The 44,152-nt window shown below is 32.8% G+C and carries 44 protein-coding genes; 34 read left to right on the top strand and 10 right to left on the bottom strand.

Going from position 1 to position 44,152, the window contains the following annotated elements:
- Positions 1-489 precede the first annotated feature (489 nt).
- The 16 genes from EG242_RS10155 (at position 490) to tsaB (ending at position 19,391) form a co-directional block, all read left to right on the top strand.
- Positions 490-1,191 carry a DUF6261 family protein gene (locus EG242_RS10155; RefSeq protein WP_124899770.1) on the top strand — a complete coding sequence of 234 codons (702 nt, stop codon included), beginning with the start codon at positions 490-492 and terminating at the stop codon, positions 1,189-1,191.
- Positions 1,192-1,563: 372 nt separating this feature from the next.
- Positions 1,564-3,849: an NADP-dependent malic enzyme gene (locus EG242_RS10150; RefSeq protein ID WP_124899769.1), complete on the top strand. Its 2,286-nt coding sequence runs from the start codon at positions 1,564-1,566 to the stop codon at positions 3,847-3,849.
- Positions 3,850-3,929: 80 nt separating this feature from the next.
- Positions 3,930-4,511, top strand: a complete 582-nt coding sequence (ruvA, locus tag EG242_RS10145) for a Holliday junction branch migration protein RuvA (protein WP_124899768.1) — start codon at positions 3,930-3,932, stop codon at positions 4,509-4,511.
- Positions 4,512-4,515: 4 nt separating this feature from the next.
- Positions 4,516-11,826 (top strand): T9SS outer membrane translocon Sov/SprA, encoded by a 7,311-nt coding sequence (sov, locus tag EG242_RS10140; protein WP_124899767.1) that lies wholly within the window; start codon positions 4,516-4,518, stop codon positions 11,824-11,826.
- A gap of 60 nt (positions 11,827-11,886) precedes the next feature.
- A complete protein-coding gene (gcvH, locus tag EG242_RS10135; RefSeq protein WP_124899766.1) occupies positions 11,887-12,267 on the top strand; it encodes a glycine cleavage system protein GcvH in 381 nt (126 codons plus the stop codon).
- 58 nt (positions 12,268-12,325) lie between these two features.
- Positions 12,326-12,640, top strand: a complete 315-nt coding sequence (locus EG242_RS10130; protein WP_158608863.1) for a VanZ family protein — start codon at positions 12,326-12,328, stop codon at positions 12,638-12,640.
- Positions 12,641-12,660: 20 nt separating this feature from the next.
- Complete coding sequence (gene deoC / locus EG242_RS10125) at positions 12,661-13,395, top strand: deoxyribose-phosphate aldolase (RefSeq protein WP_124899764.1); 735 nt, start codon at positions 12,661-12,663, stop codon at positions 13,393-13,395.
- Between the two features lie 240 nt (positions 13,396-13,635).
- The gene (cyoE, locus tag EG242_RS10120) at positions 13,636-14,535 is read left to right on the top strand and encodes a heme o synthase (protein WP_397258694.1); all 900 of its coding nucleotides are present in this window, start codon (positions 13,636-13,638) and stop codon (positions 14,533-14,535) included.
- A complete protein-coding gene (locus EG242_RS10115) occupies positions 14,535-15,119 on the top strand; it encodes a cytochrome c oxidase subunit 3 (RefSeq protein WP_124899763.1) in 585 nt (194 codons plus the stop codon). Before cyoE ends, EG242_RS10115 begins: the two co-directional genes overlap by 1 nt.
- A 66-nt stretch (positions 15,120-15,185) precedes the next feature.
- Positions 15,186-16,178: a cytochrome c oxidase subunit 3 gene (locus tag EG242_RS10110; RefSeq protein WP_124899762.1), complete on the top strand. Its 993-nt coding sequence runs from the start codon at positions 15,186-15,188 to the stop codon at positions 16,176-16,178.
- Positions 16,179-16,197: 19 nt separating this feature from the next.
- Positions 16,198-16,545 (top strand): cytochrome C oxidase subunit IV family protein, encoded by a 348-nt coding sequence (locus tag EG242_RS10105; RefSeq protein ID WP_124899761.1) that lies wholly within the window; start codon positions 16,198-16,200, stop codon positions 16,543-16,545.
- A gap of 68 nt (positions 16,546-16,613) precedes the next feature.
- Positions 16,614-17,276 (top strand): hypothetical protein, encoded by a 663-nt coding sequence (locus tag EG242_RS10100; RefSeq protein ID WP_124899760.1) that lies wholly within the window; start codon positions 16,614-16,616, stop codon positions 17,274-17,276.
- A 2-nt stretch (positions 17,277-17,278) separates the two neighbouring features.
- Positions 17,279-17,950: an SCO family protein gene (locus EG242_RS10095; RefSeq protein WP_124899759.1), complete on the top strand. Its 672-nt coding sequence runs from the start codon at positions 17,279-17,281 to the stop codon at positions 17,948-17,950.
- Positions 17,950-18,492, top strand: coding sequence for a DUF420 domain-containing protein (locus EG242_RS10090; protein WP_124899758.1), 543 nt, complete (start codon positions 17,950-17,952; stop codon positions 18,490-18,492). Before EG242_RS10095 ends, EG242_RS10090 begins: the two co-directional genes overlap by 1 nt.
- Positions 18,482-18,718, top strand: coding sequence for a hypothetical protein (locus EG242_RS10085; protein ID WP_203227704.1), 237 nt, complete (start codon positions 18,482-18,484; stop codon positions 18,716-18,718). Before EG242_RS10090 ends, EG242_RS10085 begins: the two co-directional genes overlap by 11 nt.
- Before the next feature lie 7 nt (positions 18,719-18,725).
- Complete coding sequence (gene tsaB, locus EG242_RS10080; protein ID WP_124899757.1) at positions 18,726-19,391, top strand: tRNA (adenosine(37)-N6)-threonylcarbamoyltransferase complex dimerization subunit type 1 TsaB; 666 nt, start codon at positions 18,726-18,728, stop codon at positions 19,389-19,391.
- A gap of 33 nt (positions 19,392-19,424) precedes the next feature.
- Here the strand turns inward: tsaB and EG242_RS10075 are convergent, their stop codons facing one another.
- Genes EG242_RS10075 through EG242_RS10065 form a run of 3 tightly spaced genes read right to left on the bottom strand, consistent with a single transcriptional unit; the run spans position 19,425 to position 23,044 of the window.
- Positions 19,425-20,081: a hypothetical protein gene (locus EG242_RS10075; protein ID WP_124899756.1), complete on the bottom strand. Its 657-nt coding sequence runs from the start codon at positions 20,079-20,081 to the stop codon at positions 19,425-19,427.
- Between the two features lie 29 nt (positions 20,082-20,110).
- Positions 20,111-22,093: a thioredoxin domain-containing protein gene (locus EG242_RS10070; protein WP_124899755.1), complete on the bottom strand. Its 1,983-nt coding sequence runs from the start codon at positions 22,091-22,093 to the stop codon at positions 20,111-20,113.
- Between the two features lie 48 nt (positions 22,094-22,141).
- Positions 22,142-23,044: a NifU family protein gene (locus tag EG242_RS10065; protein ID WP_124899754.1), complete on the bottom strand. Its 903-nt coding sequence runs from the start codon at positions 23,042-23,044 to the stop codon at positions 22,142-22,144.
- Positions 23,045-23,226: 182 nt separating this feature from the next.
- On the opposite strand from EG242_RS10065, the gene EG242_RS10060 reads away from it, so the two are divergent.
- Positions 23,227-24,252, top strand: coding sequence for a PorP/SprF family type IX secretion system membrane protein (locus tag EG242_RS10060; RefSeq protein ID WP_124899753.1), 1,026 nt, complete (start codon positions 23,227-23,229; stop codon positions 24,250-24,252).
- A gap of 48 nt (positions 24,253-24,300) precedes the next feature.
- On the top strand, positions 24,301-24,810 hold the full coding sequence (locus EG242_RS10055; protein ID WP_124899752.1) for a gamma carbonic anhydrase family protein: 510 nt from the start codon (positions 24,301-24,303) through the stop codon (positions 24,808-24,810).
- A gap of 39 nt (positions 24,811-24,849) precedes the next feature.
- On the opposite strand, the gene EG242_RS10050 is transcribed toward EG242_RS10055, so the two are convergent.
- The 3 genes from EG242_RS10050 to EG242_RS10040 all read right to left on the bottom strand — a co-directional run bounded on the left by EG242_RS10050 (position 24,850) and on the right by EG242_RS10040 (position 27,722).
- Positions 24,850-25,491, bottom strand: coding sequence for a hypothetical protein (locus EG242_RS10050; protein ID WP_124899751.1), 642 nt, complete (start codon positions 25,489-25,491; stop codon positions 24,850-24,852).
- Between the two features lie 54 nt (positions 25,492-25,545).
- Positions 25,546-25,896, bottom strand: a complete 351-nt coding sequence (locus tag EG242_RS10045) for a PUR family DNA/RNA-binding protein (RefSeq protein ID WP_124899750.1) — start codon at positions 25,894-25,896, stop codon at positions 25,546-25,548.
- Between the two features lie 68 nt (positions 25,897-25,964).
- Positions 25,965-27,722, bottom strand: coding sequence for an ABC transporter ATP-binding protein (locus EG242_RS10040; RefSeq protein WP_124899749.1), 1,758 nt, complete (start codon positions 27,720-27,722; stop codon positions 25,965-25,967).
- 162 nt (positions 27,723-27,884) lie between these two features.
- Here EG242_RS10040 and EG242_RS10035 point away from each other — a divergent pair, with 162 nt between their 5' ends.
- The 6 genes from EG242_RS10035 (at position 27,885) to EG242_RS10015 (ending at position 32,027) form a co-directional block, all read left to right on the top strand.
- On the top strand, positions 27,885-28,985 hold the full coding sequence (locus tag EG242_RS10035) for a Glu/Leu/Phe/Val dehydrogenase dimerization domain-containing protein (protein ID WP_124899748.1): 1,101 nt from the start codon (positions 27,885-27,887) through the stop codon (positions 28,983-28,985).
- A gap of 83 nt (positions 28,986-29,068) precedes the next feature.
- Entirely contained in the window at positions 29,069-30,013 is a 945-nt protein-coding gene (nusB, locus tag EG242_RS10030; RefSeq protein WP_124899747.1) for a transcription antitermination factor NusB, read from the top strand.
- A 2-nt stretch (positions 30,014-30,015) separates the two neighbouring features.
- Positions 30,016-30,489, top strand: coding sequence for a DUF1573 domain-containing protein (locus EG242_RS10025; RefSeq protein WP_124899746.1), 474 nt, complete (start codon positions 30,016-30,018; stop codon positions 30,487-30,489).
- A gap of 6 nt (positions 30,490-30,495) precedes the next feature.
- Positions 30,496-30,786, top strand: coding sequence for a preprotein translocase subunit YajC (gene yajC / locus EG242_RS10020; protein WP_124899745.1), 291 nt, complete (start codon positions 30,496-30,498; stop codon positions 30,784-30,786).
- 59 nt (positions 30,787-30,845) lie between these two features.
- The gene (locus tag EG242_RS14850; RefSeq protein WP_158608862.1) at positions 30,846-30,992 is read left to right on the top strand and encodes a hypothetical protein; all 147 of its coding nucleotides are present in this window, start codon (positions 30,846-30,848) and stop codon (positions 30,990-30,992) included.
- 366 nt (positions 30,993-31,358) lie between these two features.
- A complete protein-coding gene (locus EG242_RS10015) occupies positions 31,359-32,027 on the top strand; it encodes a hypothetical protein (protein WP_124899744.1) in 669 nt (222 codons plus the stop codon).
- Positions 32,028-32,061: 34 nt separating this feature from the next.
- Here EG242_RS10015 and EG242_RS10010 read toward each other — a convergent pair whose 3' ends face one another.
- Positions 32,062-32,220 carry a lmo0937 family membrane protein gene (locus EG242_RS10010; protein ID WP_124899743.1) on the bottom strand — a complete coding sequence of 53 codons (159 nt, stop codon included), beginning with the start codon at positions 32,218-32,220 and terminating at the stop codon, positions 32,062-32,064.
- Positions 32,221-32,373: 153 nt separating this feature from the next.
- On the opposite strand from EG242_RS10010, the gene EG242_RS10005 reads away from it, so the two are divergent.
- Positions 32,374-33,735, top strand: coding sequence for an FAD-dependent oxidoreductase (locus tag EG242_RS10005; RefSeq protein ID WP_124899742.1), 1,362 nt, complete (start codon positions 32,374-32,376; stop codon positions 33,733-33,735).
- A 19-nt stretch (positions 33,736-33,754) separates the two neighbouring features.
- On the opposite strand, the gene EG242_RS10000 is transcribed toward EG242_RS10005, so the two are convergent.
- Positions 33,755-35,263: a helicase HerA-like domain-containing protein gene (locus EG242_RS10000; protein ID WP_124899741.1), complete on the bottom strand. Its 1,509-nt coding sequence runs from the start codon at positions 35,261-35,263 to the stop codon at positions 33,755-33,757.
- Between the two features lie 324 nt (positions 35,264-35,587).
- Between EG242_RS10000 and EG242_RS09995 the strand changes: the two genes are divergently transcribed.
- From EG242_RS09995 to EG242_RS09960, 7 genes are all read left to right on the top strand, one after another.
- Positions 35,588-36,403: a MotA/TolQ/ExbB proton channel family protein gene (locus EG242_RS09995; RefSeq protein ID WP_124899740.1), complete on the top strand. Its 816-nt coding sequence runs from the start codon at positions 35,588-35,590 to the stop codon at positions 36,401-36,403.
- 70 nt (positions 36,404-36,473) lie between these two features.
- Positions 36,474-37,085 carry an ExbD/TolR family protein gene (locus tag EG242_RS09990; protein WP_124899739.1) on the top strand — a complete coding sequence of 204 codons (612 nt, stop codon included), beginning with the start codon at positions 36,474-36,476 and terminating at the stop codon, positions 37,083-37,085.
- Positions 37,086-37,106: 21 nt separating this feature from the next.
- The gene (locus EG242_RS09985; protein ID WP_124899738.1) at positions 37,107-37,655 is read left to right on the top strand and encodes an ExbD/TolR family protein; all 549 of its coding nucleotides are present in this window, start codon (positions 37,107-37,109) and stop codon (positions 37,653-37,655) included.
- Positions 37,656-37,678: 23 nt separating this feature from the next.
- Complete coding sequence (locus EG242_RS09980) at positions 37,679-38,554, top strand: energy transducer TonB (protein WP_124899737.1); 876 nt, start codon at positions 37,679-37,681, stop codon at positions 38,552-38,554.
- A 374-nt stretch (positions 38,555-38,928) separates the two neighbouring features.
- Positions 38,929-39,807, top strand: coding sequence for an energy transducer TonB (locus EG242_RS09970; RefSeq protein ID WP_124899735.1), 879 nt, complete (start codon positions 38,929-38,931; stop codon positions 39,805-39,807).
- Between the two features lie 175 nt (positions 39,808-39,982).
- Positions 39,983-40,873, top strand: coding sequence for a PstS family phosphate ABC transporter substrate-binding protein (locus EG242_RS09965; protein ID WP_124899734.1), 891 nt, complete (start codon positions 39,983-39,985; stop codon positions 40,871-40,873).
- Between the two features lie 30 nt (positions 40,874-40,903).
- Entirely contained in the window at positions 40,904-42,565 is a 1,662-nt protein-coding gene (locus tag EG242_RS09960; RefSeq protein WP_124899733.1) for a tetratricopeptide repeat protein, read from the top strand.
- A gap of 57 nt (positions 42,566-42,622) precedes the next feature.
- Here EG242_RS09960 and EG242_RS14945 read toward each other — a convergent pair whose 3' ends face one another.
- Positions 42,623-42,766, bottom strand: a complete 144-nt coding sequence (locus EG242_RS14945) for a hypothetical protein (protein WP_203227703.1) — start codon at positions 42,764-42,766, stop codon at positions 42,623-42,625.
- A gap of 170 nt (positions 42,767-42,936) precedes the next feature.
- Between EG242_RS14945 and EG242_RS09955 the strand changes: the two genes are divergently transcribed.
- Both EG242_RS09955 and EG242_RS09950 read left to right on the top strand, forming a co-directional pair.
- On the top strand, positions 42,937-43,554 hold the full coding sequence (locus EG242_RS09955; protein WP_124899732.1) for a 7-carboxy-7-deazaguanine synthase QueE: 618 nt from the start codon (positions 42,937-42,939) through the stop codon (positions 43,552-43,554).
- 28 nt (positions 43,555-43,582) lie between these two features.
- Positions 43,583-43,978 carry a DUF2059 domain-containing protein gene (locus EG242_RS09950; RefSeq protein ID WP_124899731.1) on the top strand — a complete coding sequence of 132 codons (396 nt, stop codon included), beginning with the start codon at positions 43,583-43,585 and terminating at the stop codon, positions 43,976-43,978.
- On the opposite strand, the gene EG242_RS14940 is transcribed toward EG242_RS09950, so the two are convergent.
- A partial coding sequence (locus tag EG242_RS14940; RefSeq protein ID WP_203227701.1) for a hypothetical protein occupies positions 43,956-44,152 on the bottom strand: 197 nt, incomplete at its 5' end. The genes EG242_RS09950 and EG242_RS14940 overlap by 23 nt on opposite strands.

The following is a 44,152-nucleotide window of genomic DNA, read 5'->3' as shown; positions in this document are numbered from 1 at the left end:
GTATTCGACAGAAATATTAACAACCTAAAAATTAATCTCGTTTAATAATGCACTATGGGTTACACATAGATATTTTTACCCCCGCAATATACTATTTAAATTTAAATGTTAAAAAAAGATGATTTCATTTGTTGTGTAAATTATGGAGTTGGAGTGTATACCACGCTAGCGCAAGCGTCACGCTTGTGTTTACTATATTTATATGCTCGCGCCAGCGACGTGCCGTTGTAATGTTTGTAAAAAGTATTTTATTTAAACGCAGTACCGTTGTAATGTTTGCACGCTGTATTTAATCTAAAACAAGGTTGTTTGTAATGTTTGCTCGCTGTAATTTATTTAAAACAGAGTTGTTTGTAATGTTTGCACGTTGTATTTTATTTAAAATAAGGTTGTTTTTACATTCTTTCGCATTTTTATTTGTAATAATCAATACTTTATTTATATTTATAAATAGTTAACGTCTAATTATTTAGAAAAAATTTAAAGGGCATGAAAATTAATTTAGCAAGATTATCAACCAAAAATTTGGCAACCTTAGTACAACGTATTATTAGTTCGTCGCAAAATGGTATGTATACCATTATAGAAAACCATCCGTTACTTTTGGCATTAAACACTAGTTATGAAAAGTACGATGCAGTTTACACTAAACTTACCTACAGCGGTAAAGGTCAAGATGTAGCTACCGCCGATAGAGAACGTGATGCTGCCTTTAGTAGCCTTAAAGCTTTTTTAAATGGCTACCGTAAATTGCCATCGGCAGCAAACCAACAAGATGCCGAAACTTTGTACAGTGTTATTAAAACATTTGGTTTAAACATTAACAGTATGAGCTATTCTGCTGAAACGGCACAGTTAAAAAAACTAATTGAAGCTTTAGAAAAACCAGAAAATGCACAGCATATTGCAAATTTAGCACTTACTACAGCTTTAGAAGAATTAAAAAACAAGCACAACGCTTTTGAGATTATTTTCGCAGAACAAGCCGAAGCTAATGCCGAGTTACGTGAAATGAGTAGTGCATCGACTACTAGAAAAGAACTAGAAAAAGTGTTACGATCGTATCTAAATCTTATTACAGCAATGAAAGACGTACCCGATTGGACAAAACTTTACCTAGATTTAAACGAAATTGTAAAAGCGGCAAAGAACAGTAGTTTAAAAACCAATAGTACCAATACAGATATGTAAATTGATAAAAAACATCTTAGAAATAAGATGTTTTTTTATGCTTTAAAACACTTAAAAAACTATTTACTAACATTTACAACAAGCAACAAAATCTTGTACGCCAGCGAGGGTAATGTGTACTTATAACCTTGTCGTTCCGGACTTGATCCGGAATCGCATCAGTTCATAAAAAGTATGAATGAATTTATATATATGATGAGAAGCTGAAACAAGTTCAGCTTGACGGTTCTTTGTAATGTTTGACTGTTACCACAAGCAGTAAAATCTTGTGTAATGCTATTATTTATTCCATTTCTTCAAAAAAAGTAATCAAAACTTTTTCGTTCTTAATTTTAAGCTTGTTATATTTGTTACTTATCAAAAAACGAAATCATGCACAAAGATTCAAAAAGAAGAGAAGCTTTATTATATCACGCAAAACCAAAACCTGGTAAAATAGCTGTAGTACCTACAAAACCTTATAGCACCCAACGTGATTTGGCATTGGCTTATTCACCCGGAGTTGCAGAACCTTGTTTAGAAATAGAAAAAAATCCTGAAAATGCTTACAAATACACCGCTAAAGGAAACTTGGTAGCTGTTATTAGTAACGGAACTGCCGTTTTAGGTTTGGGCGATATTGGTGCACTGGCATCAAAACCGGTAATGGAAGGTAAAGGTTTGTTGTTTAAGATTTTTGCTGATATCGATGTTTTTGATATTGAATTAGATACTAAAAATGTAGACGATTTTATTAAAATCGTAAAAGCATTAGAACCAACTTTTGGTGGAATTAATCTAGAAGATATCAAAGCACCTGAATGTTTTGAAATTGAACGTCGTTTAAAGGAAGAAATGAATATTCCGGTAATGCACGACGACCAGCACGGTACAGCAATTATTTCTGGTGCCGCATTAATCAATGCGTGCGAATTACAGAAAAAAGATATTAAAAACGTAAAAATTGTAGTGAATGGTGCAGGTGCCGCAGCAATTTCATGTACGCAAATGTATATTTCGGTTGGTGCAACTAAAGAAAACATTGTAATGCTAGATAGTAAAGGTGTTATTCGTGCCGATCGGGAAAATTTAGATCCGTCTAAAGCTCTTTGGGCAACTAATCGCGACATTCATACGTTGGAAGACGCCATGAAAGATGCCGATGTTTTTATTGGATTATCTGCAGCAAACGTTCTCTCTGCCGATGCGTTAAAAACAATGGCACCAGATCCTATTGTTTTGGCAATGGCGAATCCAAATCCTGAAATTGCATACGATTTAGCAATGGAAACTCGTTCTGATATCATTATGGGAACAGGTCGTTCAGATTTTCCAAATCAGGTTAATAACGTATTAGGTTTTCCGTTCATTTTCCGTGGTGCGTTAGATGTTCGTGCAACCAAAATTAACGAAGAAATGAAATTGGCTGCCGTTTATGCGTTGGCTAATTTGGCAAAAGAAACAGTGCCAGAACAAGTAAATATTGCTTACGGAGCAAAGAAATTAAGTTTTGGTAAAGATTATATCATTCCTAAACCGTTTGATCCACGCTTAATGACCGAAATTCCACCAGCAGTTGCAAAAGCGGCAATGGAATCGGGTGTGGCAACAGAACCTATCACTAATTGGAATGCGTACCGCGACGAATTGTCAGACCGTATGGGATCAGACAATAAATTGGTTCGTATGCTAATGAATCGCGCGAAATTAGATCCTAAAAAAGTAGTTTATACCGAAGCAGATCAGTTAAATGTATTAAAAGCAGCTCAAATTGCTTATGAAGAAGGTATTGCAATTCCAATTTTATTAGGAAATAAAGAGATTATTGTAGAATTAAAAAAAGAAATTGGTTTTGATGCCGATGTAATGATCATTGACCCAAAAACCAACGAAGAAGCAGATCGTAGAAACCGTTATGCAGAATTCTTTTGGAAATCTAGAGAACGTCGTGGAGTAACTCTTATCGATGCTCAAAAATTAATGCGTGACCGTAGTTATTTTGCTTCCATGATGGTTTTACAAGGCGAAGCCGATGCTATGCTTTCAGGGTATTCACGCAGTTATCCAACATCATTAAAACCGGTGTTAGATTTAATTCCGCGTGCGCATGGAGTGTCAAAAGTAGCATCAACCAATTTAATGCTTACAACCCACGGCCCAATGTTTTTGGCTGATACTGCGGTGAATCCAAACCCAAATTCAGAAGAAATTGCTAAAATTGCATTAATGACAAGCCATGTGGTAAAAATGTTTGGTTTTGATCCGGCTGTTGCAATGGTATCTTTTAGTAATTTTGGATCTTCTAAAGACGAATCACCAAAGAAAATGCGTAAAGCGGTGGAGTTTTTACACCAGCAATATCCTGATATGATTGTTGATGGGGAAATTCAAATGGATTTTGCTTTAAACAAACAAATGTTAAAAGAAAAGTTTCCGTTTTCAAAGTTAGTAGACAAAAAAGTAAATACATTGGTTTTTGCTAATTTAGATGCTGCTAATACAACATATAAAATGTTGAAAGAATTAAACGAAGCTACATCAATAGGACCAATCCTTTTAGGGTTAGAAGCACCTGTGCATGTTTTTCAATTAGGCGCAAGCGTAGATGAAATGGTAAATATGACGGCAGTTGCTGTGATAGATGCACAAGAAAAAATAGCACGTAAAAAGAATAAGTAACAGATAAAATTATACCATTGGCAATAAACGTTCATTTATAAATTAAATTTTCTATTTTTGAAGAAAATTAAAGTAAAAGAATGATTGCGTTTTTAAAAGGTCGACTGGTAGAAAAAACTCCTACAGATATTATAATAGATTGCAACGGAATTGGTTACCAAGTACATATTTCGTTGCATTCTTATTCTTTGATTAAAGATGCGGAAGCGATTCAGATCCATACTTACCTTCAAATTAAAGAAGACGCACATATTTTATACGGATTTATAGAAAAAACAGAACGCGAGCTTTTTAAGCTGTTAATTTCTGTTTCGGGAATTGGTGGAAACACTGCGCGCAATATGCTTTCGTACGTTTCCCCACAAGATTTAATTCAAGCAATTGGATCAAACGATGTAAAAACAATACAGTCCATCAAAGGTATCGGACTAAAAACGGCACAACGGGTTATACTAGATTTACAAGAAAAAGTACTGAAATTGTATGGTTTAGAAGATTTATCTGCACATGTAAACAATACAAATGCAGATGAAGCGTTATCTGCTTTAGAAGTTCTTGGTTTTGTACGAAAAGCTACCGAAAAAATAGTTAAAAAAATCGTTGAACAAAACCCGGAAGTTACTGTAGAGCAAATTATTAAGTTGGCATTAAAAGGATTGTAAGATTTTGAGAGCATCTTCACGCATAAACATTTATTTAAAATATTTTATCTTAGTTATCTTCTTTGGTAATGTTGATCCGTTATGGGCTCAGATTACCGAAACCGAAGAAGAAAACGTTATTATTCGCGGCGCTATTTCATTGAAAGATGTAGATAGTATCATGAAAATGTACACCTATGATCCAGTTTCAGACAGGTATTTGTACACCGTAACTACTAATGATTATAATATAGAATATCCTATGGTTTTAACTCGTAAAGAGTACGAGGATATTTTATTAAAAGCTGCTATGCGTGAATATTATGCAAAAAGACTTGCAGCAGCTTCAGATCGTTTAACCGAAGAAGAAAAGAAAGATTTACTGCCGGGTTACTATGTGAATTCTAAACTTTTTGAAACCATTTTTGGTGGCAATACGATTGATGTAAAACCAAGCGGAATGGTGGAGTTAGACTTAGGTATTCGCTACTCTAAACAAGATAACCCCATTATATCGCCCAGAAATCGCCGAACCTTTGCATTAGATTTTAACCAACGTATTAATTTAAGTTTACAAGGTAAAGTTGGTACGCGTTTAAATACCGATATTAACTTTAACAACCAATCTACCTTAGATTTTCAAAAACAAATGCTTAAGTTAACCTACGAACCCGATGAGGATGCTATTCTTCAGGGTATCGAAGTGGGTAACGTAAGCATGCCCGTAAATAACTCGTTAGTTCGTGGTGCACAAAATTTATTTGGTGTTAAAACTAAATTGCAGTTTGGTAGAACAACAATTACCGGAGTTGTTTCTAAACAAACATCAGAACGCAGAACAATTGTTGCAGAAGGTGGCGGAACAATAGAAAATTTTGAAATGTTTGCGTTAGATTACGAACAAAATCGTAACTTTTTCTTATCGCAATTTTTTAGATACCAATACGATAATGCCTTAAGAAATTATCCTTACATAGACAGTCGTGTGCGTATTACCCGTGTAGAAGTTTGGGTAACCAACCGCCAAAACCGCATAGGGCAGGTTAACAACAACATGCGTAACATTATTGCCCTTCAAGATTTGGGAGAAGCACGTTTAAGTAACGCAAGTACCGATCGTATCATTGGGTTAGATGTAAATGCAAACCCAACCTTTTTTGGCACTTCGCAAGTTAACGCACCTGTTGATAACGCAAATAACCAATTTAACCCAGAAGCAATTGGGACAAACTTCTTAAACCAAGGTATTAGACAAATAAATACAGCACAAGCTGGTTTTAATATTTCTGTTACCGAAGGTAGAGATTATGTGAAATTAGAAAACGCCCGTAAGTTGGTTGGCAACGAATTTAAGTTTCATCCACAATTGGGGTATATTACCTTACAACAACCTTTGAATAATGATGAGGTTTTAGCTGTAGCGTTTGAATATACTATTGGCGGAAAAGTGTATAAAGTTGGTGAATTTGGTACTGATGGCGTAGATGCTACCGTTATTGGTCAAGATGGAAACAATCAAGACATTCCAACAACACAAAGTTTGGTATTAAAAATGCTGAAAAGTACCTTAGCATCTGTTGATGAACCTGTGTGGGATTTAATGATGAAGAATATGTATTCGATACCAAACGGACGAAATCTAGAGAAAGAAGGTTTCCGTTTTAATATTTTGTATACCGATCCTTCGCCACTTAATTACATTTCTCCTGTTGCAGGAACAGCTTTACCAGAAGATGTTGCAAATACACCCCTTTTAAATGTTTTTAATTTAGATAGATTAAATTCTACAGACGATCCCCAAAATGGTGGCGATGGTTGGTTCGATTATATTGCCAACAATCCAACAAGTAATCCGTTTAACAACAACAATCAAGGTGGTGGTTACGGAAACAATAATAATCAAGGCATACAAAATAACAATAAGTTCGAAGGTATAACGGTAGATCAAGAACAAGGACGAATTATTTTTACAACCGTTGAACCTTTCGGGGAACATTTATTTAAGAAACTGTCAAATGGTGCAGCCGAAAATTATGATGTAGATGCCAGTTATAATCCAAATCAAAAGAAATACGTTTACAAAAGTCTGTATCGTAATACTTACACCAAAGCGTTGCAAGACAGTGAAAAGAATAAGTTTCAATTAAAAGGAAAAGCTTCTAGTGCCGGTGGCGACGGTATTCCTATTGGCGGATTTAACATTGCACAAGGATCTGTTGTGGTAACCGCAGGTGGTAGAACCTTGATGGAAGGTGCAGATTATACTGTAGATTACCAACGCGGAATGGTTCAAATCTTAGACCCAGGATTAAGAGAAAGCAACACACCTATAGAAATTTCTGTAGAAGAAAACTCTATGTTCTCACAAAACCGAAGAAACTTTTTTGGGGTGCATGTAGATCATCAGGTAAACGATAAATTAATTTTAGGAGCTACTTATTTACGTTTAACCGAACAACCTTTAACTGTAAAATCAAACTACGGCGAAGAATCAGTAAACAATACCATTTATGGTTTTAATGTTAACTACGCAACCGATGTTCCATTTTTAACACGTTGGGTAAATAAATTGCCAAATATTGATACAGATGTAATGTCTACCTTTGCTTTTAAAGGAGAATTTGCATACTTAAAACCAGGTGCATCTAAATTAGATCAACTTAACGGCGAAGCAACCTCTTTTATTGAAAATTTTGAAGGAACACAAAGTAATATTGATGTTTTGAACCCAACAATGTGGTTTCTGTCATCGGTGCCTGTTGGTTTTGGTGAAAACTTTACCGATTTACAGTCGGGTTATCGTCGTGCTAAAATGTCGTGGTATAATATCGATCAAATTTTTTACAGTCCATACCGTCGACCTGATAGCGTAACAGATGCAATGATTTCATCAAACAAAACCCGTCGAATTAATAAAGAAGAGCTTTTCCCCTCAATGGATATTGCTCAAGGCGAGTTGTTAACCATAAACCCTTTAAACTTAACGTATTATCCTAAAGAGCGTGGGCCGTATAACTTTAATCCGCAGTTTTTAGCAAATAACGAATTGCCAAATCCGCAACAAAACTGGGGAGGTATTATGCGTTCTATAGCATCTACCAACTTTGAGCAGGCAAATGTAGAGTATATTGAATTTTGGATGATGGATCCGTATACAGGAAATGCTGGCGATGTTTCAAATCCTATAAATACAGGAAAAGTATATTTTAATCTTGGGTATATATCAGAAGATATTTTGCAAGATGGAATGAAACAATACGAAAACGGATTGCCTACACCCGGAACAAATACACCAACAATTAGTTCGGTTTGGGGTAAAGTTCCAGCATCAACCGCTTTAATTTATGCTTTTGATACCGATGCTAATAACAGAGTGTATCAAGATGTAGGTTTAGATGGTTTGAATGATGAAGAAGAAAAAGTGAAATTTAGTCAGTTTTCTGGTTTTGCCGATCCTGCAGCTGATAATTATGAATTTTTCTTAACAGCACAAGGTGATATTGTTTCACGCTATAAAAATTACAACGGCTTACAAGGAAACACACCAATACAATTTAGCGATACCAACAGAGGTAATACCAATTTGCCCGATGTAGAAGATATTGATAATGATAATACCATGAACACCATTAATGCGTATTATCAGTATGAAATAAATGTAAACCCAAACCCTATTATTGGGGAGAATTATGTGGTAGATGTTCGTACAACTACAGAAAAATTTTTAAACGGAAACACAACACCTGTAAAATGGGTACAGTATAAAGTGCCTATTGTTGCAAGTCAGGAATACGCTGTAGGTGCCATTTCAGATTTACAGTCGGTACGTTTTATGCGTATGTTTTTAACAGGTTTCTCTGAAGAAGTAACGTTGCGTTTTGCAACTTTAAACTTGGTTCGAAGCGATTGGAGAAGATATACCGAGAATCTAGTAGAAGATCCTAATATTGTAGTTCAAGGAACAAACACTGGATTTGATGTTACTACATTAAACATTTTAAACAATTACGCACGTACGCCAATTCCGTATGTATTGCCACCAGGTATCAGCCGTGAACGTGTAAATCAAAACAATACCATCATTAATCAAAACGAACAAGCATTGTCATTACGTGTGTACAAAGCTAATACAACGGTTTCGCCAGATGGTTTAGAACCTGATGATTCTAGAGCGGTATTTAAAAATGTAGGAAATATTGATATGCGCCAGTACAAAAAACTGCGTATGTTTTTACACGCCGAAGCTTTAGAAAGTGCTACAGATGCAACCAGATTGAAAGATGACGAAATGGTTGCTTTCATTCGTTTTGGAAACGATTTTACCAATAACTTTTATCAGGTTGAAATTCCATTAAAAGTAACAGAATGGGGAACAACTATTTCTGAAGAAGTTTGGCCGTTAGCTAACGAAATTGAATTGCAGTTAGAATTACTTACCAAGTTAAAGTTAATGCGTAATCGGGACAATACCCAAAATCCTAATTTTATTTATTTTAAAGACGAAGATGAACTGGCGCCAGAATTATCAGGTAAAATAAATAAACTGCGCATTGGTGTAAAAGGAAATCCAAATTTTGGAATGTTACGCACCATTATGATAGGGGTTAGAAACAATACAAGAATTTTATATCAAGATTCGCCCGAATCGCCAAGAGATTTACGTGGAGAAGTTTGGTTTAACGAACTTCGTATGTCCGATATGACCAATAAAGGTGGTTGGGCTGCATTAGGTACGGTAGATGCTAAAATTGCCGACTTTGCCGCTGTAACCGCATCTGTAAACAAACAAACAATGGGCTTTGGTTCTTTAGAACAAGGTCCGCAAGAACGCAGTCGCGAAGATATTTTTCAGTACAATGTTACAACGGCAGTTAATGCACATCAGGTATTACCTAAAAAATGGAATTTAAACATACCGTTTAGTTATTCTATTTCCGAAGAAAAAATTACACCAGAATACGATCCTAATGATCCTGATATACGCTTGCAGGCAAAAATGGACGAAGCTCAATCGGCAGAAGAACGCAAACAAATTAAAGATCGCGCTATAGAATATACCAAACGTACAAGCATCAATTTTATCGGGGTAAATAAGCAGCGCAGTCCAAACCAAAAACAGCGTTTTTATGATGTAGAAAATATAACGCTTTCGCATTCGTTCAATCAGGTAGAGCAACATAATTTTGAGGTAGAACAAATGTTAAATCAACAAGCAAGTTCTTCGTTAGATTATTCGTATTCATTTAAGCCATGGAATATAGAGCCGTTTAAAAAAGCCGAAAATTTTAAGAAAAATAAATACTTAAAATTGGTTAGTGATTTTAATTTAAACTTATTGCCATCAAGTGTTGATTTCCGTTCAAATGTATTAAGGCAATACAATCAGCAAAAATACCGAATGATCGATGTGGAAGGAATTGAAATTCAACCATTATACCGCAGAAATTATTTCTTTAATTACAACTACGGGGTTAATTTTAATTTAACCAAAAGTTTAAGCCTTAATTACACAGCTACAAACAACAACGTGGTTCGTAATTTTATGGACGAAAACCGTTTTGTAGATAATTCTTTAGGGATATGGGATGGTTATTTTGATCCGGGTACACCAAACTTGCGCATGCAAACATTGCAGTTAAACTATAAGTTACCGTTAGATAAAGTTCCGTTTTTAGCATTTATGAATGCCGATTATTCTTATAAAGGTGATTATAGTTGGCAACGTGCTACCGATGCCTTTTCTAATGTAGATTATAACGGTGTAAATTATCAGTTGGGTAATACCATACAAAATGCCAATTCGCATAATATAACTACAAATATTACAATGGACGTTTTGTACAAATACTTAGGATTGGTTTCAAGTAAACAAAAACCTAAAAAACCAACTGGCTTGTCACAACAACCTAAACCAGGCGAAAGAATAGAGCGTAATAAAGAACTTACAGAGAAAGAGAAAAAAGATCAAGAAGAGGGTTCGCCGGCATTAGATGCGTTAATAAATTTGGTTACCATGGTTAAAACTGCAAGCGTAACCTATCAAGAAACAAACGGTACAGTGTTGCCAGGTTATTTAGGTGGTTTAGGATTCTTTGGAACTTCGCGTCCTACGTTGGGTTATGTGTTTGGTTCGCAGCAAGATGTACGTTACGAAGCCGCAAGTAAAGGCTGGTTAACATATTATCCGGAATTCAATCAGGAGTTTAGCCGTATGCATACGCAAAATTTAAACTTTAGAGCCGAAGCACGTCCTATAGCCGATTTAACACTTACAATTAATGCTTCTAAAGATTATAGCTTTAATATGTCTGAACAATACGATGTAATCGATGGTATGTACAATTCTCGTTCGCCTTACGAGTACGGAATGTTTAGAACATCAAACATTATGATTGGAACAGCATTCGGTAGAAGTGATGTAAACGGATCGGCTGCTTTTGAACAGTTCAAGGCAAACCGTATAATAGTTGCAAACCGCTTGGCGCAAGAAAGAGGGATCGATTTATCTAACCCAGCAAATATAGATGAGTATGGTTATCCGGTAGGGTATAGCCGTACCAATCAAGAAGTGTTAATGCCATCGTTTTTGGCAGCGTATTCAGGTAAAGATATTTCAAAACAAGACAATGGCTTTTTAAAAAGTATTCCATTGCCAAACTGGGAATTAAGATATACTGGTTTAGCCAAGTTAGGTTGGTTTAAAAATAGTTTCACGCGTGTTACATTATCGCATAGATATACATCAGATTATACCATTAATAATTTTCAAACAAATTATGAGTTTCTTGAAAATCCCAATGCCTTAAATGCTGGGGGGAATTATCCAACTAAAAACGTGGTGAGCAATGTTACTATGACTGAAGCTTTTAATCCCTTAGTTAGATTAGATTTCTTAACGAAATCGGGAATTGATTTTGGTTTTGGGATAAATAAAGACCGTTTGCTGTCTATGAGTTTTGATAATAACCTATTAACCGAAGTTCAAGGTAATGAATACAACATTAAATTAGGTTTTATTATAAAAGATGTAGGTTTCACTACCAATTTTGAAGGTGTTGCAAATGGTGGTAGAATTATAAGTGATATCCGTTTTTCAACCGAATTTTCATGGCGCCGTAATCAAACATTAATACGTTATTTAGATTATAACAACAACCAAATAGGTGCCGGGCAAGACATAACAAATATTAAATTAAATGCAGAATACGATTTAAGTAAAAATTTCTTGGTGCGTTTTTATTATGAACACATGTTCTCCAAAGCAGTAATTTCAACCATGTATCCAATTACAAACATTCGTTCTGGAATAACTTTACAATATAAATTTGGAAATTAGAAGGTAAAAATTTTTCAATTCTTAATAAAGTTATACATTTGCTTTTAAAATAATTACACAATGAATATACCAGCTAATTTAAAGTACACAAAAGACCACGAGTGGGTTAGTTTAGAAGGCGACGTTGCAACTGTTGGAATTACCGATTTTGCACAAAAAGAATTAGGAGATATTGTTTATGTTGAAGTGGAAGCGCTTGACCAAACTTTAGATCAAGATGAGGTTTTTGGAACAGTTGAAGCTGTAAAAACAGTATCTGATTTATTTTTACCTGTTTCTGGGGAAGTGATAGAATTTAACGAAAACTTAGAAACAGAACCAGAATTGGTAAACAGCGATCCTTATGCTGCAGGTTGGATGATTAAAATTAAAGTTGCAGATACAGCACAAGTTGATGCTTTATTAACAGCAGATCAATATAAAGAATTAATAGGTGCATAATAAAAAGCTTATAGCCATAAGTTGGAATGTTTTAATATTGGTTTTCTGCCTGATAAATTTGTCTAACATTAACCAAGTACAAAAAATAAGCATTCCTCATTTAGATAAGGTTGTTCATTTTATATTTTATACAACTTCTTCTTTTTTATGGTCATGGGCATTGCTTAATAAAAAAGCATCTTCCTACAAATTAAATCTTGCCTTAATGGTTTTTGGTTTGATTTTATTTGGATTGATGGTAGAGTTTTTACAAGATATATTACCAACAAAACGTTCGTTTGAATGGTTAGATGTACTTTGTAATACATTAGGCGTTTTATTCGGTACCACCGTTTATTTAATATATACAAAATTTAAACCTCACAATTCGTGAGGTTTTTTTATTTTAGTAAAATGAAAAACGTTAGTGATTTCTTAGACGCCACTTATCTTAAAACACCACAGCAAGCAGGTATTTCCAAATTGGAAAATGATGCTGTTGTAGAAGCATTGTTGCAAAATGCGGTACAATACAAATACAAATGCGTGATGATCCGCCCCGATTATGTGTTGTTTGCAAAACAATTTCTAGCAAAAAACAAAAGTAAAGTTTTGGTAGGAACGGTAATTGATTTTCCTGAAGGAACCGCAAGCTTAGATGAAAAATTGTCTCAGGCACAATTGGCTATTGATGACAGTGCAGATGATCTTGATTTTGTAATAGATTATCAAGCTTTTAAAAACGGAGATTTTACTTTGGTTCAACATCAGGTAAAAGAATGTACCATGTTGTGTTTGCAATATCACAAAACTGTGAAATGGATTATTGAAACAGCCGCATTATCAAACAAAGAAATCATTCAAATTACAGCTTTAATTAAAAATGTAGTAATTAAAAACTTTAAAGAAACCGATTACGCAAATGTGTTTGTAAAATCATCTACAGGTTTTTATAAAACAACCAACAACCAACCAAACGGAGCAACACCAAACGCAATTACGTTGATGTTAGAAAATGCTACTCCTTTATCTGTAAAAGCATCGGGCGGAATAAAAACGTTGAAAGAAGTTATGTTTTATCTGCAGATGGGAGTAAAGCGTATTGGTACTTCGGCACAAAATGAAATAATTCATCAAAGTAAGTTATAAAAGTGACTGGTAAAGGTTAATAAAAATTCTATAGAAACAAACTTCAGTCAGTTTTAACCAGAGTAATGAATAATTGGTTTTAGCCAAAATCTTGTCTTAATGTATTATTTAAGATTAAATAGTTGTTGCTAGTAAAGGTTTTTTCAATTTTGTTTAACACTTTAAAAGCGTAAATAGTTAGTTTTAAGATTTTTTTTAAAGTATATTTGCAAACCAAATTTCATTAGCAAACAAGTTATTTTGGAGACACCTTCATCAACAATAAAAGTTACTGCACTATCAGAGTTTAAAAGCATGACCAAAGCTGGTTTAGCATTTAGCGTGGTGTTTTCTACTTTAGCAGGATATTTGCTAGCTGTAGAAGATTTTCAACAAATAGACTATCTTAAATTGCTAATGTTAGCTGTGGGTGGATACTGTATGGTTGGTGCATCAAACGCATACAATCAAATCATAGAAAAAGATTTAGATGCAAAAATGGATCGTACCAGTAAACGTCCAATTGCATCGGGTAGGGTTTCAAAAAACAATGCTTTTATTCTTGCTACCGCTTTAACCATTGTGGGGCTAGTAATTCTTTACATTGTTAGTCCAAAAACAGCAATGTTTGGCGCAATTTCCATCTTTTTATATACAAGCGTTTACACACCTTTAAAACCCTTAACGCCGTTAGCGGTTTTTGTAGGTGCTTTTCCAGGTGCCATTCCTTTTATGTTAGGCTGGGTAGCTCATACCGATCAGTTTGGTATTGAAGCCGGAACACTTTTTTTAATCCAGTTTTTCTGGCAATTCCCACACTTTTGGGCTTTGGGATGGTTTTTATTCAATGACTACGAAAAAGGTGGATTTTACTTACTGCCAACACGTAAAAAAGATAAAAAAACAGCCTTACAGGTTATTTTATACTGTGTTTGGTTAATAATAGCATCATTGTTGCCAGCAACAGGTTTTACAGGCAGATTGTATTTGTCGCCAATTGCTGCAGTACTGGTATTGCTAGCAGGTTTATGGATGTTATACGGCGGTATACAGTTGTATCGTAAACAAACAGATAAATCGGCAAAAACATTAATGCTAATAAGCGTAACCTATATTACGTTAATACAAATAATTTTTATTTTAGATAAATTCTTGCGATAATGAATATTGAAGAAGCGAACAGAGAACAAATACAAAAAGCTAAGGCTTATAAAACCATGCTTATTTTTGCAATGGGAAGTATTGTAATGATATTTGCGGGCTTAACAAGTGCTTATGTAATTAGTAAAAGCAGACCTGATTGGTTAAAAGATTTTGTATTACCACAAGCTTTTTTATGGAGTACCTTGGTTATTGTTTTAAGCAGTGTAACTTTTCATTTTGCTAAAAAAGCAATTCAAAAAAATAATAGATCTACTACAACTTTAATGTTGGTTGCTACCTTGTTGTTAGGTTTGTTGTTTGTTGCAATGCAGTTTCAAGGATTTAATCAAGTAATTGCAGCAGGATATTATTTTACTGGAAGTTATAGTACCATTACAACCTCATTTTTGTATATTGTGGTTTTGGTTCATATAGCCCATTTAATTGGTGGGTTGATTTCATTATTAATCGTAATTTATAATCATTATAAACAAAAGTACAATGCAACTCAAACCCTTGGAATTGAGTTAAGTGTGATGTTTTGGCACTTTCTAGGATTCTTGTGGTTGTATTTGTTTTTATTTTTTACTTTTTACAAATAGTCTTTTAACTTTTCTTTAAAAGAAAAAAGATGTAAATTTGGGAACTTTTTAACACTTAAACTTTTTATGGGAGCGACAGTTACTACAGCAGCGACTAAAGAAAAAATCTGGGAAGGTGGCGAAGATGTCCAACCTCTAGGAGCAAGCTATGGGAAAATGATGATGTGGTTTTTTATCTTATCAGATTCATTGACTTTTGCAGGATTTCTTGCAGCTTATGGTTTTACAAGATTTAAATTTATGGACTCTTGGCCTATTGCCGATGAAGTTTTTAATCACTTTCCGTTTATGCATGGTGTAGATGCACCTATGTATTACGTAGCATTAATGACATTTATCCTGATCTTTTCATCGGTAACGATGGTATTAGCAGTAGATGCAGGTCATCAAATGAAGAAAAAGAAAGTGGCTACTTACATGTTACTTACAATTGTTGGTGGTCTTATTTTCGTTGGATCTCAGGCTTGGGAGTGGAAAAACTTTATTACAGGTACTTACGGTGCCGTTGAAACAAGAGGCGGAGAAATATTGCAGTTTGTTGATAAAGACGGAAAACGCCTTGCGTTAGCAGATTTTGCCGATACTACTTTAGCAAGAGAAGACGCGAATTTATCACGCAGTAAAGGTGCTTGGTATATGAGTGGTGGTACTGAAACATCGGTTTCATTATCTCAAGTTAAAGCTGGTTTAGAGAAAAATCCAGATGTGTTTATTAGAACACAATATACCGTAGAAGGTAACAAACACCAAAAAGTAACGTTAAACCGCGAAGAAACTTTAAACCGTGCAAACGATTTTACATATGTTGTAGAAGGTGCAAACTTGGTTCGTAACGAATACGGTCATAAAACCTTTGCAGATTTATTCTTCTTTATTACTGGTTTCCACGGGTTCCACGTATCGGTTGGTATCCTTTTAAACATCATTATTTTCTTTAATGTGTTGTTAGGTACTTACGAAAGAAGAGGAAGTTACGAAATGGTTGAAAAAGTTGGATTATACTGGCACTTTGTTGATTTAGTTTGGGTGTTTGTATTTACATTCTTCTATTTAGTATAATCTATTAAAAAAAATTAAAATGGGAGCACACGTATCAAATACTAAAAGAATTTGGCAGGTATTCATCTACTTATCTGTCCTTACAATTGTAGAGGTAGTTTTAGGTATCTTTAAACCAGATGCTTTATTTCACCACGATTTATTCAGCTTAAGCTACTTAAATTGGATTTTTATTATATTAACAATCGTAAAAGCTTACTATATTATGTGGGCGTTTATGCACTTAGAAGGTGAAAAAGCATCTTTCCGCTGGTCAATTGTTGCACCAATGGTTTTCTTAATTGCATACCTTGCGTGTTTAATATTAATCGAAGGTGATTATATTCACGATGTTTTTAAAACATCATCAATGAAATGGATGTTTTAATCTATAAATAAGAGTTAAAAAGGCGGTTATTACACCGCCTTTTTTTATTTTTGTAAAAACTTTTTATAATGAAAAAAGTATTACTATTAGTGGCGCTTTTTATTGTGCCCGTTGTTGCTTACCTATTTTTTGCCTCAGGCGTAAACTCTTTTATTAAACTGCCTGTTGTAACCGAAAAAATCCCAGAACTTCCATTAAATTGGAAACCACTTTCGGGTAACGAAATTCAATTAAAAAATAAAATTACCATTCTTGGTTTTACCGGAAACGACATTGCGTATGTAGAAGGAAATATCACCAATTTGGCACACAAGATTTACGATAAAAACAAAGATTTTGTAGATTTTCAGGTGGTTATGGTAGCCCCGTATGGAACCGAAGAAGCTATTGATAAAATACGAAAACAATTAAGTGTAAATATCGATTTAAAAAATTGGCATTATGTAATGGCTAACGGCAATGAAATTCAAGAGTATTATAAACAGCTTAAATTAATAGGCGGTTTAAACGCTAATCATGGAACTTCAACGGTTTACATAATCGATAAAGAATTAAATCTTCGTGGTAGAAAGGGTAAAAATAAAAAAGGAGATGATGAATATCGTGAAGGATATAATACTATTTCTGCAGCCGATTTACACAATGAAATGGCAGACGATGTAAAGGTGATTTTAGCGGAATATCGTTTGGCACTTAAAAAAAATAATAATAAAGACAACATAACAAATTAGTAATGAAAAAAAATTATTCCTATATCTGGATTTCATTAATCGTTTTGGTTTTTGGGATCTATTTTGTTCCAAAAATTGCAGATCGTTTTAAAAATGCTTCGGTAGTAGAAAGTGATCGCTTAAATGTTGCAAATCGTAGAGAGCTTATAGAAATAGGTAAGGCACCTGCTTTTTCGTTTACCAATCAAGAGAATGAAACTATTACAAATGCAAATTATGATGGCAAGGTTTATTTGGTAGAGTTTTTCTTTAGTACATGCCCAACCATTTGTCCTATTATGAACGAAAACATGGTGAAACTTCAAAATGAATTCCATAAAGACGATCGTTTTGCAATTGCATCAATCACCATCGATCCAGAAACCGATACTCCAGAACATTTAAAAGAACATGCTAAATTTTTGGGTGCAACCATGAAAAACTGGCACTTTTTAACAGGAACTGAAGATGCCATTTTTGCTTTAGCAAAGAAATATAATATGTATGTTGGCAAAAATAACGATGCGCCGGGTGGTTTTGAACATTCTGGTTTATTTGCTTTAATAGATAAAAAAGGCATGATTCGTTCTCGCAATATGGAGAATATGGAGTACCCAATTATTTATTATGATGGAACAACAGATGAAGGAATAAAAATGCTTCGTGAAGATATACAACAATTAATTAAAGAATAATGGAACATTTAAACACAGAAAAAAAATACAATATTTGGATCTGGATTTTATCAATAGCCATACCACTTGTGGTTGCTGTTTTATTTAGTGTAAACTTACACGATTTAGGTTATGATGTTAAACCATTATCTTTTTTACCACCAATTTACGCTACAATTAATGGGTTAACAGCTATATTGTTGTTCGCTGCTGTAATGGCTATAAAAAAAGGCAATCAAGCGTTACACGGACGTTTAATTAAAATTTGCATTGGTTGTTCGATAGCTTTTCTGGCTATGTATGTAGCGTATCACATGACATCAATCGAAACAAAATTTGGAGGTGAAGGCGCAATTCGTTACATATATTTCTTTATACTAATTACGCATATTTTATTATCAATCATTATTATTCCGTTTGTATTAATAACATTTGTTCGTGGAATATCAGGTTCATACCAGCGTCATAAAAAAATTGCCCGCATAACGTACCCAATGTGGTTGTACGTTGCCGTAACGGGTGTAATTGTTTATTTAATGATCTCGCCGTATTATGTTCACTAAAAACACAAAATCAATTTTTCTTTCTTCTTTTTTCTTTCTTCTTTTTTCTGTAGAAGGATTTGCGCAATGTGCCATGTGTCGTGCCGCTTTAGAAACTGAAGAAACAGGTGTAAAAGCAGAAGCGGTTAATGACGGCATCGTTTATTTAATGGCTTTTCCGTATATACTGTTATTAGTTTGTGGTTTTATAATATTCCGAATAATGAAATCTAAAAAGAAAGCCTAATTTACTTATGGTTTATATTTTAAACATTGAAACGGCAACCAAAAACTGTTCTGTTAGTTTAAGCAAAAACGGACAAACAATTGTAATTAATGAACTTGCAGAAGAGAATTTTAGCCATGCAGAGAAGTTACATTTGTTTATAAAAGATGTTCTTGCTAAAGCCAAAATTAGCTTAAGTGATTTGAATGCAATTGCAGTAAGTAAAGGTCCTGGATCATACACAGGGTTAAGAATTGGAGTTTCGGCGGCTAAAGGGCTGTGTTATGCTTTAAGCGTACCTTTAATTGCTGTGGATACCTTGGCAATTTTAGCTAAACAGATATCTGTAGATTCTGGAATTATCATTCCAATGATTGATGCCAGAAGAATGGAAGTTTTTACACAAACTTTTAATGCTAAACATGAAATAATTTCATTGCCGCAAAATTTAATTGTAACAGAAACGTCGTTTAATGATATTACAGATGATATCCATTTAATTGGAGACGGAGCTTTAAAATGTAAAGAAGTGCTTACAAAGACCAATTTTTTCTATTATAACACGGCTTTGTATCCTTCTGCAAATGAAATGAGTTCTTTGTCTTATAAACAATTCTGTGAAAATAGGTTTGAAGATGTAGCGTATTTTGAACCCTATTATTTAAAAGATTTTATGTTTACCACAAAAAAATAAGACTCTTGAATAATCAAGAGTCTTATTTTTTTACTAGATAGTAGCTAAGAAGTTCCCTAACTTAATCATATCTGTATCGTTTTCTTTAATTTTATTTTGTTTGTAAAAAGTTTTAATAGCATCCGTTTTACCTGGAATTATTTTCTCTAAGTTTTTTTGTTTTCCATCAAATTCAAACGTTTGGTTGTTGTAAGTTAAAAAATAAACTCCACTATTTAATTTATAAGATGCTTGTGTGTCGCTCTCGTAACTATTAGAAGCTTGTTTGCCAGGGAGTAGTTTTACACTTTCAAATTTCAATATTTTTGCATTTTTATTTTCAACCAAAACTTTGTGATATCTGTCTACTGTTGAGTTATTTAAATTATACGAAAATAATTCGTAAACAGTACCATCTTGAAATTCAAAATGAGTGTTTTTTTCTTTAATAAGTTCTAAAACATCGGCTCCGTTTTTATATTCCATCATATCTCTGTAAGCATTGTAACGTATTAAGAAGTTTTGATCTCCTTTGTTAACTTTTGCATTTTGATAAGCTTCAGATATATATTTAGATCCTGCGGTGTTTGCATCATTGAATTCAGGACTTTTTCTAAAAGATAACATTCCAGCGCCCTCGCTTATATTAACTTGTGCATCTGCTGTTATTGATAAAATTCCTATTGAAAGAATAAAAATTGCTTTTTTCATTTTTTGTGATTTTATGATTTGTTGTTAAATTATAATAAATGTTCTATTTGATCTGTTTGCAGCCTACAACTATTTCTGTTGCAAACTTGAAATTTTTTATTTTGATTTTTATAATCGGCTAAAATAGGAATGTTTAGTGAACTACTCAAAACTATTTTAAACGTATTTTGTTGATTAATTATTGCTAATTCATCTTTTGATACATCTTTTACAACAATGTATTCAAAATCATCTTTCAAGATTAAATTGTTTGTTAACCATTCTGAATACGCACTTGCATAATTTATCTGTCCTAGCACGCGCTGCGTCATTTGTTGCGCAGTTTCTAAAAAATGGTTGTTATTATATAGAAATCCTATATAAAATAAATTACGAGCCATTACAGCGTTTGCAGATGGAATTACATTATCTTCTATTTCAAAAACTGTACCAATTGTTTCTTTTTCAGAAGATTTGAAAAAACCTTGTGAATTATCAAAAAATAAATCGACCGCTTGATATGTTAATTCTTGTGCAAATTTTAAATGCTCTATTTTTTGCGTGGTATTAAACAGTTCTAAAAAAGCTTTAATAGTAAACGCATAATCTTCTAAATTTCCGTCAATATAAATAGCATCATTCTTGAAGACGTGTCCTAAATTATCATTTTTTAAAGCTTTATACTGTAAAAATGAAGTTAAATTTTCAATTGCCTGATTTAATTCTTTTGTAGGAATTATTTTATATGCACTTAAAAAGCCACTAAGAAGTTGGGCATTCCATGAAATAATGATCTTATCATCAAGCAATGGTTTTTTTCGCTGTGCACGGTTTTTTAACAAGGTGTTTTCCCATTTTTTTTTTAGTTTATGAAGATTTTCTACCTCTAAATCGTACTTTTTAGCTATTGCTTTTAAATCATCTTTCTGAAATAAAACATACGAATTCGATTCTTCCCAAAATCCATCGGAATTGATCGAGAATAAATCTGCAAACACCTGCCATTCATCTTTGCTGATTAATTGTTCAAGTTCGGCTTTCGTCCAAAAATAATACGCCCCTTCTTCTAATTTATTATTACTGTTTAAACTGTCTGCATCGTAAGCTGTATAAAATCCTCCCGAAGTATCTTGCCAATTGTTCAATATAAAACGCACGGTTTTTTGAACAACTTCTTTAAAAAGTTCGTTTTTAGTGGCGATATAAGCATTCGTGTAAGTAACTAAAAGTTGCGCATTGTCATATAACATCTTCTCGAAATGTGGAATATGCCATTTGTGATCTACGCTGTAACGAGAAAATCCACCTTCAACAGCATCGAACAAACCGCCATAAGCCATTTTTGTAAGCGTTAGTTGTACATAGTTGGTTAAAAAAGTATCCTTATTAATCAAACCATATTGGTAAAGGAAATTTAAATTAGTAGGCATCATAAATTTTGGAGCACGTTGGTAACCGCCTAATTCTAAATCAAAACTTTTTTTCCAATTATCAAGTAAAGGCTCTAGATTTAAATCTATTATTTCTTTAGGATAGATCTGTAAGGTATCATTCGCTAACGCAATTCCGTTTTGGAGCTTGTCTGCATAATCGTACATCTTATCAGGATCTTCTTCAAATAATTTATTCAATTGCTGTAAAATATCGATCCATTGGTTTTTTGAAACATACGTTGCGCCCCAAACTGGTAATCCGTTAGGTAATGCAACAATATTCAACGGCCAACCGCCTTGTTTGGTCATTATTTGTAATGCCTGCATATAATACGCATCAACAGCTGGTAATTCTTCCCGATCGATCTTAAAACTGCTAAAATACGCATTCATGACAGTTGCAACTTCTTCATCTTCAAAACATTCTTTTTCCATAACGTGACACCAATGACAGGCTGCGTAACCAATACTTATGATTAGTAATTTGTTTTTGCTTTTTGCTTCTTGAATGTTTTCAGTGCTCCAAGGTTGCCAATGCACGGGATTTTCTGCGTGCTGCAATAAATAAGGAGAGTACGAATTGATTAATTGATTGCGCATAGAACTATTTTATAAATGATAAGGTTGAGAAAAACTCAACCTTATTTTTTAACCGTTTAAAGCCTCTACTACAATATCGTTGTTATGCAGCATTTGGCGTAACATGTTTTCGATACCGTTTTTTAGCGTAAATGTTGATGACGGACAGCCGCTACATGCACCTTTTAAGGTTACGGTAACGCGTTTGGTGTCGTCGTCATAATTTTCAAACGTGATGTTTCCACCGTCTGATTGTACTGCCGGTTTTACATATTCTTCTAAAATATTGATAATTTGTTGCGATGTAACATCTAAATTATCAAAATATTGTTCCTGTTGCTGCTCGTGAGCTTTTGTTTCAACAATTAGCGATTCATCTATAACTGTTCCGCCGTTTTCAATAAATTGTTTAATAAAAGTACGTGCTTCAATAGTGATTTCATCCCAAGAATAAGAATCGAATTTGGTAATTGAAACATAATTCTCATCAATAAAAATTTCCTTTACATAAGGAAGCTTGAACAGCTCTACAGCTAATGGCGATGGTTTGGCTTCATCGATGTTTTTAAACTCAACCGCCGTTTTAGTAAGTGATTTATTTGCTACGAATTTTAAAACACTTGGGTTAGGAGTGGTTTCGCCATAAACCGTTACCGGAATTTTTTTGGTAGATTCTGTTTCGGTTTCAATCAATACTTTGCCACCATTGGTAACAAAATCTTCGATTTGCTTTTTTACGTCGTCTTGTACATCTGTCCATTCAACAATAGAAAAACGTTCTATAGCTACAAAATTTCCTGAAATGTAGACCGATTTTACAAAAGGTAAGTAAAATAATTGTCGTGCTAAAGGTGAATTTGCCGTTTCATCGATGTTTTTGAACTCAAAATTAGAACCATAGCTAATAAAATCAGGGAATTCAAACTTGATTATAGCAGGGTTTTGGGTTTCTTTTATATTTATTTTAAACATTTTTTAAGATTTTTTTCAAAATTAACAAAGAAATATCAATTGAATATTTATATTTGGAAATTAAACGTAAAATTAACATATTTGAATTCGTGATTTTTATTTATATTTTTTAAAACATGATATTGAATATTATACTTTTTATATATATTTGTTAACCATTTCTAAAGAGAAAAAAAGAATTTATGAATATATTTACTAAATCTTTATTAGTTGTTATATCTTCATTATTTGTGTCGCAAATAAGTAACGCACAAGAAGGAGTTGCAGTGTATCAAGATTATTTAACAGATAATTACTATCTGATACACCCCTCAATGGCAGGTATAGCAAATTGTGCAAAAGTTCGATTAACAGCACGCCAACAATGGTTTGGTGAAAAAGACGCACCGGCACTACAAACAGCCAGTTTTAATACTTCGATTTCTGAAAGATCAGGTGTAGGTTTTGTTGCTTTTAACGATAGAAATGGATACCATAAGCAAGCAGGGGCAAAGGTGACATACGCGCACCACATTACTTTTTCAAGAAGTGATTATGATTTAAATAAACTATCGTTCGGTATTAGCGGAGGAATGGTTAATTCACAATTAGACCAATCTGAATGGGGCAATGAGTTTGATCCATCGGTTAACGGTAACGAATTAAAATACAATTATTTTAATGTTGATATTGGTGCATCTTACCATTACTTGGATTTTTATGCACACGCAACAGCAAAAAATGTAATAACTTCAGACCGTGAAATATATTCTGATATTGAAAGCGATAACTTACGAAAGTATATTGTTTCTGCAGGATATGTTTTTGCTAAAAACAGAGGTTATAGATCATACAGAGATCAAGGTTTCTCTTGGGAACCATCTGTGTTGTTTCAATATACCGAAGAAACACAAGAGAAAATGTTAGATGTGAATTTAAAGATGTATAAAGAATTTGCAAACGGACAATTTTTCGCTGGAATATCTTACAGAACCATGTTTGAAGGAGCAGAGTATATGAAAGATAACGAAGTAAAAAAACAAAACTACAATTCTGTATCACCACTTTTAGGTGTTAAGTTTAAACAAATTATGGTTGGGTATACGTATTCACACCAATTTGGAGAGATTGGTTTTGCTAAAGGAGGCTTTCATCAGTTAACACTTGGTTTTAACTTCTTATGTAAAGAAAGTAATTATAAATGTAACTGTCCGTCAGTTAACTTTTAATAATAACAAAAAAATCCCGATATTTATCGGGATTTTTTATTTTACAATATGGCGCTAATTAAATCTATAAACGGAAAACATCCTAAGTATCCACAAAATTGTTTTATTGCAGAAAACGCAACAATAATAGGCGATGTGGATATGGGCGAACAATGCAGTGTTTGGTATAATGCGGTTGTACGTGGTGATGTGCATTTTATTAAAATGGGCAACAAAGTAAATGTGCAAGATGGTGCGGTTATACATTGTACCTATCAAAAACACCCAACAATTATTGGCAATAATGTATCAATAGGTCATAATGCCATTGTGCACGGTTGTACTATTCACGATAATGTTTTGGTGGGTATGGGTGCAATTATTATGGATAACTGTGTTGTGCATAATAACGTAATAGTTGCGGCAGGTGCTGTTGTTACACAGAATATGGAGCTGTTACCCAACGGCATTTATGCTGGTGTGCCTGCAAAAAGAGTGAAGGAATTAAATGCATCTGATTTTGCTGGAGAAATTGATCGTATAAGCAATAACTACGTATTGTACAGCAGTTGGCAATAAAACTTAAAACTAAAGAGCGCATTAATTAAAATGCGTTCTTTAGTTCTTCTTTAAAAAATTAGATTTACTGTAAAACAAAATAAATTGATACACGTGTAAGGCGGCTTCACCTTCAGTCATGCCATTATATATTAGTCTTCGGGTTAATTTTTTATATTCCTCGCTTTCTTTAAAACGTTTGTATTGATAGTCTTTAAAAAGCTTTAATTGGTTATAAGTGAATTGTTCTGTTCTACCAATGATTCCTTTTTTTACTTCAAAAACAATATAGTCGTCGTAAATTGGAGCTAACGAATCTACTTTTATAAATTTTTCTGTACCTAAACCAATATCAAATAAACCGTTAACCCAGCTTAAAAATAAAGGTTCGTTTTTATCATTTAATTCTGCGAATACCGATAAATCTTTAACTTTCGGGTTTCTTCCGGTGATGTGAATGTTGTTCAGAAAGAATTTGTTATCCTTTACTTCAAACGATGCAATATAGTTTCTGTTAACAATAGTGGTGTCAATATTAGGAACAGGGCGTTTCTCTGGATAATACCTAAAATATTGTTCCATGTGATGGTAACGGTACGGATATGTTGTTCCGTTCCAAGTAATATTTTCTGGTTCGTAGTTCTTTTGAGCAAAAATATAAACTGTGCTAAAAAGTAAAATAATAGTGTAAAAGTGTTTCATACGCTTAAAAAAAAATACCGACAAACGCCGGTATTTATTATATAGATAATGATTTTAGAAATCGTCGAACTCTACATTTGTAAAGCTTTTAGCCTCAGCTAATTCTCTTTTGAAATCTTTTTGATGTCTTTCAGAAATCACTTCTTCACCTTTTTGATCTAAAACAAAATCGGTCATTTCATTTAAGATTTCTTTAAAAGAAACAAAATCTTCTTTATACAAGTAAATTTTGTGTTTTTTGAAGTGGAAAGATCCGTCTTCTTCTGTAAACTTTTTACTTTCTGTAATTGTTACATAATAATCATCTGCTTTTGTAGATCTTACATCAAAAAAGTAAGTTCTTCTGCCGGCTCTTAATACTTTTGAGAAGATTTCTTCCTTTTCTAGCATTTCATGGTCTCTCATAGTCCTTTCGTTCTGTTAAATTTTTTACATCTCTTCAAAAGTCTAAAAAAAAACTAATAAAACAAAATTTATAGAACATCTTTTTCAGCTAATTGTTTTTTATATAAATTGTTATAGTAGCCGTTTTGGTTTAATAGTTGATTATGAGTACCTTGCTCTATAATTTCGCCGTCGTTTAAAATGATTATTTTATCGGCATTTTTAGCAGACGATACTCGGTGTGTTACAATAATGGTGGTTTTTTTAGCCGAAATATCTTTTAAATTATTCAAAATGCGTTCTTCGGTTTCTGTATCAACGGCAGATAAACAATCGTCTAATAACAAAACGGGAGCATCTTTGATTAATGCTCTGGCAATAGAAACACGTTGTTTTTGTCCGCCCGATAAAGTAATTCCGCGCTCACCTAAAATAGTTTCATATCCGTTTTCAAAGCGCATAATGTTTTTATGAACATCGGCAATTTTAGCAAAATGTTCAATTTCTTCTTGAGTTGCATCTTCTTTGCCAAACTGAATGTTGTTTTTAATGGTATCAGAAAAAAGGAAGGCATCTTGAGGAACAACTGCAATTTGATCGCGTAAATTTTCAACATTCCAGTTTTTAATATCAATGCTATCAATTAAAATCGTTCCAGAAGAAACATCGTACAATCTGGAAATAAGCTGTAATATGGTTGATTTTCCTGAACCTGTTTTTCCTAAAAAGGCAACAGTTTCGCCTTTTTCAATAGTAAACGACACATTGTTTAGTGCGTGAATTTTGGTGTCTTCATAAATAAAATGAACATTTTTAAACTCTATTTTTCCTTCTAAAGCTCTTGTTTCTGCTGTAGATGATTGTATGGAAGGAACTTCGTTTAAAAATTCATTAATTCTTTTTTGAGATGAATCTGCTTCTTGAACCATTGACGATACCCAACCTAACGACGCAATTGGCCACGTTAACATATTAATGTAAAGTATAAATTGTGCAATAATTCCAATTTCGGTTATTACACCATTTATGTACATTCTTGCGCCAATATAAATTACTAATATGTTACTTATCCCAATTAGCAAGATCATCAACGGACCAATTAATGCGTTGGTGTATGTTAAGCGCATAAATTTGGTTTTACTTTCGGTTGTAGCTTCGTTGTATGCCTTATTCTGCTTGCCTTCTAAAGTGTATGCTTTGATAACGCGTATTCCTGAAAAAATCTCTTGTGAAAAAGAAGATAATTTCGATAAATTCTGCTGATAAGCAAAGCTACGCTTGTTAATTTCGGTACTTAATTTATACATTAAAATTGCCAGAAATGGTACAGGAATTAATGAATACCATGTTAACGTTGGCGATATAATATACATTTGTACAATTACCACAGCCATTCTAAAAATAGTATTTATGGAATACATTACCGCCGGACCAACATATTGGCGCACTTTGGCAACATCTTCTGAAATGCGACTCATTAAATCACCAGTACGCTGACGTTTGTAAAAATCTAAACTTAATTTCTGGTAATGATCATAAATTTCATTTTTAAGATCAAATTCAATATGGCGCGACATTACAATAATGGTTTGGCGCATTAAAAAAGTTAAAAAACCAGCTAAAAGTGTTGTGCCTACAATTAAAAGCATATTATGCCATAATGCTTGTTTGGTAGCTTCGGCAGAAAGTTGGTTTTGTAAAAATTTTTGTAAAATAGTAATTGCATCGCCAATATATTGAGGTGTAAATACTGTAAATATTTGTGATGCTATAGTAATTACAATCCCCAGTAAGAATCGGTATTTATATTTTATGAAATATTTATTAAGTTTTTGAAGTTCTTTCATTAGTTATTTTATATTTCTTTTAAATATTATAAAACTCAATGTTTATACGATGTGTTTTAACAGTTTTTTATGATATAATTTTTTGATTCAATAATTATTAGTTCAAAAAATGATAATAAAATAAATTGTTTTATATTTGAGTTTATCCAAATTATTAAAATTATGACAACAAACGTATATACTCCAGACGAGTTAAAAAAAGTGGATCCGGTTTTCGGTCAAATTTCCTTTGATCATCACGAGCAAGTTGTTTTTTGCCACGACAAAGATACTGGTTTAAAAGCAATTATTGGTATACATAATACAGTATTAGGTCCAGCTTTAGGAGGCACTCGTATGTGGAATTATACTTCTGAATGGGAAGCGTTAAACGATGTTTTGCGTTTATCTCGTGGTATGACTTATAAATCAGCTATTTCTGGATTAGATTTAGGTGGTGGTAAAGCAGTTATTATTGGCGATTCTAAAAAAGATAAAAATCCGGAATTAATTAAAGCTTTTGCTAAATACGTAGATTCATTAAGCGGACGTTATATTACAGCAGAAGATGTTGGTACTACAACACCTGATATGGATTTAATTCATACAATTACGCCTCATGTAACAGGTATTTCTGAAAGTTTAGGCGGATCTGGAAATCCTTCGCCAGTTACAGCTTATGGTGTTTACATGGGGTTAAAGGCAGCAACAAAATTCAAATATGGATCAGACGATTTAAACGGAAAAAGAGTTTTAGTTCAAGGAATTGGAAACGTTGGTGAAACTTTGGTGAAACACTTGGTTAACGCAGGTGCTTTAGTAACAATTACAGATATCAGCAAAGACAGAGTAGAAGAGGTGTCTAAAAAGTACAACACAGCCATTTATATGGGTGAAGATTTGTATTCTTTAGATGTTGATATTTATGCGCCATGTGCTTTAGGTGCTACGGTGAATAACGATTCTATTGGTAAATTAAAAGCACAGGTAATTGCAGGTGCTGCAAATAATCAGTTGGCAGAAGAAGCTGTTCATGGTAAAATGTTACAAGAAAAAGGAATTGTTTATGCTCCTGATTTCTTAATTAACGCTGGTGGAATTATTAATGTTTTTGGCGAAATTGCTAAATATGGTTCAGACGAGGCTATTCGTAGAACAGAAAATATCTACAATACAACTTTAGATATTTTAAACTTAGCAAAAGAACAAAATATTACACCAAACCAAGCTGCAATGAAAATGGCAGAACAACGCATTGAAAAGAAAAAGCAAGAAAATAAATAAATATTAAAATATTGTATTAATTTTGCAAAGCGAAAATCAATCTGATTTTCGCTTTTTCTTTATAAAAATAAGTTCTTAGTAGCATGGTAAACAGGCGTCATATCCGTTCAAAAGTATTGCAAGCAATTTATGCAATGACTCAAAACCAATCCGATCAATTAGATGTTTATGAAAAATATCTTTTTAACAGTTTAGAAAACATTCGCGAGCTGTATCTTTTAATGTTGTCATCATTAATTGAATTGCAGAAAGTAGAGAATGATTTTTTAGAAGTATCGGCACAAAAACATTTAGCTACACCACAAGAAAAAAATCCCAATAAAAAGTTTGTCAATAATTTAGCGCTACAAATTTTAAGTAATTCCGAAACATTAAATAATTGGTTAGATGAGTTACATATTAATCAATTTCATGTTAATGATCAGTATATTAAAACCTTGTTACAAGAAATAAAAGCAAGCGAATTATACAAACACTATATGCGAAACGGTGTAAATGATTTTAAAGAAGATAAAGAATTCTTAATTAAATTGTTTACCGATTTTATTGCTCCGAACGAAAAAATTTATGAGTTTTTAGAAGATTACAGAATTTCTTGGATAGATGATATTCCAGTTGTAAACACCGCTATACTAAAGCAATTAGAAGGATTAAAAGATGAAAATACTTATTTTAAATTAAATAAGGTTTTTAAAGACGATGAAGATAAGGAATTTGCAAAGCAGTTATTTAGAAAAACGGCTTTAAATGCAGATGTTTTTGTTAAGGAATATGAAGATAAAACCCGTAATTGGGAATTAGATCGTATCGCAGAAATCGATTCGATAATTTTAAATTTAGGTGTGTGTGAACTACAAAAGTTTCCATCAATTCCTGTTAAAGTAACAATTAACGAATATTTAGAACTTGCAAAAGAATATTCAACACCAAAAAGCAGTATATTTATCAACGGAATTTTAGACGCTTTAGTTAAAGAATACCGTGAAGACAATAAATTAAACAAAATAGGAAGAGGATTAATCGAATAATTATGAAAAAATTAATGTTTGCAGCCGGATTTGCTGCGTTAAGCTTAATGGCTTGTAATAAAAAAGAAAATGCTTCGGCGCTTATCCAAGATGGTACTTCAGCACCAACCGAAACAACTACAGCCGATGCTGCAACTACAACAGATACAGCAAATGCACAAACAGGTTTTCCTAAAATTGCATTCAATGAAACTGTACACGATTTTGGTGAGTTGAAAAAAGGAGATAAAGCAGAAGTTGAATTTGAAATAAGAAACGAAGGTAACGTAGATTTAGTAATTATTGATGCTAAAGCATCATGTGGATGTACTGTTCCAGAAAAACCATCTGAACCAATTAAACCAGGTGCATCTGCAAAAATGAAAGTAGTATTTTCTGCAACTAGTGCAGGTTTACAAAGTAAAAATGTAACCTTAACAACCAACACCGAAGCTGGTAGCGAAATACTAACAGTAAAAGCAAACGTAACAGAATAATTTATAATGGAAAACATACAACAATTTTTACCTTTTGTTTTAATTATGGCGGCAATGTATTTTTTAATGATACGCCCACAACAACAAAGAGTTAAAAAAGAAAAAGAATTTGAAAGCAGCCTTAAAGTTGGCGATAAAATTGTAACTAAAGCCGGTATTCACGGAAGAATTTCTGAACTTGCAGAAACAACAATGGTTGTAGAAACAATGGCAGGGAAAATTAAAATGGAAAAAGCAGCAATCTCTTTAGATTTAAGCAAAAAAGTAAATGCTTCTCCGGTTGTAGAGAAATCATAAATAACAGAACTCCTAAAGAAATTTAGGAGTTTTTTGTTACTTTTGCTTAAAATGTACTTATGAAAAAAATACTAGCTTTTATAAGCTTCTTAACTATTATCACTTCGTGCTCTTCTGATGACGAACTAAAACAATTACCGCTAACAATGAGCGGCAGTAATTCTGTTGAATACACATTCAACGGAAAAAAGAATGTCTTCTTTTGATTCTGACGAAACTAAGGAAATTCAATGTAGCTTCAATATTAATACTACGTGGATTCACATTAAGTTAGGTAAGAACGATATTTATTCTACATTAACAATTTCTGCAAATACTTTGCTAGAAGAAGGTAAAACGTATCAAATTAAAGGAATGCTCAATTCAAATGTGCAAGCTTATAATGAGATTACGGACCAAATATACCATACGTAAATTGTGGTACTAATAATGAAATAGGGGGGGTACCATTACTATTGCAAAGCTAGATTATACAAACAAAATTATAACTGGTACGTTTAGTTACGACTGTGTAGGTGATAAAGGTGTTATCTATACTGTTCGTGACGGTTGGTTCGATTTAAAATTTTAACATGAAAAAAATACTATCACTTTTTACAATTTTCTTTGTGCTTTCATGTTCTTCAGACGATAATGTTGTGAATTTGTGTAATGAACAAATAGTTTCTCATTATCAAAAAGATCTACAATTAGTAAAAAATGTAAAAAACAACGTAATAGCAATAGCGTTTGATTTAGGAATTTCTGATGGGGTTATTAGTGAACGTTTAAAAGCGCTTTCGCTGTTTGATTTACCACTTAATTCAGATGGAAAAATCACAACTATTTATGTTGATCCATTATCAACTTATTCTACTAAAGTTGTATTTGGGTATTTTAAAGAAGGTAATTTATCGTGTGAGAAAATAAATGGTTACATAAATCAAATTAAAAATATAACTGAAGTATATAATGTTCAAAAACTTATAGAAGGGTCAACTAAATATGCAATTCTAAAAGAAACAAACATTATAGAAATTAAACTTGAAGATAATTTAGATTTATCAAATTTACAGAGTTTGGCAAATACGCAGGGATATGTTGTAACTGAAAACGATCCTATGAAGGTTAATGATAGCCAAGAACTTGTGTATTACTTAATTGATGAATCTGCCAAAAAATCAACAATAGAAATGGCTAAAATACTATCTCAAAATATTAAGTACCAACATATATCACCTAAGTATATCAGTATAAGATAAAAAAAAACTCCTATTTTTAGGAGTTTTTAATTTTTTAAGGTCTGTTTCCAGTAATTAATCGGTACAAAATAGCAATAACTGCTAACACCAATAAAACGTGTATAAAACTTCCTACGGCGTCTGCGAAACCAAAATATCCCACAGCCCATAAAATAATTAGTACTACGGCAATAAGCCAAATTAAATCTCTCATAGCATACTATTTTTAAAAATTAGTGTACTAAAGTTAATAAAAAAATATTTTAATACCACTTTAACTTTTATATTTTTTTGCAAACTTTGGTGGCAACGGCACAATTTTGTACTTTTATCAACATACAATATTAAGTAAACAAAAAGCTATAACATGCTTACAAAAAATAAAGATATTGCAGTTGCAGGTGCCGGACTTGTTGGTACCTTATTGGGTATCTATCTTAAGAAAAAAAATTACAACGTAACTATTTTTGATCGTAGTGAAGATATTCGTAAAGTGAAATTTTCTGGCAGATCTATAAATTTAGCAATGTCTACTCGTGGATGGCACACTTTAGATGAAGTTGGAATTGGTGATCAAATTAGAGAAATTGCTATTCCAATGGATAAAAGAGCTATACACATGAAAGACGGTTCTTTGTCTTTTCAACCTTACGGCATCAACGGCGAAGCTATTTATTCTATATCGCGCGGTGGTTTAAACAGAATGATGATTGATTTAGCCGAAGAAGCAGGCGTGAAGTTTGAATTTAACCAGAAAATTTGGGATATAAACTTAGAAACCGCTACCTTATATATAGGTGAAAACGAACACGGACCATTTACTACCAAACAATTTAATCAGGTTTATGCGGCCGATGGTGCTTTTTCTCGTATTCGTCACCGCATGCAGCGTCAAAATAGGTTTAATTATTCGCAGATATTTTTAAATATTGGCTATAAAGAATTAACCATTCCTGCAAATGAAGATGGTTCGCACAAAATTGATCCTAACTCGTTTCATATTTGGCCACGTGGTGAATTCATGCTTATTGCACTGTCTAACGACGATGGATCATTTACATGTACGTTGTTTATGCCCTTTGAAGGCAAAAATTCTTTCGAAGAAATTAATACAGAAGAAAAACTACTTCAATTTTTCAACGAATATTTTTCTGATACCAAAGATTTAATTATAAATCTAAATCAAGAATACTTTACAAACCCAACATCTTCATTGGTAACAATGCAATGTTATCCGTGGACTTATAAAGATAAAGTGGCTTTAATTGGCGATTCTGCTCATGCAATTGTTCCTTTTTATGGGCAGGGAATGAATGCTGGTTTTGAAGATATTACAGCGATAAGTGATTTGCTAGATGAATTTCCAGATGATATAGAAAAGGTTTTTGAAAAATATCAAGAGATACGTAAGCCAAATGCCGATGCAATTGCCGAATTATCCTACAGAAATTTTATTGAAATGAGTACCAAAACGGCTGATGTTGATTTCTTATTACAGAAAAAAATAGAAGCTTGGTTTACTAAACAACATCCCGATAAATGGCTACCGCTGTACGATCGCGTTACTTTTAGCTTAAACCCTTACGAAGACGCTTTGGCAATTGGCGATTTGCAGAAAAAAGTAATGGAAGATGTAATGCAACTTCCCGGTATTCATGAAAATTGGCAAACAACCGAAATAGAAAAATATATTTTAGATTTGTTAGATAAAAACAAAGCAGACAATTAGTCTGCTTTGTTTTTTTTGTTTACTTTTTAAACATTTTGGTAAGTACTCCAAAAGCCCCACGTATAAACGTTGCGCTGGTTAAAACTTTAATAACCTGTTTGGTAAAATAACTTTCTTCGGTTTTTTTAGGTGTTGAAGTTTTTGTTGATTTTGAAATTACAACTTCTGCAGGTTTTTCTTCAGATATTTTTTTATTCAATAGTTCATAAGCGCTTTCTCTGTCAACCACATTATTGTACTTGTTTTTTAAGGTCGATTTTTCAATTAACACATCAATTTCATTGGGCGACAAAACATCCATTCTGCTCATTGGTGCTTGTATCATACAAACTGCTAAAGGTGTAGGTATTCCTTTTTCGTTTAAAACCGTAACCAATGCTTCGCCTGTACCAAGCTGTGTAATAATTTCGTTGGTTTTATAAAATTCGGTTGATGGAAAGTTTTCCGATGCTAATTTAATGGCTTTTCGATCCTTATCGGTAAAAGCACGTAACGCATGCTGAATTTTTAAACCTAACTGCGCCAAAACACCGTCGGGCACATCGGTTGGGTTTTGTGTGATAAAATACAAACCAATTCCTTTAGATCGTATCAGTTTTACAATGGTTTCAATTTGATCTAAAAGAGTTTTGGTGGCTTCTTTAAAGATTAAATGCGCTTCATCAATAAAAATAACCAATTCTGGTTGTCCGCTGTCGCCTTGTTCCGGCATGGTATTGTAAACTTCGGCTAAAAGACACAGCATAAAAGTTGAAAACAATTTAGGTTTATCCTGTATATCGTTTAAACGTAAAATATTTACAAAAGCTTTACCATTTTCATCAATTCGCATTAAATCTTTAATATCAAACGATGTTTCTCCGAAAAATAAATCGGCATCTTGTTGTTCCAATTCTATCAGTTTACGAAGAATTGCTCCTGTAGATGCTGTAGAAACGCGTCCATATTCTTTTTCAATAGCCTCTTTACCTTCATTTGTTATAAACTGAATTACTTTTTTTAGATCCTTTAAGTCTAATAGTGGAAGTTGATGATCATCGCAATATTTAAAGATCAACGACATTACACCGCTTTGTGTATCGTTCAAATCTAAAATACGTGAAAGTAAAACAGGTCCAAATTCTGATATTGTTGCCCGTAATCTAATACCATTTTGTTTTGATATGGTTAGTAATTCTACAGGAAATGCGTTTGGTTCAAAAGGTAAATTCATTTTAGCATGTCGCTCTTCTATAAAAGCAGTTTTTACGCCTTGCTGTGCAATTCCGCTGAAATCACCTTTAATATCCATCATTAAAACCGGAATGCCTTTGTTTGATAATTGTTCAGACAGTACTTGAATGGTTTTGGTTTTACCCGTTCCGGTAGCACCAGCAATTAATCCGTGGCGGTTTAGTGTTTTTAAAGGTATGTTTATAAATAAATCAGCAACCGGTGCGTTGTTAATCATTGCACCGCCAATTGTAATAAAGTCGGTCTTAAAATTGTAACCTTCTTTAATTTTTAGTTTGAAATTTTCGATATCCATTAAACAATTGTTCTTTTTTTGATAAAGATATAAACTTCTTTCAACTAAAAAAATGCAATAAAACGGTAGGTTATGTAATTGTTAAGAAATATTTGCGGACAAAAAACAATAATAGTGAACGTGAAACGTTTAATGTTTAAGGATTTGGTAAAAAAATATTAAAAAGTAAATTAATTGTTTCTTTTTAGTTAATTTTAAATTCTTAAATAATAACAGGCTAAATTTTATTTTTTTATTTCAACTAAAAAAGTAAATTTGCCTTGCTTCAATGAAAGCAAACTAATTTTAAAAATTGAGTAAACATTAAATTTAAATTTTATTAAGATGACACAAACAGTTGAGAAAAATCCAAGTAGTTCAGGATTATCTAACATTGCTGCGGCACTAACAATTCTAATATGTCTTGTAGTTGGTTACGTAATTTGGGATTTCGTATTAGGGGCTTCAAGTAACTTTATGAATGGAGATCCTAATGGCGATCCACTTCCAGGTAACTTAATGGGGATGATGTATAAGGGAGGTTTTGTAATAGCCATATTAATTGGATTATTAACTACTACAGTTGTTTTTGCAATTGAAAGATTTTTCGTTATTAGTAAGGCGTCTGGTACAGGTGATGCTAAGGCTTATGTTGCTAAAGTACAATCATTAGTTAATGCAAACCAAATCGATGAAGCTATTGAGCTTTCAGATACCCAAAAAGGTTCGGTTGCAAACGTTGTTAAAGCAGCTTTAATTAAGTTAAAAGAAGTTAAACGCGAAGGTTTTGATGCTGATAAAGCAACAGAAACTATTCAAAAAGAAATTGAAGAAGCTACTGTGTTAGAAATGCCAATGTTAGAGAAAAACATGATCATTTTAGCAACATTAGTATCTATTGGTACATTAGTAGGTTTATTAGGTACGGTAACAGGTATGATTAAAGCATTCTCTGCTTTATCTACAGCTGGTTCACCTGATTCATCTGCATTGGCAACAGGTATTTCTGAAGCATTAATGTGTACTGCAACAGGTATTGGTACTTCTACATTAGCTATTGTTTTCTATAACGTATTTACAACTAAAATCGATAAATTAACACATTTTATCGACGAGGCTGGATTCGCAATTACACAATCTTACAGAAGACACAATAAATAGTCCTTATTTATTGTAGTTCGTAAATATTGTATAATTCCAGATTAAATCTGGTTAAAAAAGAAGAAAGAATATGGCAAAAATGAAAAAATCAAGTACAAGAATAGATATGACCGCAATGTGTGACGTATCATTCTTATTGCTAACATTCTTCGTTTTAACCTCTACAGCAAAAACACCAGAAGTTCACCCTGTTGATTTGCCTGCATCTACAAAGGAAACTAAAATTCCTACAGATGATATTTTATCAATTACCGTTGGTCAAGAAAACGTGTATATTGGTATTGCCGGCAAAGAAGATCGTAAAGATATCTTAACAAGAATGGGGCAAGAGTATAAAATTGAATTCACTGAAGCAGAAAAAAATGCTTTTGCAGGATTAGAAAATTTTGGTGCTGATATTCGTGAAATGAAGACCTTGTTGGCTAAATCACCAAGTGATCGTATGCAAGAAGAATTTCATAAGGGTGTTCCTTATAAGGATTCTTTAAATAATCAATTAGCCTCTTGGGTACGTAATGCACGTGAATCATCTTGGCAGCGTAAAGAATCATTCTTAAAGGTTGCTATTAAAGGAGATGCAAACGAGCAGTTTGGTACTATTAAAGAGATAATGAATATTTTACAAGAACAACGTCAAAACCGCTTTTACCTAGTTACAGGTTTAAGATCAGACGACTTTTAATCTACTAAAATTTAAAAAGAAATGGCAGAATTAAATACTGGTGGTAGCGAAGGCAAAAAAGGCGGTAAAAAAGTAAGAAGTAAAAAACAAAATGCTGGTGTTGATTTAACGGCAATGGTAGATTTGGCATTCTTATTGATTACGTTCTTTATGTTAACCACCTCTTTATCTCAACCGCAGTCTATGGACTTAAATATGCCGGATAAGTTAAAGAAAGAAGATAACACACCGAAGCAAGAGGCTAAAGAATCAAAAACCATGACTATTTTAATTGGGAAAGACCGTAAATTAAAGTATTATATGGGTATGATTAATGATCCATATCAAGGAATTGGTCCAACAGATACTACTTATGGGAAGAATGGTGTGCGTCAGGTTATTTTACAAAAAATGGCTAATTTGAAAGCAGCGGGGCAAATAGGTAGAGAAGGAATTGTTGTGTTAATTAAAGCTACGGAAGAAGCTACTTATACCGATATGATTGATATTTTAGATGAAATGGCGATCACAGGAGTTGAAGTGTATGCTTTGCAAGACATGACAGAAGACGAAAAAGCAGTTATGCAGTAAGCATAAATAAAAAATAAACTACTATGGCTAATATTAATTTATTTGGAAAGGATTGGACAAACATTGTGTTTGAAGGTCGTAACAAAGCGTACGGTGCCTACAAACTACGTCAAGAAAATCCTAAAACAACATTACTAGCATTATTGTTAGGTGTTGTATGTATTGGTTTGGCTTTTGGTGGATCGGTTGCATATAAATCAATGTTTGGTGATACTTTTACATCTAAAAAAGATGTAGAAGAAGTATCTGTTACAGAGATTGAATTACCTGAATTACCAGAACCGGAACCTCCGGTTGAGGAAATTAAGGAAGAGCCAATCCCGGAACCAGAACCAGAAGCAGCAGATGCCTCAAAATCGGTACAAGAAGAAGTGAAATTCCTGGAAACTGAAGTTAAAAAGGATAACGAGGTTAAAAATGAGCAGAAGACTACTCAAAAAGACATCGATGATACAAAAACTTCAGGGCGTGAAGATCGTGAAGCAGATAAATCAGGAGATTTTAAATCAAAAGGTGAACAAACCGGTGGTGCTGATAAAGGATCAAAAGGAGAAGGAACTGGAAAGAAATTTTCTGAAGATGAAAATAAAGTGCACAGTTTTGTACAACAGAAAGCTGCACCAAACGAAGGTTTGCCTAAATTTATGCAAAATTTTTCGCGTAAGTTTAATGCGCCTGATGTTGGTGGTAACGTAAAACAAATTAAAGTTACTTTGAAATTTACTGTTGAGAAAGATGGATCGTTTACCGATTTACAAGTTCTAGATGATAAACAAGGAGTAGGTAATGAAGCAAAACGTGTGTTAAAATCTATGCCAGGTTGGAAACCAGCGCAGCATAATGGTAAAACGGTACGTTCTACTTTTAGATTACCAATTACAATTAATGTGAATAACTAATATGTTAGAAAACTTTATAAGTAATTATAAACAAAAATCGCTATTACAGCGATTTTTGTTCTTTATTGGCTTGCTTTTCCTAATACTGTATTTTGTATTGGGCTGTATGTTCATTTTTTGGAAATCCGTTCCCTTAGATTTATCTTATAACCGCAGGCTATTATTCGGAATACTGCTTATAGTGTACAGTATTTTCAGGTTTTACAGAATTATAAACATAAGGCAAGATTAATTTCTTGCCTTTTTTTGTTTTAACAAATACTAAATAAAATATATTTACGTTATTCTGTAAATGAGTATTTATATTTTGTATATTTAGTTAAAACATTTTAATATGGTCTGATTTTTACGCTTAACTTAAAACATTTTTAATTATGAGCAGTTTAAATTTATTCGGAAAAGAGTGGGGAAATATCGTATTTGAAAACCGCAACAAGCTTTACGGAGCTTACAAACTACGTCAAGAAAGTGCTAAAACAACTTTTATGGCATTGGCAATAGGTGTAGGTATGATAAGTTTAATTTTAGGAAGTTCTTATTTGTATGCTTCAAAAAGTGATCCTACAGTTATAATTGTTACTATTCCAGATGATCCTATGGTTCCAAATAGGATAGATCCCATTGAAAAAATCGAGCCAAAAATTGAAAAACCAATTGGCACTAGTGATGATACTAAAGCTGTAGCTACTAAAACAGATGTAATTAAGAATATCAAGTTGGTTGAAATGCAAGTAACCGCTGATGACATATCAAAGAATGAAGTGCTAACAGCGCAAAATCAGTTTAACGACAATACTAATTCTGGACAAGATAATCTTGAAGCTAATATAAATGGATCTTTAAATACAGATGGAAGCAAATCGGGAACTGAAAATATCGATAAAGGTATAGATGAAACAGGTGCTGGTTCAACAAGCGGAACTAAAGAATATAAACCAAATGATATCGTAAAGCTGGTTCAGCATAAAGCAATGCCAAACGAAGGATATGATAAATTTTTTGATTCTTTCGTTAAAAAGTTTTCTCATCAAAATATTAATGCTTCTTCTAGTGAAATTTCTGTAAAGTTGCGATTTGTTGTAGAAAAAGACGGGTCATTCACCGATATACAAATATTAGACGATAAATACGGCTTGGGGAATGAAGCTATACGTGTGTTAAAATCAATGCCAAAATGGAAAGCGGCACAACATAATGGTAGAACAGTACGATCTATGTTTACCTTGCCAATAAAAGTAAAAATAAACAATTAATTTAAACCCGCTAGTATTAGCGGGTTTGCTTTTCAATAGCTATAATGTTGTATTTTAACGTATGGTAAAATCATATTTACTACCACAATAATTTTTGTTTGTTAAAAATGCAAAATTTGTAAAGTTTATTAAAAAAAAAATTAGTAGATTTAGCAATCAATTAATATTTAAAATTATGAAGCAGATATTTTGGTCTGTGTTAGTGTTAGGCTTGTTGGTTTCTTGTAAAAAAGACAATACAGAAACATCAAGTGAATTAAAAGAAGCGTACGATAGAGGGAATGCTCAAATGTATGTTGAAACATCTGTTTATCCAATAATTGAAGATATTAATCAGGTTTTTAAAACGTATTACAACGATGCCAATATAAAGCTTGTAATGCTACCACAAAACCAACTATTAAATGCTGTTTATAAAGACTCTAACCGTTTGGCGGTGGTTCCAAAAACATTCACTGCTAAAGAATTAGAACAATTTAAAGGTCGTGTTGTACCCAAAATTACGCCTATAGCTAAAGATGCTGTTTTGTTTATAACGCAAAAGAACGCAACCGATACGTTGATTAACTATAAAGATGTAATTGAAGTTTTTAAAGGATCTAAAAAGTCCGATAAAATATTTGTTTTTCATGAGGCTAATTCAAGTATTGTTACAAAACTAATGGAAGATGCTGGTGTAAAAACTATAAGCAAAAATGTATATTATGCACCAACGGTTGAAGAAATTGTGGCATATATCAATAAAAATAAAAATGCAATAGGTGTTGTAGGAATAAATTGGTTGGTACAACCTGATGATAATATAAAAGAAGGTATTAAACAATTACGCTCTATGCTTGTTTATAATGATTCGTTAAAACAATACTTTGCGCCATCACAAAGTACCATTGCAGATAATACGTATCCACTTGTACGTACAATAAATATTGTAGATGTTCAAGGTAAAACAGGTTTAGGAACCGGATTTGCAAGTTTTGCAGCATCAGACAAAGGACAGCGAATTGTTTTAAAATCAGGATTAATGCCTATAAAAGTTCCTAAAAGAGAAATTAACATAATAAAATAATCAAGTTTTTTTTCAATATAATCGTAAATTATGAATAAAAAAATTACCCTAAGTTTAGCTTTATTATCATTCATTTTTAGCGCTAACGCACAAGATAGCGTAAATGATGAAATTGATAATGCAATTAAGTACGGACGTTACGATGTTGCAAAAAAAGAACTATACAAGCTTGTTAGATCACAACCAACCCAAGGAAAGCATTTTTATCGCCTAGGGTTGATTCATTTAAACGAAAATAATCAAGATTCTGCCAGTTATTACTTTAAACAAGGTTTAAGAGGTGTTAAAAATGTTGATATAAATAACTTAGGATTAGGTAAAATTGGTTTGCTTACACAAAAAGATAAAGAAGCAAAATCTAAATTTAATGCAGCAACGTTAAATATTGGACCAAAAGACTATCAAACTTATTTAGACATTGCACACGCTTATACTTATGCCCCAAAGCCTGATTTCGATTTGGCTTTAGAATTTGTAAACAAAGCATTGTTTTTAGAATTAGAAGCACCAGAACCACATATTGCCCGTGGTGATATTTACTTTGCAGAAAAGCAATTTGTTGATGCACGCAGAGTTTATTACGAGACATCTAAACGTTTTCCTAATAGTCATTTACCCAAAATGAAATTAGCTGATGTTTTGCGTGCGGGTAATGAGTTTGAAGATGCTATAAAAGTGTATGATACCATTGTTTCAAAAGATCCAACATATGTAGATGTTTACAAACAATTAGCATTAACTCATGCAGATTATGCTCGTTTTAAAGACGATAAAGCGCTTTTACAGCCTGGTGTAGAAAACTATTTTAAATATCATGGAATGTTAGGTGAAAGTATAGATCTTGACAACGAATTGGCTGCATATTTAATTAAAAATAAAGATTATAAAGCTTTAGGTGATTTGGTTAGAACCAAATGGTACACGCGTGGTGATAACTTTTTTATGTACCGTTACCGCGCTATTGCCGATTTTCAAAACGGGAAATTCTTAGACGCAAAAGAAAGCATCAATAAATATTTTGATGTTCAAGATAAAAAAGATCAAATTTTACCAATAGATTATCTATACAAAGGTTTGGCAGAATTAGAAGCTTCACGTAAGGAAGACGGAACTTTCAACGAAGCAGTTTACAAGAAATCAATTGATGAAATGGCAAAAGCCGTGAAAGAGAATCCTAAATTAGGAGTTGCTTTACATGAGTTGGGAATGGATTTGTTTAAAGACGAACATTTTGAACAAGCTTATTTTGTTTTTGATTTAGCATCGAAAGACGAGAAATCACCGTATTATGTATACGATATGTTCTACAAAGGAAATGCGCTTTATATGGCAAGTGAGAAGCCTATGTTTAATGATCAATTACAAAAGGCAAAAGATAATTTAGACAGTTCTTTAAGAAAAACACCAACTTTTGAAGCGTATTTAATCAGTGCACGTGTAAATAGAAATTTGAATACACCAACATCTTTAGCTAAAATGGAAAAAGATTACGAAGGATTCATTGATTTACTTACACAAAAAGGATTTGCAAATGATTCTGCTTTTAAAGACGCCTTAATTGAAGCTTACACGATGATTGGTAATTACAACCAAACGGTAAATAAAGCAAAAGCAACAAGTTCTTTCCAAAAAGTACTAAGATTAGATTCTAGTAACGAATATGCAAGAAAGCAAGTGCAAAACGCTAAATAAATAACAAGAGAGCAACTTAACGGTTGCTCTTTTTTTATGTAAATATTTAAGTAATTATTATTTTGATTGAATTAAAACATAGTATCTAAAAGCCACAATTGCCTGTTGAAATTTTGTAAGTTTGGCTGGATCTTTATCTAAATAACTTGGTAGTATTTTCTTATTCAGATTATTTATCAATTTAAAGAATGACTTTCTCATACGTTTTTTATTAAAGATAATCATTTTTTAAAAATATACTGAAGGTAGAAAATGAAAATCTATGGCTCAATTTGTTAAGTTTAAGCAAATCAATAACGTATTAAATAAAGATTACACATTTCGCTCAGTCTGTTTTCCTTAAGAATCGTATCTTTGCAAAAAATAAAAAGATGACAACAGCAGAAACAATAGTTGAATCGTTACCTTTAATGGAGGCTTTTTACACCATTCAGGGAGAAGGTTTTTATACCGGTCACGCAGCATATTTTATACGTTTGGCAGGATGCGATGTTGGTTGCCATTGGTGCGATGTTAAAGAAAGCTGGGACGAAAACCTGCATCCCAAAGTGTTGGTAAGCGATATTGTTGCACAAGCTGAAATGCATGGAAAACTGGCTGTAATTACAGGTGGTGAACCATTGATGTGGAATTTAGATCATCTTACCTTAAAATTGAAAGAAAAGGGTATTCAAACAAATATAGAAACATCTGGTGCGTATGAACTGTCTGGTTTTTGGGATTGGATCTGTCTGTCGCCTAAAAAAGCAAAATTGCCTACCCAAAGTGTTTACGATGCTGCCAATGAATTAAAGTGTATTATTTACAATAAACATGATTTTATTTTTGCCGAAGAACAAGCAGCTAAAGTAAATAAAAATGCCAAGTTGTATTTGCAGGTAGAGTGGGGTAAGAAGGATGAAATGCTTCCAATGCTGATAGATTATGTTAAAAATAATCCTCAATGGGCTATATCAACACAAACTCATAAATATTTAGATATTCCATAATTTTTTTTAAATTTACTTAAAAAAAGCTATGAGAAAAACAATCGTATTAACGCTGTTATTATTTGCAACTAACAGTTTTGGACAAGCCAATAAAGTTGATGTTGTTAAGCTGGTTGAGCTTTCGGGTGAAGTGAATGAATTTTACAATATTGCCGATGAAATCTCTAAACAATTATCTGCTAATAACCGTGAAAGTTTTAAAAAGGATATGGAACCTTTAATAACCAAGCAAAAAAAGAATTTAGTTGCTTATTATGCACAAAACTTATCACAAAGCGAAGTTGAAAACCTGATTGAATTTTATCAGACACCATTGGCAAAGAAATTCATGATGATTAAACAGAATTATGCTACGGTTTTAAGTAATAAATCAGAAGATTTTAAAAGCGAAATACAAGGTATTATAATGAAATATATGATGTAAAAAGAGAAGCAACTGCTTCTCTTTTTTTTGATTTCAAACTAAAAACGGTCATTCTGAACGAAATGAAATGTAGTGAAGACCCGAGCTTGCGAATTGGCGGAGCAATCTCATTGTGTGTGCCCTGCATATGCAGGACACACCCCGAAAGCTTTTCAAATAGTTCAAAAATACAAA

It is taken from the genome of Paenimyroides viscosum, assembly GCF_003858535.1.
Classification (GTDB): domain Bacteria; phylum Bacteroidota; class Bacteroidia; order Flavobacteriales; family Flavobacteriaceae; genus Flavobacterium; species Flavobacterium viscosum.
The sequence above is the reverse complement of the archived record's forward strand: the minus strand, read 5'-3'. Positions and strand labels throughout refer to the sequence as shown.

Excerpts from the sequence above, each read along its gene's own strand:
- EG242_RS10155 (WP_124899770.1), top strand. The coding sequence starts at position 490 with ATGAAAATTAATTTAGCAAGATTATCAACCAAAAATTTGGCAACCTTA.
- EG242_RS10150 (WP_124899769.1), top strand. The coding sequence starts at position 1,564 with ATGCACAAAGATTCAAAAAGAAGAGAAGCTTTATTATATCACGCAAAA.
- ruvA (WP_124899768.1), top strand. The coding sequence starts at position 3,930 with ATGATTGCGTTTTTAAAAGGTCGACTGGTAGAAAAAACTCCTACAGAT.
- gcvH (WP_124899766.1), top strand. The coding sequence starts at position 11,887 with ATGAATATACCAGCTAATTTAAAGTACACAAAAGACCACGAGTGGGTT.
- deoC (WP_124899764.1), top strand. The coding sequence starts at position 12,661 with ATGAAAAACGTTAGTGATTTCTTAGACGCCACTTATCTTAAAACACCA.
- EG242_RS10115 (WP_124899763.1), top strand. The coding sequence starts at position 14,535 with ATGAATATTGAAGAAGCGAACAGAGAACAAATACAAAAAGCTAAGGCT.
- EG242_RS10110 (WP_124899762.1), top strand. The coding sequence starts at position 15,186 with ATGGGAGCGACAGTTACTACAGCAGCGACTAAAGAAAAAATCTGGGAA.
- EG242_RS10105 (WP_124899761.1), top strand. The coding sequence starts at position 16,198 with ATGGGAGCACACGTATCAAATACTAAAAGAATTTGGCAGGTATTCATC.
- EG242_RS10100 (WP_124899760.1), top strand. The coding sequence starts at position 16,614 with ATGAAAAAAGTATTACTATTAGTGGCGCTTTTTATTGTGCCCGTTGTT.
- EG242_RS10095 (WP_124899759.1), top strand. The coding sequence starts at position 17,279 with ATGAAAAAAAATTATTCCTATATCTGGATTTCATTAATCGTTTTGGTT.
- EG242_RS10090 (WP_124899758.1), top strand. The coding sequence starts at position 17,950 with ATGGAACATTTAAACACAGAAAAAAAATACAATATTTGGATCTGGATT.
- EG242_RS10085 (WP_203227704.1), top strand. The coding sequence starts at position 18,482 with ATGTTCACTAAAAACACAAAATCAATTTTTCTTTCTTCTTTTTTCTTT.
- tsaB (WP_124899757.1), top strand. The coding sequence starts at position 18,726 with ATGGTTTATATTTTAAACATTGAAACGGCAACCAAAAACTGTTCTGTT.
- EG242_RS10075 (WP_124899756.1), bottom strand. The coding sequence starts at position 20,081 with ATGAAAAAAGCAATTTTTATTCTTTCAATAGGAATTTTATCAATAACA.
- EG242_RS10070 (WP_124899755.1), bottom strand. The coding sequence starts at position 22,093 with ATGCGCAATCAATTAATCAATTCGTACTCTCCTTATTTATTGCAGCAC.
- EG242_RS10065 (WP_124899754.1), bottom strand. The coding sequence starts at position 23,044 with ATGTTTAAAATAAATATAAAAGAAACCCAAAACCCTGCTATAATCAAG.
- EG242_RS10060 (WP_124899753.1), top strand. The coding sequence starts at position 23,227 with ATGAATATATTTACTAAATCTTTATTAGTTGTTATATCTTCATTATTT.
- EG242_RS10055 (WP_124899752.1), top strand. The coding sequence starts at position 24,301 with ATGGCGCTAATTAAATCTATAAACGGAAAACATCCTAAGTATCCACAA.
- EG242_RS10050 (WP_124899751.1), bottom strand. The coding sequence starts at position 25,491 with ATGAAACACTTTTACACTATTATTTTACTTTTTAGCACAGTTTATATT.
- EG242_RS10045 (WP_124899750.1), bottom strand. The coding sequence starts at position 25,896 with ATGAGAGACCATGAAATGCTAGAAAAGGAAGAAATCTTCTCAAAAGTA.
- EG242_RS10040 (WP_124899749.1), bottom strand. The coding sequence starts at position 27,722 with ATGAAAGAACTTCAAAAACTTAATAAATATTTCATAAAATATAAATAC.
- EG242_RS10035 (WP_124899748.1), top strand. The coding sequence starts at position 27,885 with ATGACAACAAACGTATATACTCCAGACGAGTTAAAAAAAGTGGATCCG.
- nusB (WP_124899747.1), top strand. The coding sequence starts at position 29,069 with ATGGTAAACAGGCGTCATATCCGTTCAAAAGTATTGCAAGCAATTTAT.
- EG242_RS10025 (WP_124899746.1), top strand. The coding sequence starts at position 30,016 with ATGAAAAAATTAATGTTTGCAGCCGGATTTGCTGCGTTAAGCTTAATG.
- yajC (WP_124899745.1), top strand. The coding sequence starts at position 30,496 with ATGGAAAACATACAACAATTTTTACCTTTTGTTTTAATTATGGCGGCA.
- EG242_RS14850 (WP_158608862.1), top strand. The coding sequence starts at position 30,846 with ATGAAAAAAATACTAGCTTTTATAAGCTTCTTAACTATTATCACTTCG.
- EG242_RS10015 (WP_124899744.1), top strand. The coding sequence starts at position 31,359 with ATGAAAAAAATACTATCACTTTTTACAATTTTCTTTGTGCTTTCATGT.
- EG242_RS10010 (WP_124899743.1), bottom strand. The coding sequence starts at position 32,220 with ATGAGAGATTTAATTTGGCTTATTGCCGTAGTACTAATTATTTTATGG.
- EG242_RS10005 (WP_124899742.1), top strand. The coding sequence starts at position 32,374 with ATGCTTACAAAAAATAAAGATATTGCAGTTGCAGGTGCCGGACTTGTT.
- EG242_RS10000 (WP_124899741.1), bottom strand. The coding sequence starts at position 35,263 with ATGGATATCGAAAATTTCAAACTAAAAATTAAAGAAGGTTACAATTTT.
- EG242_RS09995 (WP_124899740.1), top strand. The coding sequence starts at position 35,588 with ATGACACAAACAGTTGAGAAAAATCCAAGTAGTTCAGGATTATCTAAC.
- EG242_RS09990 (WP_124899739.1), top strand. The coding sequence starts at position 36,474 with ATGGCAAAAATGAAAAAATCAAGTACAAGAATAGATATGACCGCAATG.
- EG242_RS09985 (WP_124899738.1), top strand. The coding sequence starts at position 37,107 with ATGGCAGAATTAAATACTGGTGGTAGCGAAGGCAAAAAAGGCGGTAAA.
- EG242_RS09980 (WP_124899737.1), top strand. The coding sequence starts at position 37,679 with ATGGCTAATATTAATTTATTTGGAAAGGATTGGACAAACATTGTGTTT.
- EG242_RS09970 (WP_124899735.1), top strand. The coding sequence starts at position 38,929 with ATGAGCAGTTTAAATTTATTCGGAAAAGAGTGGGGAAATATCGTATTT.
- EG242_RS09965 (WP_124899734.1), top strand. The coding sequence starts at position 39,983 with ATGAAGCAGATATTTTGGTCTGTGTTAGTGTTAGGCTTGTTGGTTTCT.
- EG242_RS09960 (WP_124899733.1), top strand. The coding sequence starts at position 40,904 with ATGAATAAAAAAATTACCCTAAGTTTAGCTTTATTATCATTCATTTTT.
- EG242_RS14945 (WP_203227703.1), bottom strand. The coding sequence starts at position 42,766 with ATGAGAAAGTCATTCTTTAAATTGATAAATAATCTGAATAAGAAAATA.
- EG242_RS09955 (WP_124899732.1), top strand. The coding sequence starts at position 42,937 with ATGACAACAGCAGAAACAATAGTTGAATCGTTACCTTTAATGGAGGCT.
- EG242_RS09950 (WP_124899731.1), top strand. The coding sequence starts at position 43,583 with ATGAGAAAAACAATCGTATTAACGCTGTTATTATTTGCAACTAACAGT.